General features: G+C 65.5%; 54 protein-coding genes (2 of these 54 cut by a window edge). 23 read left to right on the top strand and 31 right to left on the bottom strand.

Annotated features, from left to right (window positions below; all coding sequences use genetic code 11):
* The 3 genes in view from BMX92_RS17840 to hemC are tightly spaced (at most 28 nt apart) and all read right to left on the bottom strand, a layout consistent with a single transcriptional unit that may run on beyond the window.
* Positions 1–876: the 5' portion of a hypothetical protein gene (locus BMX92_RS17840; RefSeq protein WP_093018983.1), read on the bottom strand. The gene continues 12 nt to the left of window position 1, outside the view; the window shows 876 of its 888 coding nt (coding positions 1–876); its start codon is at positions 874–876; its stop codon lies off the left edge, out of view.
* A 28-nt stretch (positions 877–904) separates the two neighbouring features.
* Complete coding sequence (locus BMX92_RS17845; RefSeq protein ID WP_093018985.1) at positions 905–1,576, bottom strand: uroporphyrinogen-III synthase; 672 nt, start codon at positions 1,574–1,576, stop codon at positions 905–907.
* A complete protein-coding gene (gene hemC, locus BMX92_RS17850; RefSeq protein ID WP_093018987.1) occupies positions 1,573–2,499 on the bottom strand; it encodes a hydroxymethylbilane synthase in 927 nt (308 codons plus the stop codon). The genes BMX92_RS17845 and hemC overlap by 4 nt, the downstream gene beginning before the upstream one ends.
* A 44-nt stretch (positions 2,500–2,543) precedes the next feature.
* On the opposite strand from hemC, the gene tsaD reads away from it, so the two are divergent.
* From tsaD to BMX92_RS17865, 3 genes are read left to right on the top strand one after another with little or no spacing between them, the layout of a single operon-like run.
* Positions 2,544–3,578 (top strand): tRNA (adenosine(37)-N6)-threonylcarbamoyltransferase complex transferase subunit TsaD, encoded by a 1,035-nt coding sequence (gene tsaD, locus BMX92_RS17855; protein WP_093019083.1) that lies wholly within the window; start codon positions 2,544–2,546, stop codon positions 3,576–3,578.
* A gap of 13 nt (positions 3,579–3,591) precedes the next feature.
* A complete protein-coding gene (locus BMX92_RS17860) occupies positions 3,592–4,563 on the top strand; it encodes an NAD(P)H-dependent glycerol-3-phosphate dehydrogenase (RefSeq protein WP_093018989.1) in 972 nt (323 codons plus the stop codon).
* Positions 4,564–4,617: 54 nt separating this feature from the next.
* Entirely contained in the window at positions 4,618–6,138 is a 1,521-nt protein-coding gene (locus BMX92_RS17865) for a lipopolysaccharide biosynthesis protein (protein ID WP_093018991.1), read from the top strand.
* A 105-nt stretch (positions 6,139–6,243) separates the two neighbouring features.
* Here the strand turns inward: BMX92_RS17865 and BMX92_RS17870 are convergent, their stop codons facing one another.
* Positions 6,244–7,245, bottom strand: coding sequence for an adenosine kinase (locus tag BMX92_RS17870; protein WP_093018993.1), 1,002 nt, complete (start codon positions 7,243–7,245; stop codon positions 6,244–6,246).
* A 112-nt stretch (positions 7,246–7,357) separates the two neighbouring features.
* Here BMX92_RS17870 and BMX92_RS17875 point away from each other — a divergent pair, with 112 nt between their 5' ends.
* Positions 7,358–8,029, top strand: a complete 672-nt coding sequence (locus BMX92_RS17875) for an EI24 domain-containing protein (RefSeq protein WP_093018995.1) — start codon at positions 7,358–7,360, stop codon at positions 8,027–8,029.
* A gap of 77 nt (positions 8,030–8,106) precedes the next feature.
* On the top strand, positions 8,107–8,538 hold the full coding sequence (locus BMX92_RS17880) for a hypothetical protein (protein WP_371262473.1): 432 nt from the start codon (positions 8,107–8,109) through the stop codon (positions 8,536–8,538).
* A 465-nt stretch (positions 8,539–9,003) separates the two neighbouring features.
* Here the strand turns inward: BMX92_RS17880 and queG are convergent, their stop codons facing one another.
* Entirely contained in the window at positions 9,004–10,035 is a 1,032-nt protein-coding gene (gene queG / locus BMX92_RS17885; RefSeq protein WP_093019087.1) for a tRNA epoxyqueuosine(34) reductase QueG, read from the bottom strand.
* Positions 10,036–10,078: 43 nt separating this feature from the next.
* Between queG and BMX92_RS17890 the strand changes: the two genes are divergently transcribed.
* From BMX92_RS17890 to msrB, 3 genes are read left to right on the top strand one after another with little or no spacing between them, the layout of a single operon-like run.
* Entirely contained in the window at positions 10,079–11,056 is a 978-nt protein-coding gene (locus tag BMX92_RS17890; protein ID WP_093018997.1) for an ABC transporter ATP-binding protein, read from the top strand.
* Positions 11,053–12,243: an ABC transporter permease gene (locus BMX92_RS17895; protein WP_093018999.1), complete on the top strand. Its 1,191-nt coding sequence runs from the start codon at positions 11,053–11,055 to the stop codon at positions 12,241–12,243. Before BMX92_RS17890 ends, BMX92_RS17895 begins: the two co-directional genes overlap by 4 nt.
* 18 nt (positions 12,244–12,261) lie before the next feature.
* Entirely contained in the window at positions 12,262–12,738 is a 477-nt protein-coding gene (gene msrB, locus BMX92_RS17900) for a peptide-methionine (R)-S-oxide reductase MsrB (protein WP_093019001.1), read from the top strand.
* Here the strand turns inward: msrB and BMX92_RS17905 are convergent.
* The 4 genes from BMX92_RS17905 to BMX92_RS17920 form a co-directional block, all read right to left on the bottom strand.
* Positions 12,725–14,500: a hypothetical protein gene (locus BMX92_RS17905; protein WP_143066819.1), complete on the bottom strand. Its 1,776-nt coding sequence runs from the start codon at positions 14,498–14,500 to the stop codon at positions 12,725–12,727. The genes msrB and BMX92_RS17905 overlap by 14 nt on opposite strands.
* Before the next feature lie 25 nt (positions 14,501–14,525).
* Positions 14,526–14,942: a GtrA family protein gene (locus BMX92_RS17910; protein WP_256213488.1), complete on the bottom strand. Its 417-nt coding sequence runs from the start codon at positions 14,940–14,942 to the stop codon at positions 14,526–14,528.
* A 4-nt stretch (positions 14,943–14,946) separates the two neighbouring features.
* Complete coding sequence (locus BMX92_RS17915) at positions 14,947–16,482, bottom strand: NAD(P)/FAD-dependent oxidoreductase (RefSeq protein WP_093019003.1); 1,536 nt, start codon at positions 16,480–16,482, stop codon at positions 14,947–14,949.
* A gap of 176 nt (positions 16,483–16,658) precedes the next feature.
* Positions 16,659–16,991 (bottom strand): UrcA family protein, encoded by a 333-nt coding sequence (locus BMX92_RS17920; protein WP_093019005.1) that lies wholly within the window; start codon positions 16,989–16,991, stop codon positions 16,659–16,661.
* A 198-nt stretch (positions 16,992–17,189) separates the two neighbouring features.
* Between BMX92_RS17920 and BMX92_RS17925 the strand changes: the two genes are divergently transcribed.
* Positions 17,190–17,972: a hypothetical protein gene (locus BMX92_RS17925; protein ID WP_093019006.1), complete on the top strand. Its 783-nt coding sequence runs from the start codon at positions 17,190–17,192 to the stop codon at positions 17,970–17,972.
* A 68-nt stretch (positions 17,973–18,040) separates the two neighbouring features.
* Here the strand turns inward: BMX92_RS17925 and purH are convergent, their stop codons facing one another.
* From purH to htpX, 9 genes are all read right to left on the bottom strand, one after another.
* The gene (purH, locus tag BMX92_RS17930; RefSeq protein ID WP_093019007.1) at positions 18,041–19,630 is read right to left on the bottom strand and encodes a bifunctional phosphoribosylaminoimidazolecarboxamide formyltransferase/IMP cyclohydrolase; all 1,590 of its coding nucleotides are present in this window, start codon (positions 19,628–19,630) and stop codon (positions 18,041–18,043) included.
* Positions 19,631–19,736: 106 nt separating this feature from the next.
* On the bottom strand, positions 19,737–20,015 hold the full coding sequence (locus tag BMX92_RS17935) for a type II toxin-antitoxin system RelE/ParE family toxin (RefSeq protein ID WP_093019009.1): 279 nt from the start codon (positions 20,013–20,015) through the stop codon (positions 19,737–19,739).
* Positions 20,012–20,290, bottom strand: coding sequence for a CopG family ribbon-helix-helix protein (locus BMX92_RS17940; protein WP_093019011.1), 279 nt, complete (start codon positions 20,288–20,290; stop codon positions 20,012–20,014). The genes BMX92_RS17935 and BMX92_RS17940 overlap by 4 nt, the downstream gene beginning before the upstream one ends.
* Before the next feature lie 64 nt (positions 20,291–20,354).
* Complete coding sequence (locus BMX92_RS17945) at positions 20,355–22,103, bottom strand: heparinase II/III family protein (protein WP_093019013.1); 1,749 nt, start codon at positions 22,101–22,103, stop codon at positions 20,355–20,357.
* A 14-nt stretch (positions 22,104–22,117) separates the two neighbouring features.
* Positions 22,118–22,780: a ribulose-phosphate 3-epimerase gene (rpe, locus tag BMX92_RS17950; RefSeq protein WP_093019015.1), complete on the bottom strand. Its 663-nt coding sequence runs from the start codon at positions 22,778–22,780 to the stop codon at positions 22,118–22,120.
* 227 nt (positions 22,781–23,007) lie between these two features.
* Positions 23,008–23,499: a diguanylate cyclase gene (locus BMX92_RS17955; RefSeq protein ID WP_093019017.1), complete on the bottom strand. Its 492-nt coding sequence runs from the start codon at positions 23,497–23,499 to the stop codon at positions 23,008–23,010.
* A gap of 9 nt (positions 23,500–23,508) precedes the next feature.
* Complete coding sequence (locus tag BMX92_RS17960) at positions 23,509–24,885, bottom strand: RsmB/NOP family class I SAM-dependent RNA methyltransferase (RefSeq protein WP_093019019.1); 1,377 nt, start codon at positions 24,883–24,885, stop codon at positions 23,509–23,511.
* A gap of 25 nt (positions 24,886–24,910) precedes the next feature.
* The gene (locus BMX92_RS17965; RefSeq protein WP_093019021.1) at positions 24,911–25,225 is read right to left on the bottom strand and encodes a hypothetical protein; all 315 of its coding nucleotides are present in this window, start codon (positions 25,223–25,225) and stop codon (positions 24,911–24,913) included.
* Complete coding sequence (gene htpX / locus BMX92_RS17970) at positions 25,225–26,157, bottom strand: zinc metalloprotease HtpX (protein ID WP_177185126.1); 933 nt, start codon at positions 26,155–26,157, stop codon at positions 25,225–25,227. Before htpX ends, BMX92_RS17965 begins: the two co-directional genes overlap by 1 nt.
* A gap of 89 nt (positions 26,158–26,246) precedes the next feature.
* Between htpX and BMX92_RS17975 the strand changes: the two genes are divergently transcribed.
* From BMX92_RS17975 to BMX92_RS17985, 3 genes are all read left to right on the top strand, one after another.
* Positions 26,247–26,420, top strand: a complete 174-nt coding sequence (locus BMX92_RS17975; protein WP_093019023.1) for a DUF1674 domain-containing protein — start codon at positions 26,247–26,249, stop codon at positions 26,418–26,420.
* A gap of 180 nt (positions 26,421–26,600) precedes the next feature.
* Positions 26,601–27,038 (top strand): hypothetical protein, encoded by a 438-nt coding sequence (locus BMX92_RS17980; protein WP_093019093.1) that lies wholly within the window; start codon positions 26,601–26,603, stop codon positions 27,036–27,038.
* A 78-nt stretch (positions 27,039–27,116) separates the two neighbouring features.
* Positions 27,117–27,992, top strand: coding sequence for a UTP--glucose-1-phosphate uridylyltransferase (locus BMX92_RS17985; RefSeq protein WP_093019095.1), 876 nt, complete (start codon positions 27,117–27,119; stop codon positions 27,990–27,992).
* A gap of 239 nt (positions 27,993–28,231) precedes the next feature.
* Here the strand turns inward: BMX92_RS17985 and ssb are convergent, their stop codons facing one another.
* The 5 genes from ssb to BMX92_RS18010 form a co-directional block, all read right to left on the bottom strand.
* The gene (ssb, locus tag BMX92_RS17990; RefSeq protein WP_093019096.1) at positions 28,232–28,858 is read right to left on the bottom strand and encodes a single-stranded DNA-binding protein; all 627 of its coding nucleotides are present in this window, start codon (positions 28,856–28,858) and stop codon (positions 28,232–28,234) included.
* 96 nt (positions 28,859–28,954) lie between these two features.
* The gene (locus BMX92_RS17995; RefSeq protein WP_093019025.1) at positions 28,955–30,808 is read right to left on the bottom strand and encodes a ferrous iron transporter B; all 1,854 of its coding nucleotides are present in this window, start codon (positions 30,806–30,808) and stop codon (positions 28,955–28,957) included.
* Entirely contained in the window at positions 30,805–31,074 is a 270-nt protein-coding gene (locus tag BMX92_RS18000; protein WP_093019027.1) for a FeoA family protein, read from the bottom strand. The genes BMX92_RS17995 and BMX92_RS18000 overlap by 4 nt, the downstream gene beginning before the upstream one ends.
* A 94-nt stretch (positions 31,075–31,168) precedes the next feature.
* Complete coding sequence (locus BMX92_RS18005) at positions 31,169–31,831, bottom strand: COQ9 family protein (RefSeq protein WP_093019029.1); 663 nt, start codon at positions 31,829–31,831, stop codon at positions 31,169–31,171.
* Positions 31,832–31,841: 10 nt separating this feature from the next.
* The gene (locus tag BMX92_RS18010; RefSeq protein WP_093019031.1) at positions 31,842–32,723 is read right to left on the bottom strand and encodes a DMT family transporter; all 882 of its coding nucleotides are present in this window, start codon (positions 32,721–32,723) and stop codon (positions 31,842–31,844) included.
* 69 nt (positions 32,724–32,792) lie between these two features.
* Between BMX92_RS18010 and BMX92_RS18015 the strand changes: the two genes are divergently transcribed.
* Positions 32,793–33,887, top strand: coding sequence for an alkene reductase (locus BMX92_RS18015; RefSeq protein WP_093019098.1), 1,095 nt, complete (start codon positions 32,793–32,795; stop codon positions 33,885–33,887).
* Between the two features lie 158 nt (positions 33,888–34,045).
* On the opposite strand, the gene BMX92_RS18020 is transcribed toward BMX92_RS18015, so the two are convergent.
* Entirely contained in the window at positions 34,046–34,747 is a 702-nt protein-coding gene (locus BMX92_RS18020; protein ID WP_256213489.1) for an energy transducer TonB, read from the bottom strand.
* Positions 34,748–34,962: 215 nt separating this feature from the next.
* On the opposite strand from BMX92_RS18020, the gene BMX92_RS18025 reads away from it, so the two are divergent.
* Positions 34,963–35,559 (top strand): EF-hand domain-containing protein, encoded by a 597-nt coding sequence (locus tag BMX92_RS18025; RefSeq protein ID WP_093019035.1) that lies wholly within the window; start codon positions 34,963–34,965, stop codon positions 35,557–35,559.
* A gap of 278 nt (positions 35,560–35,837) precedes the next feature.
* On the opposite strand, the gene BMX92_RS18030 is transcribed toward BMX92_RS18025, so the two are convergent.
* The 3 genes from BMX92_RS18030 to BMX92_RS18040 form a co-directional block, all read right to left on the bottom strand.
* On the bottom strand, positions 35,838–37,103 hold the full coding sequence (locus BMX92_RS18030) for a DUF445 domain-containing protein (protein WP_093019037.1): 1,266 nt from the start codon (positions 37,101–37,103) through the stop codon (positions 35,838–35,840).
* Positions 37,104–37,173: 70 nt separating this feature from the next.
* On the bottom strand, positions 37,174–40,344 hold the full coding sequence (locus tag BMX92_RS18035; RefSeq protein WP_093019039.1) for an efflux RND transporter permease subunit: 3,171 nt from the start codon (positions 40,342–40,344) through the stop codon (positions 37,174–37,176).
* A 111-nt stretch (positions 40,345–40,455) separates the two neighbouring features.
* Entirely contained in the window at positions 40,456–41,625 is a 1,170-nt protein-coding gene (locus tag BMX92_RS18040) for an efflux RND transporter periplasmic adaptor subunit (RefSeq protein WP_093019041.1), read from the bottom strand.
* Positions 41,626–41,865: 240 nt separating this feature from the next.
* Between BMX92_RS18040 and BMX92_RS18045 the strand changes: the two genes are divergently transcribed.
* Positions 41,866–42,114 (top strand): GlsB/YeaQ/YmgE family stress response membrane protein, encoded by a 249-nt coding sequence (locus BMX92_RS18045; protein ID WP_093019043.1) that lies wholly within the window; start codon positions 41,866–41,868, stop codon positions 42,112–42,114.
* Between the two features lie 63 nt (positions 42,115–42,177).
* On the opposite strand, the gene BMX92_RS18050 is transcribed toward BMX92_RS18045, so the two are convergent.
* The 3 genes from BMX92_RS18050 to BMX92_RS18060 all read right to left on the bottom strand — a co-directional run bounded on the left by BMX92_RS18050 (position 42,178) and on the right by BMX92_RS18060 (position 43,348).
* Complete coding sequence (locus tag BMX92_RS18050) at positions 42,178–42,432, bottom strand: GlsB/YeaQ/YmgE family stress response membrane protein (protein WP_093019100.1); 255 nt, start codon at positions 42,430–42,432, stop codon at positions 42,178–42,180.
* 211 nt (positions 42,433–42,643) lie between these two features.
* Positions 42,644–42,943: a CtrA inhibitor SciP gene (locus BMX92_RS18055; RefSeq protein ID WP_037476500.1), complete on the bottom strand. Its 300-nt coding sequence runs from the start codon at positions 42,941–42,943 to the stop codon at positions 42,644–42,646.
* Between the two features lie 105 nt (positions 42,944–43,048).
* A complete protein-coding gene (locus BMX92_RS18060; protein WP_093019045.1) occupies positions 43,049–43,348 on the bottom strand; it encodes a hypothetical protein in 300 nt (99 codons plus the stop codon).
* Positions 43,349–43,511: 163 nt separating this feature from the next.
* Between BMX92_RS18060 and mnmA the strand changes: the two genes are divergently transcribed.
* Together mnmA and BMX92_RS18070 are read left to right on the top strand one after the other, a co-directional pair.
* Positions 43,512–44,618: a tRNA 2-thiouridine(34) synthase MnmA gene (mnmA, locus tag BMX92_RS18065; RefSeq protein WP_093019102.1), complete on the top strand. Its 1,107-nt coding sequence runs from the start codon at positions 43,512–43,514 to the stop codon at positions 44,616–44,618.
* Between the two features lie 260 nt (positions 44,619–44,878).
* Entirely contained in the window at positions 44,879–47,002 is a 2,124-nt protein-coding gene (locus BMX92_RS18070; protein WP_093019047.1) for a sodium-translocating pyrophosphatase, read from the top strand.
* Positions 47,003–47,109: 107 nt separating this feature from the next.
* On the opposite strand, the gene BMX92_RS18075 is transcribed toward BMX92_RS18070, so the two are convergent.
* Positions 47,110–47,370 (bottom strand): hypothetical protein, encoded by a 261-nt coding sequence (locus BMX92_RS18075; protein ID WP_093019049.1) that lies wholly within the window; start codon positions 47,368–47,370, stop codon positions 47,110–47,112.
* A gap of 354 nt (positions 47,371–47,724) precedes the next feature.
* Between BMX92_RS18075 and BMX92_RS18080 the strand changes: the two genes are divergently transcribed.
* The 6 genes from BMX92_RS18080 to BMX92_RS18105 all read left to right on the top strand — a co-directional run.
* Positions 47,725–48,723: a sensor domain-containing diguanylate cyclase gene (locus BMX92_RS18080; RefSeq protein WP_093019051.1), complete on the top strand. Its 999-nt coding sequence runs from the start codon at positions 47,725–47,727 to the stop codon at positions 48,721–48,723.
* A 140-nt stretch (positions 48,724–48,863) separates the two neighbouring features.
* Entirely contained in the window at positions 48,864–49,553 is a 690-nt protein-coding gene (locus tag BMX92_RS18085; RefSeq protein WP_093019053.1) for a DUF2490 domain-containing protein, read from the top strand.
* A gap of 230 nt (positions 49,554–49,783) precedes the next feature.
* Complete coding sequence (locus BMX92_RS18090; RefSeq protein ID WP_093019055.1) at positions 49,784–52,582, top strand: DNA methyltransferase; 2,799 nt, start codon at positions 49,784–49,786, stop codon at positions 52,580–52,582.
* A gap of 190 nt (positions 52,583–52,772) precedes the next feature.
* Complete coding sequence (locus BMX92_RS18095) at positions 52,773–53,897, top strand: 8-amino-7-oxononanoate synthase (RefSeq protein WP_093019057.1); 1,125 nt, start codon at positions 52,773–52,775, stop codon at positions 53,895–53,897.
* Positions 53,894–54,526 (top strand): dethiobiotin synthase, encoded by a 633-nt coding sequence (bioD, locus tag BMX92_RS18100; protein ID WP_093019059.1) that lies wholly within the window; start codon positions 53,894–53,896, stop codon positions 54,524–54,526. The genes BMX92_RS18095 and bioD overlap by 4 nt, the downstream gene beginning before the upstream one ends.
* A gap of 103 nt (positions 54,527–54,629) precedes the next feature.
* On the top strand, positions 54,630–56,345 hold the 5' portion of the coding sequence (locus BMX92_RS18105) for a M13 family metallopeptidase (RefSeq protein WP_093019061.1). It continues 324 nt past the right edge of the window; the window shows 1,716 of its 2,040 coding nt (coding positions 1–1,716); it begins with the start codon at positions 54,630–54,632; the stop codon falls past the right edge of the window.

Genomic DNA, 56,345 nt, shown 5'->3' on the forward strand with positions numbered 1-56,345 from the left:
CGGGGGTGTCTGGTCGACCGCAGCGGCTTCCGGGCCACGCAGTTCGCGCGGCTCCAATATCGCGGCGGTTTCGATCAGGTCCAGCGCGCGCCGCGCCTCCAGATAGCGTCGGGCCGCCTGGGTCCAGCGATCGGCGGCCGCCTTGCCGGGCATGCGCTCCACCTCGGCCAGCGCCGCGCTCACCCGGCCGCCGTCGATATAACGCAGTGCTCGCTCCATCGCAGCCTGTGGGCGCGGCGAGGGCGTGGAGGCCCGGTGGATCGTCACCAGCTCGCGCGCCTCATGCTCCAGCGCGGTCCACCAGCTGGCGTCGGCGGGCGTCTTCACCACCTGATCGGCAATATCGTTCAGGCCGCCGCGCAGGTCCGCCAGCGTCATCGGGGCGCGGGCGGCATTGATGATCGCGGCCACGGCCCGTGGCTGGGCCTGCCCAAAGCGCAGTCGCAATTGCCCCTCGATATAGCCGAGCGGCATGCCACTATCGAGCGCCCGGCGGGCGGCAAAGGCCACCAGCAGGCCTTCTGCGCGCGTGGCATTACCCGATGCGGCCTGTGCCTCCACGCTGATCCGGTTCAGCCGCTCGTCCAGTTGTACGACACGCGCGTCCAGCATCTGCGCCGCGTCGGCGGTCAGCGGACGTACCGTGACGCCCTGACCGGTCGCCAGTGCGCCCACCGTGCCGGGAAGAGGTTGCGGCAAGGCCGCCTGCGGTTGCGGATCGCTCCAGCGCCGCTGGATCTGCGGCCAGGCCCAGACGGTCAGCACCACGCCCAGCGCAAAGGCGAGCAGGGCCAGGATCAGCAGCGGCAACATGCTGCGCCGGCGCGCGGGCGGCGGCGTCATACCAATGCTGGCCACCCCGTCCTCTTCGCTCATGCCGCCTCTTTCGTCTGTCATCGTCTCGTCATTCGCACAATCGGCGGGCCAGGGCCAGCATCTCGTCATCCTGTGGCAGAGCAGCGGCCTGCGCGCTGGCCCAACCGGCGCCACATGCCGTTAAGGCCGCTGTGCTGATAGCAATGACATGCAGTGTAGCGCGGCGGCTGTCGGGTGTCTGCGCCGCCAGCCTTTCGCCCGCACGCGGCGAATGCACCAGCAGGATCGATCCCGGCACGGCCATGTCCAGCAGCGCCGGATCGGGTGGCAGGCTGGCCATGCCATAGACCACGATCCGATCGATATGGAGCGGCCCCGCCTCGATGGGAGCGACGGTCGTCCCCGCCAGATGCAGCACTCGCCGATGCCGGTCCGCGGCGATCTGTGCGGCGATCGCGCTGCCATCCATGGTCCCGGCGACCACATCGGCGAAACCGGCTTCGGTCAGCGCCTGCGCGGTCTTTGCTCCCACGGCATAGGCGGGCAGAGCGCGATATCGGTGCAGCCCCGACCCCGCCAGTCGCACCCCATTGGCGCTGGTCAGCAGCAGCGCGTCATACTCCTCCGGCGCCGGCGGCGTCCAGTCCACGACTTGCGGCGCAAACAGCGGATGCACCAGCGCATCTAGCCCCATTGCGCGCGCTTTGTCCGCCGTCTTGCCCGCCGCCGGTTCCGGCCGCAGGATCAGGACGCGCCTCACGCCTCGAACAGGGCGCGCAACGCCGGGCTGGCGCGATCGAGCAAGGTCCGGCCGATCGCCTCTGCAGCGTCTTGGTCGCCGCGTGCCAGCCGCGCCTCTTCCCGCACCGTTTCGCTGCCGTCCGGGCTGATGATCTCGGCGCGCAGGAACAGGCCGTCGCCCTCGACCAGCGCCAGTGCCGCGATAGGCGAATGGCATGTGCCGCCCAGGCCGCGCAGCAGCGCACGCTCGGCCATCACCGTGTCATAGGTGTCGCGGTCATTGATCGCATTCAGAGCCGCCAGCACCGGCGCATTGTCCGCCAGCGCCTCGATCCCCACCGCGCCCTGTGACGGGGCGGGCAGCATCGTCTCGATCGGGATCAGCGTGCCGACATCGCTCTGGTCCAGCCGATCAAGGCCCGCCGCCGCCAGCAGCGTGGCATGGACCTCGCCGGTCGCCAGCTTCGCGAGGCGCGTCGCCACATTGCCGCGAAACAGGGTGATGGTCGCGTCGGGCCGCAACCGCTTCACCTGCGCCGCTCGACGCGGCGAGCTGGTGCCGACCAGCGGATTGGCGGGCAGCGCGGCGAAACTTTCCACCCCCACCAGCTTGTCGCGCACGTCGGCGCGCGGCAGCATCGCGGCGATACGGAAGGCATCCGGCCGCAGCGTCTCGACATCCTTCATGCTATGCACGGCAAAGTCGATCTTGCCCGCTATCAGCGCCCGATCCAGTTCCTTGGTCCACAGCGCCTTGCCGCCGATGTCGGCCAGCGCCCGGTCCTGAATCCGGTCGCCGCTGGTCTGCACGGTGACGATCTCGATCGCCTCCTTGTTCCAGCCATGGGCGGCGCGCAAAGCCTGCGCGGTCATATGGGCCTGGGCCAGTGCCAGCGGCGATCCCCTGGTGCCCAGGCGCAACGGTCGATCAGTGAAAAGCATATGCGGCTTGCTCTAATGGCCAGCGCCATTAGATGGAAGCGGCAATGACCATCATTCTGGGCCTGGAATCGAGCTGCGATGAAACCGCGGCGGCGCTGGTGAGCGCCGACGGCCGGATTCTCGCGCATCGTCTCGCCACGCAGGAGGAAGCGCATCGCCCCTATGGCGGCGTCGTACCCGAAATCGCGGCGCGTGCGCATGTGGAGGCTCTCAGCCCTCTGATCGAAGCGGCGCTGGCCGATGCGAAGATGACGCTGGCGGACGTCGACGTGATCGCCGCCACCGCCGGACCCGGCCTGATCGGCGGCGTGATGGTCGGCCTCGTCACCGGCAAGGCGCTTGCCCATGCGGCGGGCAAGCCGCTGGTGGCGGTCAACCATCTGGAGGGGCATGCGCTCTCGCCGCGCCTTGCCGATCCGACCCTGCAATTCCCCTATCTGCTGCTGCTCGTGTCGGGCGGCCATTGCCAGTTGCTCCATGTGAAGGGGCCGGGCGACTATGCGCGCCTCGCCACCACCATCGACGATGCGGCGGGCGAAGCGTTCGACAAGACCGCCAAGCTGCTCGGCCTTGGCTATCCCGGCGGCCCGCAGGTGGAAAAGGCGGCTGCGCAGGGCAATGCGAAGGCCGTTCCCCTGCCGCGCCCGCTGGTCGGCACGGCCGAACCGCATTTCTCCTTCGCCGGCCTCAAGAGCGCGGTGATGCGCGCCGTCCAGTCCGGCCAATATGCGACCGAGGATATCGCCGCTTCCTTCCAGCAGGCGGTGATCGATTGCCTGATCGACCGCACGCGCAAGGCGCTGGCGCAGAGCGAAGGCGTCACCGCGCTGGTCGTGGCGGGGGGCGTGGCCGCAAACCAGCCGATCCGCGCCGCGCTCGAATCGCTGGCCGCCGATCATGGCCTGCCTTTCGTCGCGCCGCCCATGTGGCTGTGCACCGACAATGCGGCGATGATCGCCTGGGCCGGGGCGGAACGCTTCGCAGTGGGTCTGATCGACGATCTTACATTTCCCGCCCGGCCGCGCTGGCCGCTCGATCCGGCGGCAGAAAAGGCGCGCGGCGCCGGAGTAAAAGCATGAAGGGCGTGAAGGCATGAAGGCGGGAGTCATCGGCGCGGGCGCCTGGGGTACGGCGCTGGCGCAATTGCTGGCCAGCGACGGGCAGGATGTGGCGCTCTGGGCGCTGGAACCGGATGTGGTCGACGCGATCAATGCGCGTCAGGAAAACCCGCTTTATCTCGCCAATCTCCCGCTTTCGCCCTCGATCCGGGCGACCGGCGATATGGCGCACCTCAACGATTGCGAGATGCTGCTGGTCGTCAGTCCCGCCCAGCATCTGCGCAGCGTCGTGGCGCAGGCCCCCGCCGGCGTGCCGCTCCTGCTCTGCTCCAAGGGGATAGAGGCGGGCACCAGCCTGCTGATGTCTGAAGTCGCTTCGCAGGCGCAGCCGACCTCGCCCATCGCCGTCCTCTCCGGCCCGACCTTCGCGCATGAAGTGGCGAAGGGCCTGCCGACCGCCATCACGCTCGCCTGCGAGGACAAGGCCTTGGGCCAGCGCCTTGCGGCCCGCATCGCCCGTCCGTCCTTCCGTCCCTATCTGTCGGACGATGTGATCGGCGCGGAAATTGGTGGCGCGGTCAAGAATGTGCTCGCCATCGCCTGCGGTGTTGCGGAAGGGGCTGGGCTCGGCCTCAACGCCCGCGCCGCGCTCATCAGCCGGGGTTTTGCCGAAATGACTCGCTTCGGTCTGGCGCGTGGTGCGCGGGCGGAAACGCTGGCCGGCCTGTCGGGGCTGGGCGATCTGGTCCTCACCTGCTCATCCACCAATTCGCGCAACTTCTCGCTGGGTAAGGGACTGGGCGAGGGGGCAAGCGCCGCCGACCTGCTCTCCAACCGTCGTACCGTCGCGGAAGGCGCGCATACCGCGCCGGTGCTGCGCGATGCCGCACGCGCGGCGGGTGTGGAAATGCCGGTGGTGGAGGCCGTCTGCGCCCTGCTGACCGACGCAGCACCATTGGCGCAGGTCATCGACGCGCTGCTCGCCCGGCCGCTGCGTCCTGAATAACCCGTCGCGCTGCTGCCGCATTGCGCCTACAACGAACAGATATAGCAACAGAGAATGACACAAGGGGTTGATAGTTCGTTGGCGACAGAGGCGCCTCCATCCAAGGATCAGGATGATATCGCCGCTCTGGCCAAGGGCGGGCGGACCAACGTCTTCGGCTTCCTGCTGCGGCTGGCCGCACGCCTGCCTTTCCTGTTCATCGCCGGGCGCTGGTATGGCGCCGAAGCGCTGGGTCGTTTCGCCTATGCCGTGCTGGTGGTCGAATTCGTCGCCCAGATCGCGACGCTGGGCCTGAAGCGCGGTTTGGCCGGTGCGCTGTCGCAGACGGAGCGGCCGCATAATCATGTCGTGACGGACGCGATGGTCGTGACGTTGCTCGCGGCCTTGCTTGGTTCTGCGATCCTCATCGCCTTCCCGCAGGCGATGTTCCCCAACAGCAACATCAACGGGCTGGACCGGTTGCTGGCGCTGGTGGTGATCGGCGTGGCGGGATCGGACGTGGCGCTCGCCGCCTGCGCCTATCGCTTCGACGTTGGCGCGACCGTCCGGGCGCGCTCGATTATCGAACCCTGGGCGATCAGCATTGGCGCTTTCGGTTTCGCTTATTATTCGCTGCGCGATGGCCTGATCCTCTCCTATGCCGTGTCGATGATCGCGGCTTTCATTGCCTCGATCATTCCGATGATCCGCCATTATGGCCGACCCAGCGGCTGGCGTCCCGATCCGGGCCGACTCTGGCGCCTCGCCCGGCGCAACCTGCCGCTGGCGGCGGCGGACGGGGTGGAATGGGGATCGCGCCGGCTCGACATGGCGATATTGGGCCTGTTCGTCAGCCCGGCGGTGGTCGGCATCTATTATGTCGCGCAGCAGGTCGCCTCTCTGCCACAGAAGCTCAAGACCAGCTTCGATCCCATCCTTGGCCCGGTCATCACCCGCAACCTGGCGGAAAACAACCTTGCCGCCATCGCCAAACAGGTCAGCCAGGTCGGCTTCTGGATCATCGCCGCACAGGCCGGCATCGCGCTGGCGCTCGGCATCCCCGGTGAGGCGGTGATGGGGCTGGTCGGCCCGCATTTCGTCGGCGGCACCGGCGCGCTTGCTTTCCTGCTGCTGGCCGAAGTCGTTGCGGCCACGGCGGTCGTCAGCGAATCGGCGCTGGTCTATATCGCCCGCCATCGCAACCTGATGATCTCCCTCGTCATGATCGGCTGTCAGGCGGCCTTCAGCTTCGCGCTGATCTTCGCGGCGCGCGCCGTGCATATGGAGGTGATGTGGATCGCCGCTGCGCCCGCGCTCGCGCTCTGCCTTGCGCTGGGCCTCGGCGCTTTCGTCAAGGCGCGCCTGCTCTCGCGCCTGCTGGATGCGCCGATCAACGCCTGGCGCTGGCCGCTGCTGAGCGCGGCGGGGGTCGCCTGCATCGTCGGCGCGGGCTTCGTCGCCCTGCCGCAGCGTTTCGAATGGGTCGAACTGGCGGTCGGCGTCTGGGCGATATTGGGCGCCTATGGCCTCGTCATCTGGCGCTGGGGCTTCGGTTCGGAAGACCGGGCCCTGTTCAGGAAGCAGAAGCCGGTCTGATCTTCTGCCCCTGTCGCCGATGCGGCAGGCTGTAGGACAGCGAAAAATGCAAAAGGCCCGCCTCTCCGGTGAGAGGCGGGCCTTTTGCATGGCTTGTGGGATAGATCAGGCGAACAGCGCGTCGCGGATCACGCCCAGATCATCCTCCGGGCGGGCGCCCCAGTGGGAGATGACTTCGGCGGCGGCGGCGGCGCCCAGGGCCAGCGCATCCTCGACGCTGCGGCCATCGATATGCGCGGCCAGGAAGCCGGCGGCGAACAGGTCGCCCGCGCCGGTCGTGTCGATGATCTGCGATACCGGGGCGGCGGGCGCTTCATGGCGCACGCCGTCGACGATGGCGACCGCGCCCTTTTCGCTGCGGGTCGACACCAGCACCGGCACCTCGTCGGCGAAGCGGGCGAGTGCGGCGTCGAAATTATCGACCTGCGCCAGCGACTGAATCTCGCCCTCGTTGGAGAAGAGGATGTCGATCTGGCCATTGTCGATCAGGTCGATGAAGTCGGCGCGATGCCGGTCGATCACGAAATTGTCGGACAGGGTGAAGGCCACCTTGCGGCCCGCGCCGCGCGCCGCGTCGATCGCCGCGCGCATCGCCGCACGGGGCTGCTCGGGATCCCACAGATAGCCTTCGAGATAGAGGATCTTCGCCGATCGGATCAGGTCGAAATCGACCGCCGCTTCGGGCAGGAACTGCGATGCGCCCAGGAAGGTGTTCATCGTGCGCTGCGCGTCGGGCGTCACCAGGATCAGGCAGCGGGCAGTCGGCACTTCGCCATGCATGACCGGCGTGTCGAAACGGATGCCCAGCGCCCGCACGTCATGCGCGAACACCGCGCCCAGCTGATCCTCGTTCACCTGACCGATGAAGCCGCACTTCTTGCCCAGCGCGGCCAGTCCGGCCAACGTGTTGGCGGCCGAGCCGCCGCTGATTTCCTTGGCCTGCGGCATGTCGGCATAGAGCGTTTCGGCCATGGCGGCGTCGATCAGCTGCATCCCGCCCTTGGTCAGCGCATGTTGCGCCAGAAAGGCGTCGTCGCTGCGGGCGAGAACGTCGACGATGGCATTGCCGATCGCAACGACATCAAGAGTGGGTGCGGAAGCGGTCACGCAATTTCCTTGTCTTGGGAGGAGAATAAAATTGCGTCGTCTCTACCGGCCCGCGCTGCGCCATGCAACGACGCTGATTGACCTTGCGACGGGGCGGGGCGATAGCAGGGCCATGGTCCTGACCGCCGCCCTGCGCGCTTTTCCTTCCATCTTCCACGGCGCTGCGCTGCGCCTGATGGGCAAGACGATCGTCCTGACATTGCTGCTGTTCGCGCTGCTGGCGGCTGCATTGTGGGCCGGTTTCCATGCGCTGCGGCTGTATTTCGGCTGGGGCGGCGGCGAAAGCTGGGGCGCTTATGGCGAAGCGACGGCGACCCTGCTGGTGATGGTCGCGGCGGGATGGCTGTTGTTCCGCGCCACGGCGATGGCGGTGATGGGCCTGTTCGCCGACGATATTATCGAGGCGATCGAACAGGAGGATTATCCCCATGTCACCGCCCGCCCGGTCGGCTGGGCGCGCAGCCTGCGGTTTGCCCTTGCCTCGGTCGGGCGGACGATCGGCTGGAACATCGTCGCGCTGCCCGCCTATGTGCTGCTGCTGGTGACGGGGATCGGCACGATCGGGCTGTTCCTGGCCCTGAACGCCTATCTGCTCGGCCGGGACATGGCGGACATGGTGGAGCCGCGTCATCCCGCGCTCCCGCCCCTGTCGCGCAGCGGCCGGTGGCTCATGGGCCTCGTTTCGGCGCTTCTGTTCCTCGTCCCGGTGGCCAACCTGCTTGCGCCGATCTTCAGCGCGGCTATGGCGGTGCACATGCTGCTCGGACGAAAGACGAAATCATGAAGACCCTCCGTTCGAGCTTTTTTGACAGGTGTACCCGCACCGGCCCGCACCCCCACCCGACCACCCATCAGGGTACCATGTCTGGGCGGTCGGGTGGGGGTGCGGGCCGGTGCCGCATCGAAAATGCGCTCTTTCGCGCATTTTCCAAACGGACCCTTATTACCTTGCTGGCCCTGCCGCTGGCGGCGTGCGGCGCAGGGACGATCGTTCCCCCGGCGACCCAGATTCAACCGCCGCCCGGCCCGCCCGCCAGCGCCTTCACGAAGCAGGGGCCGCTGCTGGGAACCGATGCCCGCCATCTGACGCAGTTGTTCGGCCAGCCCCGGCTCGACATTCGCGAGACGACGGTGCGCAAGCTGCAATTCGGCAACGGCCGCTGCGTGCTCGACGCCTATCTCTATGCGCCTGCGCGCGGCAAGGAACCGGTCGTCACCCATGTCGACGCCCGTTCCCCGACGGGCATGGACGTCGATCCCGCCGCCTGCGCCACGGCGCTTCAGGCGAAATAGTCCGGCCGACAGGGTCATAGTCCCGAAGTTCACAGTGTCGTCGGCCTGTTCCGACGAAAAGCCACAGTTTCGCTCCCATGACGCGCCTGCAACGCGCCCGCGACGCGCCTTTTGGGTCACCGGGGTCCGGAGACAGGGTCACACCCATGCGCCTGTCCCGCCTCAGCGACGCACCGGTTCGCTCATCGCGAGAGTGGAAAAGATGCCGGTTCATCCATCAGGATAGACCAGAGCAAATCCTATTTTGGAAGTAGAATAGGATGGGGCCGTTTCTTCCCCTCTCCCTTGAGGGTCGGCCAGAGTCACGTGCCTCTGACCGAGGATGCGAAGACTTGGCAGCTTGCTGCCTAGTCGTAGCTGGGTGAGGGGGCTACAAGTTCTCGCACCTAGGCAAGTCTAGCGCCCATCCCCCTCATCCAACTTCGCCTAGGCTCCTTCGTCGCCAAGGCTGCGTATCCTTCTCCCTCAGGGAGAAGGGGATAATTTCCCAATCGCCCACTCCGCCGCCTCCGCCACCACCGCATCCGCGTCCCCGACCAGTGCTTCCAGTCGCGCCAGCAGCCTCGGATCGCCGCTATTGCCTGCCGCGATGGCGGCGTTGCGGACCATGCGGTTGCGGCCGATGCGCTTGATCGGGGAGCCGGAGAAAATCTCGCGGAAGGTCGCATCGTCCAGATCGAGCAGGTCGCCGATCGCGGGCGCGGCCAGTTCCGCCCGGCCGACAAACGCCCGATTGGCCGCCGCCGCGTCGGCGAACTTGTTCCAGGGGCAGACCGCCAGACAATCGTCGCAGCCATAGACGCGGTTGCCGATCCCGGCGCGCAGTTCCTCCGGGATCGGCCCCTTATGCTCGATGGTGAGGTAGGAGATGCAGCGCCGCGCATCGACCTTATAGGGGGCAGGGAAGGCATCGGTCGGGCAGGCGGCCTGACAGGCGGTGCAGCTGCCGCAATGGTCGCGCTCCGGCCCGTCGGCCTCCAGCGCCAGTTCGCTGTAGATCGCCCCCAGAAACAGCCAGCTGCCATGGTCGCGGCTGACCAGATTGCTGTGCTTGCCCTGCCAGCCCAGCCCGGCGCCGGCGGCCAGCGGTTTTTCCATGACCGGCGCGGTATCCACGAAGACCTTGAGCGCGCCTTGCTGTTGTTCCACCAGCCAGCGGGCCAGCGCCTTCAGTGCTTTCTTGACGACGTCATGATAATCCTTGCCCTGCGCATAGACGGAAAAACGCGCCCGGTCCGGCACGTCGGCCAGCGCCAGCGGATCGCGCCCCGGCGCATAGCTCATGCCCAGCATGATCACGCTGCGCACGTCCGGCCACAGGCCCGTGGGCGATCCGCGCTGTTCGGATCGCTCCTCCATCCACAGCATGTCGCCATGATAGCCCGCGTCCAGCCATTCGCGCAGCCTTTCCCCGCTTTTCGGCGCGGCATCGGCGCGCGCGATGCGGCAGGCGGCAAAGCCCAGCCGCAGCGCTTCCGCCTTCAGGCGCTGTTCCAAGGTTTCGGTTTCCACAGACACGGGTCCAGACTATCAGGGCAGGATGATCGGCGACATATCGGCATCGTCCACCGCTGCACCCTCCGCCTATGCCGTCGAAGGCCATGGGCTTGTCAAGACGTTCGGCAGTTTCCGTGCGGTCGACGGCATCGACATACAGGTGCCGGCGGGGTCCATTTATGGCGTGCTCGGCCCCAATGGCGCGGGCAAGACCACTCTGCTCCGCACCCTGCTGGGCATTGTCGACCCGGATGAGGGGCATCGCACCCTGCTGGGCGAGGCGCAGCCTTTGCGCATGGCCCGCGCGGTCGGTTATCTGCCTGAGGAGCGGGGGCTCTATCCGTCGATGAAGAGTTTCGAGGCGATCGCCTTCATGGGCGCGCTGCGCGGTCTGCCGCTGCATGTCGGGCGCGAACGGGCGAAGGCGATGCTGGAGGGCCATGGCATGGGCGCGGCGATCGACAAGCCGATCCGTCAATTGTCCAAGGGCATGGCCCAGACGGTGCAACTGTTCGGCACCATCGTCCACGAACCCCGGCTGATCGTGCTGGACGAGCCTTTTTCCGGGCTCGACGCGATCAATCAGGAGAAGCTGGAGGCGCTGATCCGCCAGCAGGCGCGCAATGGCGTCACCATCCTTTTCTCGACCCATGTCATCGCCCATGCCGAGCGGCTGTGCGAGCGGATCGCCATCGTCGCGGGCGGGCGCATCCGGTTCGAAGGAACGCCGGGGGACGCGCGCGACCGGCTGCGGTCGCAGGTGCGGCTGCGCACTCGCGCCGACGATGGGCCATGGCGCGCCGCGCTGCCCGCCGATACGGTGCGGGAAGAGGATGGCTGGCATTTCGCCTTGCCCGACGAAGGGATAGAGCCATTGCTGCGGGCCCTGATCGACGGGCAGGCAGGGATTGAAAACCTGTCGATCGAACGGCCCGGCCTGCATGACGCCTTCGTCGCCATCGCCGGCGCCGCCGTGGCGAAGCAGATGGTGCAGCAGGATGCAGCGGAGGAGCCGGCATGAAGGAATTGTGGCGCGCCGCCTTCGTCATCGCCCGGCGGGATTTCACCGCCGTCGTGCTGTCGCGCACCTTCATCCTCTTTCTGCTGGGGCCGTTGCTGCCGATCCTGATCGGCTTTGCCTTTGGCGGCCTTGGCGACAAGATTTCCAGCACCGACCTGCGCCCCGTCGTCGGGCTGGCGCTGACGGGGCAGGATGATGCGGCGATCCAGCGGGCGCATGACCGGCTGAGCCAGCGCATGGGCGAGCAAAGCCTGCCGCGCCTGCGCCGCGTGCCCGCCACGCCCAGCCCGCGCGTGCAGCTCGCCCGGACCGACAGCGAAGTGGTGGCGATCCTGAGCGGATCGATCGCGCACCCCGTGCTGACCGGCAAGGCGGAGGATCTGGACAAGCTACAGGGCGATATCAGCCTGCTCTCCACCGCCGCGCAGGCGGAACGGACGCTGCGCTTCATCACCGTGGAGCGGCAGGAAGTGAGCCGGAGTCTGGGCGCCCAGGCGCAGGGCCGCCTGATCATCGGCCGCATCGCGCAGGTGGTGATGTTCTTCCTCACCATCTTGCTGGCGGGCATGATCCTGTCCAATCTGGTCGAGGAAAAGACGAACAAGATCATAGAGATACTGGCGGCCGCCGTACCGATCGACGCGATCTTCCTGGGCAAGCTGATGGCGATGCTGGCAATGAGCTTCGTCGGCATCGCCTTCTGGGGCGGCACCGCCTTCGCCATATTCGAGGCGATCGGGGGGCATGCGACGCGGCTGCCGACCCCGGCGGTGGGCTGGCCGATCTTCCTGATGCTGGCCGTCCTCTATTTCGGCATGGCCTATACTTTGCTCGGATCGCTGTTTCTGGGCATCGGCGCGCAGGCGGCGACGGTGCGCGAAGTGCAGACGCTCAACATGCCGATCACCATGGGGCAGATGCTGATCTTCTTCTTCGCCAGCTATGCCGTCGACCATATGGGTTCCCCGGCGGAAGTGGCGGCCTGCATCTTCCCCTTCAGTTCGCCCTTCGCCATGATCGCGCGGGCGGGGCAGGATGCGACGCTGTGGCCGCATCTGGTGGCTTTGCTCTGGCAGGCGGCCTTCGTCGCTTTGATCATCCGGGTCGGCGTGCTGCTGTTCCGTCGCCATGTGATGCAGTCGGGCGGGCGCTGGTGGAAAAATCTGTTCAGACCCGCGACAGGCTGACGCCTTTAGGAAGGGGACATGAACCGGCGGCATTTCCTGAGTGGCGTCGCGACCGGCGCCTGTGCTCTTGTCCTGTGGCAACTCCTCCCCGAACCGGCGGAGGCGGCCTATCCCTTCACCCTCAGCGATGCGCAATGGCGCAAGAAGCTGTCGCCCTGGGCCTATAAGGTGCTGCGGCAGCAGGCGACCGAATATCCCGACACCAGCCCGCTCAATCGGGAGCATCGCGCCGGGCTGTTTTCCTGCGCCGGCTGCGACCAGAAACTCTTCAGTTCGAAGACCAAGTTCGACAGCGGCACCGGCTGGCCCAGCTTCTGGGCGCCGCTGCCAAAAGCGGTGGGCACCAGCCGCGACCTTGGCCTGGGGGAGGTCCGCACCGAAGTCCATTGCGCGCGCTGCGGCGGGCATCTGGGCCATGTGTTCGACGATGGTCCGCGGCCGACCGGCAAACGCTATTGCATGAACGGCGTGGCGATGGCCTTCAGTCCCGCCTGATCTTGTAGAGGCGCAGCATGCCCTTGCCCGGCATCGGTTCCAGCCAGTCCGGCACCTTGCCCTGCGCCAGTTGCGCGGCAAGGCCATGGGGCGCCAGCTTCACATAATAACGATATTCGTTGAGGTCGCCGCAGGTCATCAGATAGTCCGCGCCCTTGCCGCCATTGACGCTGGCGATGACGGCGCGCGCCGCATCCGGCCGGGCGATGAAGCCGCGAATGACCGTGCTGATCCCGCTGGCATTGCGATGATGGCCGGTCGCGACGATGCGATGATCGGTGCGGATCAGGATGGTGGGACCGATATCGAGCGGCGCGAACAGCATCGATGGCGGCAGGGCCTGCACAGCGGGCATCGCCATGTCGGGCTTGCAGACCGTGTCCTTCTCCTGCGCCTGCGCCGCGTCGGCCGGGCTTTCGAGCAGGGTGGCGGTCCCCACCCAGGCCGCGCTCAGGCCGAACGGGGTCAGCACCACCAGCGCCGTCGTGCCCAGCACGCGGCAGATGGCATGGGCGGAGGATTGGGCCTTGGCGAACAGCGCCAGCACCAGCCAGGTCAGGCCCGGAATGCTCATCAGATGCGCGACCGACAGCGCCCGCATCACCATCACCGCGACCAGCGTGGCGCCCGCCAGCACCAGCGCCATGGCCAGCCAGCGGGTCAGCGCCTCGCTATCCTTGCGGTTAGCATAGGCCGCGATCAGCGTCGCCACCAGCCCGCCGACCGGCGGCACGATGATGCCGCCCATGCGGAAGATATCCTGTTCCCAGACGGGGCGTCCTTCCATGATCGACACATACCAGACCCGATAGGCCAGCGGCCCCAGCGTCTGGAACGGATCGCCCGACAGGCAGGGGCCACCCACGATCAGCAGCGTGACGGCCGCCGCGCCCGCGCCCAGCGCGCCGACGATCAGCCGACGCCGCCAGTCGGCATGGCCGACCAGCCGGCAGGCAAGGGGCAGGGCGATCGCCAGCGCGAGGATCGGGAAGAGATAGGGGACGGTCAGCGCATCGCACTGCACCGCATGGAGCGGGGCAAGGCCGCGCGTCGCGACCGCCAGCAGGAGGCCCGCCGCGCCGAGTGTGATCGCGGCCCAGAGCAGCCGGTCCGCCTCGCGCGCCGATCGCAGATAGAGGAGGCCTGCTATGCCCAGGAACAGCGCGACATAGGGCAGGCCTTCGCTGGAAATGGCCAGCCAGGTCGCCAGTGCGCAGCCCATGACGATGCCGCCCCGCCGCGCGCGGGGATCGAACAGGCCATAGAGCGCAAAGCCCGCCAGCATGATCTGCCAGCCATGATGATCGATGCGGAAGGGGCGGAACTGGACGAGAATGGACGGGGTCGTCAGCAGCATCAGCGTGCCGAGCAGCGCAGCATGGCGTCCGCCGATCCACTTGTTGGCGGCATAGGTGGCGAAGGTCAGCCCAGCCAGCAGCATCAGCGGCACGATGATGGTGGCGAACAGCTCGGCGCCGACTGGCCCCGCAAATGGCCGGGCGATCAGGATCATGGCGGCGATCGGCAGGTCGACGATCCGCGACCAGTGCATCGGCGCGCCGGCCGGGGGATTGACGCGATATTGGGTCACGTCGAACCAGGGCTGGCCGCCGATCCAGTTGCGCACTTCCTCCAGCCGCAGGGCGTCGTCCGGATCGAAGAAGCTGAGCGTCGTCAGATGTTCGGCGCAGCCGATCAGCACGATGCAGCAGAGGAGGAAGGCGATGCAGGCGATCCGGCCGGGATGAACCAGCCAGTTCATCGGCCAGCTCACTGGCGCGCGGTCTTCAGGCGGTGCCGAAAACGCCATATTTGCGGATCGCATAGACGGCTCCAAAACTGACCGGGATGGCGAAGAGCTTCGAGATCGCCTGCCCCAGTCCCAGACGGGACAGAAATTCGATAATGATGATCGTCACCAGCAGGCCGACGGCGGCGCTCGCGACGAAGGCGAGGCGTTGCGTGTGGCTGGGACGGTCGCAGGCGAAGACGAAGCGCGTGCTGATCACCCAGTGCAGCAACAGCCCCGCGCCATAGCCGCCGGTGGCCGCGATCGCATTGGGCAATCCCGCGCGGGACAGGCCCAGAAACAGGGCCATGTCCAGCGACAGGGCGCAGATGCTCGCCAGCAGATAGCGGGCGAGCATGAACTGCGCGCCGATCGTGCCGGCGCGTCGTGCGACCGTCCGAAACAGCGCGCTCACCGGCTCAGGCGGCCTTCAGCCGGGCCGGGACGGCGCGGACGCTGGACAGGGCGGCCTGCGTGTCGGCATGCGTCGCCGCATCCTGACCTTCGTCGCCCGCCTCATGATATTCGGCGTCCTCATTGACCTGCCATACGTCATGGACGCGCTTGCCGGCCACGATGTTGCGGACGGTCAGCATCGCCGTCATCATGGCATGGTCCTGATTATTATAGCGGTGCATGCCGTTGCGGCCGACCATGTGCAGCGTGGGATAGCGCGTTTCCAGTTCGGTGCGCATGGCCAGCACATTTGCGGCATAGGCGTCGTCATAGACCGGATAGGCCTTTTCCTGCCGCACCACCGCGCCGCCGACCACATCCTTGGGATCGCACAGGCCCAGCGCCGCCATTTCCTTCGTCGCCAACGCGATCAGGTCGGCATCGTCGGATGCCCACAGGCCGTCGCCTTCGAAGCAGAAATATTCCAGGCCCACACAGGCCAGCGTCGGGTCCGGCACCATTTCGGGCGACCAGCTGCGGAAATTCTGGATGCGGCCGACCTGCACCTTGGGATCATGGATATAGATCCAGTTGTCGGGGAAGATATCCTCGCCCTTCACCATCAGCGCCACGGTCAGGAAGTCGCGATATTTCAGGTCCATCGCTTCGGGCAGGGTCGCCGGCAGCGGATGGATGCGGCCCGCCAGCTCGCGCATCGGCGCGGAACTGATCACATGGGCGGCGTTGATAACGACGTCGCCATCCGGCCCTTCGGCCACCAGTCGCCAGCCTTCACCCGTCTGGTCTTCTTCCAGCCGCTTGAAGCTGTGCGCCATCAGCACATTATTGCCGCCTTCGACCACACGGTCACGCGCGGCTTCCCACATCATGCCGGGGCCAAGGCGCGGATAGCGGAAGGTTTCCAGCAGCGTCTTGGTCGCCATGCCGTCATTGGGCCTTTTGTTCAGGCCCAGCGAGCGCTTGAGGCCATCGGTCACAGCGCCCCAGAGCGACAGGCCCTTGATCCGCTGGGCCGCCCAGTCGGCCGACATTTCATCGCACGGCATGCCCCAGACCTTCTCCGTATAGGTCTTGAAGAAGATGGAGAAGAGCTTGTGGCCGAATGCGTTTACGGTCCAGTCCTGGAACGACTTGATATCACGGTTGGGGAACAGCTTCGCCTTGGCAAAACTCGCCATGCACAAAGTCGAGCGCCACACGCCCAGATTCCACAACGCCTCGAACGCGCGCAGCGGATAGCTGTAGAATTTGCCCTCATAATAGATGCGGCTCATGCGCGGACGCTGGATGAAGTCGTCGGGCAATATCTCGTTCCACAGGTCCACGACCTGCTGCGATTTGGAGAAGAATCGGTGCCCGCCAATGTCGAATCGAAAACCGTCCAGTTCGACGGTGCGGCTGATGCCGCCGACGTAGACCGGATCTTTTTCGATCACGGTCACGTTAAGTCCCTGCTTTGTCAGCAGATAGGCAGCGGTCAGGCCCGCCGGTCCAGCGCCGATGATGGCAACGTCTACGCTTTTGTCGGTACGCAGCATGGTAGGTCAATCCCCCGGCAGGTCGGTCAATGACGTCGGGAGTGAAGGAAATCATCTAAGGACTGGTTAATGGCCGGTAAGCATGATGATCACCGGAAAAGCGCGCCGAAACGCGAAAGGCCGCCCCATTTGCATGGAGCGGCCCCTTGCAGTCCCCTTCGTGCGGGGAATCGGGTTCAGCTCTGGCGCTGGGCCAGCATGTTGAGGTCGCTGCGCGCGCCGTCGATCGCGCTGCCGAAGCAGGTGCGATAATCTTCGGTCACCGGCAGGACGGAGCCATTCACATAGCCGCATACCTGCTTGGACGCGCGCACCAGACGCGAATCGGCGCGGCGCATGCCATGGTTGCTGGCCAGGTTCAGGTCGGCCAGCGATACGGCCAGGCTGCGGGTTTCGGTGCCGGCATGGCCGTCCACGACCACATCCATGTCATTGCTGCCGGCCATCGCCGCGCCGGGCAGCGCAAGGGCCAATGCGGCGGTCAGCGCCACCAGCGTCTTGTTGGTCATCCTGTGTCTCCTGTCGAACATGTCTTTTCTGTCTTCCGCCCCACGTCTGGCGTGGAAGTAGGGTCCCGCTCTAAATAAGCGCACAGGTCGTTGTTGAAAAGAGGCCACTTGATAAAAAGTGGCGGTTTTCCGCGACTTTTTGCGGGTGCGAAGGCTTTGGTGCTTGACCTTTTGCGGGCGGTGACGGGAGATAAGGCCATGCGCCTGAACCGTCTTTTGCCCGCTTTGCTCCTGCTGCCGCTGATCGGTGGATGTTCCTACAGCCGGATGCCGGACTGGCTGGTGCGAATGGTGGGCGGACCGGAACGATCGGGCAAATATGTCGATGGGCCGCTGACGGAGGCTTATGTCGTTGAAAGGGCGAAGCTAAAGCTGCCGCCGCTGACGCAGGACGGCGCCATCAGGTTACAGGTCGCGCCGTCCTTCGGCCTTTACGACTATGTGCTGGATTTCACGCCGCAACCGGCGGGTTGTCTGATGTGGTGGCGGGATGTTGAGTTCGAAGAAGCGGATTGGAAGCGGGCTTGCGGCATGATCGCGGTGCAAGTTTGGCGCAGTGCGACAGATAAGGAGGGCAAACTGATAGGGGTGGAGCGCCGCGCTTTTTACGTTCCGCAGGAGGATTATCGCGACGTCATCCAGTCTTTCAACGACAGGTTGCCAAGCTGGCGCGGCCGACGATTCGGGATGCTGGATGGCACAGGCCTGGAGTTTGAGCAGGTCCACAAGGGGAAGATCGGTTCCATGACGGCGAATGCAGGTGAAAGGGGATCGGATAATCCCTTGTCGCAGCTTGCCCGCGATGTGCATCGGCTGGCTCTTGCTTATGGCCCGGCTGATTTCTTTCCTCGGCTGTACGATTGGCACAGCATGTACGATCCCGAATACCCCTGCAACGGCGGCCTCGCCGGAACCGACCCGGACGGCATGGGCGCCGGGGATGACGCCTGCGCGGCCAAGCTCAGGGCAGGGCCGCGCTGACATTGGTTCTTTGTTTGCCGTGATTTCCGAGTCGTCCGCTGTGCCAGCGGACTTGAAATCACTCTGCCTTAGTGGCGGAAGTGGCGCATGCCGGTGAAGACCATCGCCAGACCCGCTTCGTCCGCCGCCGCGATGACGTCTTCGTCGCGGATCGATCCGCCCGGCTGGATCACCGCCGTCGCGCCGGCTTCCACCGCGGCCAGCAGGCCGTCGGCAAAGGGGAAGAAAGCGTCGGAGGCGACCGCAGAGCCGATCGTGCGCGACGTGGCCCAGCCGGCCTTTTCGGCGGCGTCCTTCGCCTTCCACGCGGCGATGCGCGCGGATTCCAGGCGGTTCATCTGGCCCGCGCCGACGCCCGCCGTGCTGCCATCCTTGGCATAGACGATGGCGTTGGACTTCACATGCTTGGCCACGGTCCAGGCGAACAGGCAGTCCTTCAGCTCCTGATCGGTCGGCGCGCGCTTGGTCACGACCTTCAGCGCGTCGCGATCGACCTTGCCATTGTCGCGGCTCTGGACCAGCAGGCCGCCCGCGATGCTCTTGATCTGGAGGCCGGGACGGGCCGGATCGGGCAGGTCGCCGGTCAGCAGCAGGCGCAGATTCTTCTTCTTGGCGAAGATCGCCTTGGCTTCGTCATCCGCATCCGGCGCGGCGACGACTTCGGTGAAGATGCCGCTGATCGCTTCGGCGGTCGGGCCGTCGAGCGGACGGTTGACCGCGATGATGCCGCCGAAGGCCGATACGCTGTCGCAGGCGAGCGCGGCTTCATAGGCTTCGATCAGCGTCTCGCCGGTGGCCACGCCACAGGGATTGGCATGCTTCACGATCACCACGGTCGGCGGGCCGTCGCGGAATTCGCTCACCAGCTCCAGCGCGGCGTCGGCGTCGTTATAATTATTGTAGGACAGTTCCTTGCCCTGAATCTGTTCGGCCTGGGCGATGCCCTTGGCCGAAGGACCGACGGGCAGGTAAAGCGCGGCCGACTGGTGCGGATTTTCGCCATAGCGCAGCGTCGCGCCCAGCTTGCTCGACACCGCCAGCGTTTCGGGGAACATCACGCCCTGATCGGCGAAGGCGAACCAGCTGGCGATCATCGAATCATAAGCGGCGGTGGCGGCATATGCTTTCGCGGCGAGCATCCGGCGGAAGTCGTAGCTGGTCGCGCCGCCCTTTTCCGTCATCTCCTCGATCAGGCGGGCATAGTCGGCCGGATCGGTGACGATCGCGACGCTCTCATGATTCTTCGCGGCCGAACGGACCATCGACGGGCCGCCAATATCGATATTCTCAATGATCTCGTCACGGTCGGCGCCCTTGGCCACCGTCGCGGCGAAGGGATAGAGGTTGACGACCACCAGATCGATCGCGCCGATTGCATGCTCGTTCATCGACGCCACATGCTCGGCATTGTTGCGCACGGCGAGCAGGCCGCCATGCACCTTGGGATGCAGCGTCTTGACGCGGCCGTCCATCATTTCGGGGAAGCCGGTGAGGTCGGAAATATCCTTTACCTCAAGGCCCGCTTCGCGGAGCGCCTTGGCCGTGCCGCCGGTCGACACCAGTTCGACGCCATGTTTGCCGAGCGCCTGACCCAGTTCGATGAGGCCGGCCTTGTCGGACACGGACAATAGGGCGCGCTTGATGGTGACGTCAGTCATGGGGACAGGGCTTTCTCTGGGCAAAGGGCAGGACGGCTTTGCGCGGTCCCTTAGTCCCGTAAGGCGGAAAAATACAGCCCTTGCGACCAGACTTTGGGGCGATCCTTCACTCCGGCGGCCATTGCCGGGCGGCTTGGACGATGGCCAATATCCACACGCAACCATCCCGCACTTCATAGACCAGGCGATAGTTGCGATGTGGGTGGAGTTCCCGCGTGCCGGGGACCAGTCCGGCATGGCCCAGCATGGGGAAATCGGTCAACCTTCGCGCGGCGTCGCCAAAGACCTCATCCAGCCGACTTGCCGCATCCGGGTCGTCGGCGGCGATATAATCCCAGATGGTCAGGCGGTCGCTGCGGGCTTGCGGCGACCAGCGGACTTTCATGCGGGCCGTGCAGCGGCGGCACGGCGGGCAGCGAAGTCGGCTTCCACCTCTTCATCGGAAAATCCTTCGCCCGCCTCGATAGAGGCGCGGGCGATGGCGACCTTGCGCGACAGGAAGGCCTGATAGTCGCGCTTCTCGCGTTGTTCGCGAATGAAGTTGCGCATCAGGTCGCGCAGCACCTGCGACGCCGGGCGATGCAGCGCACTGGCCTCCGCCATGAAATCGTCGCGCAGATCGGTTTCAAGCTTCATCGTGAACAGGGCGTCTTTCGACATGGCAATTCCCTTCGTACAGACGAGGTATATACCATGTCCGTACCCGCTTGCCAAAGGCGCGCCCTCAGCCGACCCGCTTGAAGATCCAGCCGATGCTCGATCCGCCGGGCAGGGCTTCGCCCGTCACCACCAGCTGGCGGGTGGGGTGGGGGCGGCCATCGGCGTCGACCCACAGGCTGTCCTCGATCGTCAGCGCGCCCGCGCCCGCGCGGAACTGCCATAAAGGCCCCAGGTCGATCCGCAGCAGCGCGCCCATATTGTCAGCGGTCGGCGTCGGCTCGACGCCGGGGGCCAGATGGAAGCGCAGCTGCACCGGCTGCTTGGCCGGCCTGCGCCGCCGCTCGGCCGGGGTCAGCATATCTTCGCCGCGGATTTCCTTGCCGTCGCCGCTGACCAGCAGCAGGCGGCGGTGGACATAGCCCATGCGGCGGACATAGCCGTCATGGCTCAGTTCCAGCCGGCTGCCATTATCCGTTTCCTGCCGGTTCAGCTCTACCTCGGTCACGCCCTTGCCCAGCGTGCCATCGGGCAGCAGGGCAGTGCTATTGCTGTCGTTCAGGATCAGCGTGCTGTGCGCGGCGGTGGTGCGCAGCCCCTGCGCCAGATCCCAGGGAATCCATGCCCCCTCCAGCGCGGCGCCGCCGCAATTGACGATCAGGCGCAGCGGCCCGTCGCTGATCTCGATCGCCCCTGTGGAGGCGCAGCCCGCTTCGGCAAGACGCGCCACCGGCGGCGGCGCGGCATCGATCTGGAGGACCGTGTTGCCGACTGCGATCCGCTGATAGCCCCAGTCGCGCGCCTGCCGCAGCGGCCGGGTGCGCACGCGGCTGGCGGCGATTACCGCCTGCACGCTCTGCGGCGCGATCGCCCCCGCGCCCTGCCAGCTGCCCAGCCCGCCATCGCCATGGGTCAGCCCCAGCAAAGCGGGCACCGCACGGGCCAGCGCATCGGTCAGGCAGACGGGCGGCGGCGCGCGGCGCACATCATAGACGGCGCGCAGCATCGACAGCAGCATGACCGCTTCCAGTTGCGCCAGCGGCGATCGCGATACGATGCCGCCATCGGCATGGAAGCTGCTGTCGATCGCCCGCTTCAGGCCCGCTTCGCCGAACAGGCGGCGCGCCTCGCCTCCGGGGATCAGCAGCGCGGCGGCCAATATGCCGCACCAGCCGGTCAGGCGGGGCAGGCCCATCGGCGCCTTGTCGGCGATGCGGTCGAGATGGCGGGCGGTCCGCGCGATGCAGTTCAGCACCAGCGAGCGATAGACCAGATCGCTGGACGACAGGATCAGCGGCGCATGCGCGGTCCAGAACAGCAGCCGCCAGCCGGCATTGTCCGCGCGCCAGGCGGGCTCGCTGGGCGTTTCATGATGCGCGGCCAGCCATTTGCGCATGACCGCCTCGGCGATCGGCGCGCCCTGTTCGCGCGTGGCGCTGCTGGACAGATCCCGCAGCCAGCGGAAACTGTGCAGATAGTCCCTGAACGCAGGGCTGGTCGGCAGCCGGGCGAAATCCAGCGTGTCGATCGGCAGCTTCTGTCCGCGAAACAGGAAATAGCCCGCGCGGATCGCCGCCCCGGCGCGGCTGTCGCCCGGCACATCGTCATCCGGCACGGCCAGCAGCTTCAGCGGATATTTGCCCTTCAGCCGGCGGCCATGGATCGGCGTCTTCCAGCTGAGCAGATAGAAATGATTGGCGATCTTCTGCGCCAGCGACAGGCCCTTGTCATCCGCGACGCGGATGAGTCGCTTGCCCTGCTCGATGCCATCGTCGCCCGGTTCGGGCGGCAGGTCCTGGCCTTTGCGGACGGACATGCGCCGGGGCTCGCTCACCCGCCCCGCAGCTTGCGGATATTATCGGCATAGGCATCCGGCCCGCCGCGGAAGGTGGCGGTGCCGGCGACCAGTACGTCGGCGCCGGCCGCGATCGCCTTGGGCGCGGTAGTGAAATCGATGCCGCCATCGACCTGCAAATGAATGTCGCGACCGGTCTTGTCGATCATCTTGCGGATCGCCTCGATCTTGCGGAGCTGGTTCTCGATGAAGCTCTGGCCGCCGAAACCGGGGTTGACGCTCATCACCAGGATCAGGTCGACATCATCCATCAGATAATCGAGCATCTTGGCCGGGGTGCCGGGGTTCAGCACCACGCCCGCCTTCACGCCCAGCGACTTGATATGCTGGACGGTGCGGTGGATGTGCGGTCCGGCTTCGGGATGGACGGTGATGATGTCCGCACCCGCCGAAGCAAAGGCGTCCAGATACAGGTCCACCGGCGAAATCATCAGATGGACGTCGAACGTCTTTTGCGTGTGCGGGCGCAGCGCCTTCACCACATTCGGCCCGATCGTGATGTTGGGCACGAAATGTCCGTCCATGACGTCGATATGCACCCAGTCGCAACCGGCGGCGTCGATAGCGCGGACCTCCTCACCCAGGCGGGCGAAGTCGGCGGAGAGGATGGAGGGCGAGATGAGGATCGGACGTGTCATTAACCGTTCGCCTTAATCGCCACCGGGGGCAAGGGCAACGGGCATTTAGCAGCGATTCGCGATTGATCCGGACGGAGCCGGATTTGCCGCACCAGCCTTCGGCCGAGGCGCGTGACTCGACCGAACCCCCACCGGCCACCCAATGGCAGTATCATATGGGTGGCCGGGTGGGGGAGAGGGCTGGTGCGGGCTCAAAAATGCGCTCTTCCGCGCATTTTTCAAACAGTTCAAAGCATGACGAAAATCGTCGGGTCCAGCCGCCGGGAAGAGGGCGTACCATGGGGCAGCAACTGCTTGACGCCATGCAGCGCGACGGCTTCCCCGTCCGCGCCCAGGATCGGCGCGGCGATCAGCCGCATCGTGCATCGCCCGCCGCCGTCCGCCTGATCGATGTCGACGTCCAGGGTAAAGCCGCGCTTATGTTTGACGGCATAGGCGCGCAGCCGCTCCATCGGTTCGCGTGATTCCGGGGCGTAGAGCGACACGGTCAGCGGCCGACCCACGTCCTGATCGCGCTCCAGCCCGAATATGTCATAGACGCCTGCGGTCCAGCTCAGCTGGTTGTCCTTGAGGTCGCAATGCCACAGGCCCAGGCCCCGTTCGGCCAGTGCAGCATCATTGCGGGCGATATCCGGGTCCAGCAGCACGGGGGACAGATGCGTGCGCAGAGCATAGAGCGGCCAGCTATGGTTCAGGGGCAATGGCTCGATCGGTCGCATGGCGCACCTTTAAGACGGAGGATTTCCATCTAAGCCCTTCATGGTTAAGGCTTGGTTTGTCGCCTTTGCAAGTCTTGCAATGAAAAATCCATCCGCGCCGCCCTGATCGGCCAGCATGTCGGGCAGCGACCGCAGCCAGCCCTGCGCCGTGGGGGCCATGGCGTCGGGCAATTCACCGGCTTGCGCGGGCAGCAGCGTGAAATCGCGATGCGCCGCCAGGAAGCGGACGACCTGATCCTCGCCTTCCGCCTGCTCCAGCGAGCAGGTGGCATAGACGATCCGCCCACCCGGCTTCAGCCAGCCGGCAGCGCGCGCCAGAAGTTCCTCCTGCAATTCGGCCAGTTCGGCAATCTGGCGCGGGCCGATGCGGTGCAGCACGTCGGGATGGCGGCGATAGATGCCGGTCGCGGTGCAGGGCGCGTCCAGCAGGATCGCGTCGACTTGAGCGTCGGGTTCCCATTGGCGCAGGTCGGCGGTCACGACATCGGCGGGGAGGCCGGTGCGCGCCAGATTCTCGCTCAGCTTCTCCAGCCGCTTCTTCGACTGGTCGACCGACAGCACGCGCCAGCCCGCTGCCGCCAACTGCATCGTCTTGCCACCCGGCGCGGCGCACAGGTCCAGCACGGTGCGTCCCTCGCCCGGCCCCAGCAGCCGCGCCGCGCAGGAGGCCGCGATATCCTGCACCCACCATGCCCCCTCGGCAAAGCCGGGCAGGTCGGGAATAGCGGCGCCACCTTGATCGGGATTGGCCGGCAAACGCACATGGCCGGGCGCGAAGGACGTGCCGTTCAAGGCTTCTGTCCACTTGGCCGTCTCGCTCGCGTCACGCAGGCTGATGTCGACCGGCGGGCGCACGGCATAGGCATGGGCGGCGGCCAGCGGCATCGCTTCGCCCCACTGGCCGGCCCAGCGTTCGACAACCTCGGCGGGCAAGGTCGGCGGATCGGGCAACACCGGCTCCCCGCGCGTCACCGTGCCGAACACGCCATGGACCAGCTTGCGCGGGCCGCCATCGACCAGCGGCAGCGCGGTGGCGATCGCCGCATGGGCGGGCGTGCCCAGCACCAGCGTCTGGGCCAGGGCGATGCGCAGCACCGTGCGGGCCTTGGCATCGTCGGGCAATATCTGCTTCGTGGCCCCGTCGATCAGCGCGTCTAGATCGGGCAGATGGCGCAACACTTCCGCCGCGATGGCATGGACCAGCGCCCGGTCGGCCTGCGGCAATCCCTGCGCCGCGCCATGCAGCGCCAGTTCCAGCGGATCGCCCCGGCGCAGCACCGCATCCAGCAGGCGCAGCGCGGCGCGGCGCGCGGGAAAACCGGGAACATCATCGGCACGGGGGGTGGATGAGCGAGCGTTGGGGCGGCGATTTTGGGGGCGGGACATCAGCGGCCCCTACGCGCTTTCGCCCCTAAAGAAAATGGGCGACGCCAAAGCCGATGCCCAGGAACAGGGCGATCCAGCCGATAATGCCCACCCATAGCGCCAGCCAGTCGGACCGGCGCGGTCGGGCGCGGGCGCCCTTGGGCACGGCCCGCAGGGAGGAGGGGATGCGCTTGCGTCCCAGCGTCGCGACCGCGATCAGGCGGCGACCCACGCCATGGAAGAAGCGGGCGGTATGGCGAGAAAAGACATGGTCGACGGTCAGGTCCACGACCAGCCCGCCGGCATGGCGCAGCACCACGCCCGCCACATCGACCACGACCTCGCCGATGTCGTCGACCATCAACGTCCGTTCGGGTCCAGCGCGCTGCGGCGACGCGGGGGCTGGGGCGGGAGCGGCGCTACCGGCGACAAGGCGGAAGCGCGCGGCGCGGCAGCGATCGCGCCCATATCCGCCGCAATATCCTGCAAGGCGGCGATGCGCTTCTCCGTCGCGGGGTGGGTGGAGAAAAGTTCGCTCACATGGGTCGGCACGATATAGAGCTGCGCCGCCGCCGGATTGCGCTCCGCCACCGGATTGGGGATCATTTCCGCCCGGCCGGAAATCTTGGCGAGGGCGGAAGCCAGCGCATGGGGATTGCCGCTGATTTCCGCCCCGGCGCGGTCGGCGCCATATTCGCGGGTGCGGCTGATCGCCATCTGCACGATCATCGCGGCAAAGGGCGCGACGATCACCGCCATCAGGCTGGCGATCATATTGCCATGGCCTTCCCGGTCGCCACCGCGAAAGAAGAGGCCGAAATTGGCCAGCATCGAAATCGCGCCCGCAATGGTCGCGACCATCGTCATGATCAGCGTGTCGCGATTCTTCACATGGCCCAGTTCATGCGCCATCACGCCGGCCACTTCGTCACGACTCAGCATCGACAGCAACCCGGTGGTGGCGGCGACGGCGGCATTATCCGGGTTGCGGCCGGTGGCAAAGGCATTGGGCGCCTGCTGCTCGATAATATAGACGCGCGGCATCGGCAGCCCGGCGCGCTGCGCCAGTTCCCGCACCAGCCCGTAAAATTCCGGCGCGCTTTGGGCGTCCACTTCGCGCGCGTCATGCATGCGCAGCACGATCTTGTCGGCATTCCAGAAGGTGAACAGGTTCATGCCTGCCGCCGCCAGCAGCGCAATGATCGCTCCGCCGCTGCCGCCCAGCGTATAGCCCAGCGCCATGAACAGCGCCGTCAGCGCCGCCAGCAACAGGGTCGTCTTGAAACCGCTCACTTGCAATGCTCTCCTTTGCCGCCCAGATAGCGGACAGGACATGAATATGGGGTTGATCCAGCCCTTCCGCAAATGAAAGGCCATCCGCCATGGGAAGTTTCAACGGCAAGCGCCCGGCGCATGTGAAGCCGCCCGCCCATCTTTCCAAAAGCCCGCCCGTGCCGCAGCCCGATCCGATCGATGCGCCCTCGCGGCATCAGGAGGATCTCAGCCCGGTCCGCTATGGCGACTGGGAGCGCAAGGGCATCGCCATCGATTTTTGAATGAAGGCACGTCTATCCCGCCACGACTCGCCGCCGATTTTGCACGGCTGCCGTCGGCCCGTGCTGCGCCTGCGAGGAGACACGCCGCGCCGCTCTGGCCAACCACGCCGTTAACTGTGCAGGCTTGGCGCATAAGGGAGATTATGGGTCGTGGGTGTGCAACTGGTTTCTGATATGAATATGAAGGCGGTTTCGGATTATACGCCGGAAGATGCGGCGCTGCTCTGTTCTGTAGGGCGGCTGGTCTGTGCCTGGACCATGCTGGAACAAAGCCTGGAGGCGAAGATCGGGATGCTGCGGGATGCAATGGGCGATGTCCGCACCGTGGGCGCGCGCACCCGGCCCAGCATGACCAAGCTGATGACCGAATTGCGCACGATGGTCTCCATGCGCGATCGCCGCAACGCCAGCGCCCTGACCGAGATATCGGGGATCGAGCGCGACATGCAGCGGATCGACCGCTTCCGTGGGCTCATCATCCAGGGTTTCCACCAGCCCGAACCGGGCGGCTTCACCTGTCGCGACGGGCGCAACAATATCCAGCATATCGGTCTGGAGCAGCTCGAAGGCGAAATTGAGGCGCTGGAAACGGTAGCCAGCCGTCTTCTTGCGGTATAAGCCGCTCGCGGCGCTTGACCTTTCTCGCATGTGCGGCAATCCAAAGCCCGGTCGCGTCAGTGTGAAGGGGACCCCAACTTGACCAAACCGATTCGTAAAGCCGTCTTTCCTGTTGCGGGGCTCGGTACGCGCTTCCTGCCCGCCACGAAGGCGGTGCCCAAGGAATTGTTGCCCGTCGTGGACCGCCCGCTGATCCAATATGCCGTGGATGAAGCGCGCGAGGCGGGGATCGAACAATTCATCTTCGTCACCGGTCGCGGCAAGGGCGCGATCGAGGATTATTTCGACATCGCCTTCGAATGCGAAACGTTGCAGCGCGAACGCGGCAAGGATCTGTCGGCGCTGGAGGGCACCCGGCTCGATCCGGGCAATGCGGTGTTCCTGCGTCAGCAGGAATCGCTGGGCCTGGGCCACGCCATCTGGTGCGCGCGCGACATCGTGGGCGACGAACCCTTCGCCATCCTGCTGCCCGACGAGTTCATGAAGGGCGAGCCGGGCAATGGCTGCATGAAGCAGATGGTCGACGCCTATGAAAAGGTCGGCGGCAATCTGGTCTGCGCGCTGGAAATCCCGATGGAACAGACGCCCAGCTATGGCGTGATCGATCCGGGCGCGCGCGATGGCGTGCTGACCGAAGTGAAGGGCCTTGTTGAGAAGCCCAAGCTCGGCACCGCGCCCAGCAACCTCATCCTGCCGGGCCGTTACATCCTCCAGCCCGAAGTGATGAAGATCCTGGAAACGCAGGAAAAGGGCGCGGGCGGCGAGATTCAGCTCACCGACGCGATGGCCGCGATGATTGGCAAGCAGGCGTTCCACGGCGTGACCTTTGACGGTCGCCGTTTCGATTGCGGGTCCAAGGCCGGCTATATCGAGGCGAATCTGGCGTTGTCGCTGGAGCGCGACGACCTGAAAGACCATATCCGCGCCTTCGCAACGGAAGAACTGGCCCGCTGATCGCTGGGCCAGCCGACTCTAGAGCATTGAGCCTTAAATAAGACCCGTTCGGCCCTTCGACTTCGCTCAGGAGAGCCTGTCGAAGCCCTGTCCTGTTCTTCAAAGAAGTACGGCCCTTCGACAGGCTCAGGGCGAACGGATACAGAAGTGATCTTGATTTTGGGCACGATGCCCTAACGAAAAAGGGCGGCTTCCCATCGGAAGCCGCCCTTTTTCGTTAGCCGAAGCGTGGAGTGCCGTCAGAACGGCACTTCATCGTCCAGATCATTGTCGAAATTGGGGCTGCCTGCGCGGCTGCCCGCATTGCCGCCGCCCGACGAGCGACCACCACCAAAGCCACCGCCCTGATTGCCGCCGCCATAGCCGCCGCCGCTGGAACCGCCGCCTTGGCCACCGCCAAAGTCGTCATAGTCGCCGCCGCCAAAGCCGCTCGAACCGCCCTGCCAGTCGCTCACGCCCTGCGAACGGCCACCGCCGCCACCGCCAAAGCCGCCGCCCTGGCCACCGCCGCCGGGCGCGCCGTCCAGCATGGTCAGCACGCTGCCCAGGCCCTGCAACACGACTTCGGTCGTGTAGCGGTCATTGCCCTGCTGGTCCTGCCATTTGCGGGTGCGAAGCTGGCCTTCGATATAGACCTTGCTGCCCTTGCGCAGGAAGCGTTCCGCAACGCCGACCAGACCTTCGGAAAAGATCGCGACGCTATGCCATTCGGTGCGCTCTTTGCGCTCACCGGTGTTGCGGTCCTTCCAGCTTTCGGACGTGGCGATACGCAAATTGCATACCTTGCCGCCATTCTGGAAGCTCTTGACCTCCGGGTCGGCGCCCAGATTGCCGACCAGAATGACCTTGTTGACCGAGCCTGCCATGATTCCTCCGAAATAATAGCCGGTCTTTATAGCGACGCGCGCCCGCAAATCCAGCCGCGACATGGGGCCTGTCGCAGGCTTTCGTCGCGTCTGCCGCTATCCCAGCCCCATCGCCACCGCCGCCCAATAGGTCACGCCGGCCGCGACATAGGCCAGCACGAACAGATAGCCGATCATGAAGCCGGTCCATTTCCACCCGGCGGTTTCACGCCGCGTCACCGCGATCGTGGAGATGCACTGCGGCGCGAACACGAACCAGGCGAGGAAGGCAAGGGCAGTCGCCAGCGACCAGCGCCCCTGCAACCGTTCGCCCAGTCCCTTGTCCAACGCTTCCACATCATCCTCGGCATCGATCGCATAGACGGTGGCGATGGCGGACACGGCCACTTCGCGCGCGGCCATGGACGGCAGCAAGGCAAGGGAGATGTCGCGGTTGAAGCCGATTGGCTCGACCAGCAGATGGATGCCGCCAGCGATCCGCCCGGCGATCGAATATTCGCTCTGCCGCACGCCATCGGGCGCCTTGGGGAAGCTCATCAGCACCCACAGGACGATATTGGTGAACAGGATGATCGTGCCTGCGCGCTTCAGGAAGATCACCGCGCGCTGCCACAGGCCGATCAGCAGGTCCTGCGGCCGGGGCCACTGATATTTGGGCATTTCCATCAGGAAACCGCTGCTCTGCCCCTTGGTCACGGTCAGTCGCAGCACCCAGGCGGCGATCAGCGCACCGACGACGCCGAAGACATAGAGCAGGAACATCACCAGCCCTTGCAGGCCGATGCCCGGCCCCACGTCACGGGCCGGGATGAAGGCGCTGATGATCAGGCCATAGACCGGCAGCCGCGCCGAACAGGTCATCAGCGGCGCGATCAGGATCGTCGTCAGCCGGTCCTTGGGATCGGAAATGGTGCGCGTCGCCATGATGCCGGGCACCGCGCAGGCGAAGGAGGACAGCAGCGGGATGAAGGCCCGGCCCGACAGGCCGACCCGCGCCATCAGCGCATCCATGATGAAGGCTGCGCGCGCCATATAGCCGGTCGCTTCCAGCATCAGGATGAAGAAGAAGAGGATCAGGATCTGGGGCAGGAAGACGATTACCGCACCCACGCCGCCGACCACGCCCTGCAACAGGAAATCGTGGACGATGCCCGGCGGCAGCGTGTTCGTCACCGCTTCGCCCAGCGCCGTCACCCAGCCTTCCAGCATGTCGGCGGGCGCGCTGGCCCAGCTGAACACCGCCTGGAACATGACGAACAGCAAGGCGAGCAGGATGATGAAGCCGATGACAGGGTGCAGCAAGACCCGGTCCACCGCCGCCGTCAGCCGCCGCGACGGCGTTTCCCGCACGATCGCTGCGCGGGCGATCCGCCGTGCTTCGCTGCGCACGGTATCGAAATCGGCTGCCGGCCCTTTGGTATAGGGCGCGGGTGCCCCGTTCATCAGGCCGTCCAGTTCCTGGCGCAGATGATCGAGGCCGCGCTTGCGCACCGCTACGGTGGAAATCACCGGCACGCCCAATTCGCGCGACAATATATTGGCGTCCAGTTCCAGCCCGTCGCGGGTTGCGAGGTCGACCATGTTGAGCGCCACCACCGTCGGCAGGCCCAGCGCGATCAGCTCCAGCGCAAAGCGCAGATGATTGTCGAGGTTCGACGCATCGACTACCACGACCAGCGCGTCAGGGCGCTTTTCGCCATCCTGCTTGCCCAAAATCACGTCGCGCGTGACCTGTTCGTCGGGGCTGGTGGGGTCGAGGCTATAGGTGCCGGGCAGATCGACCAGTTCGACCGGGCGGCCATCGCTCAGCGACAGTCGGCCCGCCTTGCGCTCCACCGTGACGCCGGGATAATTGCCCAGCTTCTGCCGGGCACCGGTCAACGCATTGAACAGAGCGCTCTTGCCGGCATTGGGATTGCCGACCAGCGCGACCAGCGGCAGGCCGCTCATGCCCCCAACTCCGACCCAGGCGTCTCCGGACCCGTGCGCACGGTGATGGCGGCGGCATGGGCGCGGCGCATGGCGATGGTCATCCGGCCGACCTTGCAGGCGATCGGTCCCTTGCCCAGAAAGCCGCCATGGTGCAGCGCCTCGACGCTGGCGCCTTCGCACAGCCCAAATTCCCGCAGGCGCTGGCCTTCGGAAGGCGTGAGGGCGGCCCAGTCGATCAGGTCGACATAGGCGGGTTGCCGAAGCGGCAGGTCGGTCAGGCGCAAGGGAAGGACACTCACAGGCTATTTCCTGCGAGTGACTATCAATACAAGCTGGTTAACGCCAGAAAAAATGCGCGGCCAGCCCAATGGCACAGGCTTAGACCGCCGGGTAGCGCAGGCGGCCGATGAAGCGGGACAGGCTCAGATGCTCGCCGCCGCCTACGCCCTTCAGCTTGGCCTTGGCCTTTTCGAAGCGCATCACCCCCTCGATCCGGCGGGCCAGGAAGGCGCGGCTGTCGGCATGGCCCTCACTCTCGTCATTGACGAAGGCCAGCAGGGTGGAGGCATAGACGGCGGTCAGTGTGGTCCGCTTGCTATAATGGGCGAAGTCGGTGGCGGTATCGCCCGCCGCGCGCCACATCATATCGGCCGCACGCCAGCCCAGCTTCGTCGCACGGGCCGCATTGGTCGGCAGCGCCAGAATCGCGATCGCGCGGCGCAGCGCCTCCCGGTCCGGGGCCAGCAGCGTCAGCCGCGCTTCGATCAGCGCAATGATCCGCTTGCGAATCGACAGGGCACCCAGCGTTTCGGGCGGCAGCATGGCCAGCATCTGCGCGTCGATGCTGGCGAACCAGGCGTCGATCATGTCGACCGGCCCGTCGGCGAAGGCGAGGGCGGCGATATCGGGATCGACGCCCTTTTCCTGCGCCGCCATCGCCACCGCCGGGCTGCGCCAGCCGTCAAAGGCGGCATGGCGCGCGAGCACAGGCGCCAGCAGCGCGCGAATTTCGTCGAGGGTCATGTCGTGAATGTCGCTCATACCCCTTGGTCTACGCCCGTGCGGGCAGCCGCACAAGCACCAGCGCCGCCGCGACCGCCGCCGTGCCCAGCATATCGGCCGGACTCAGCCATTCGCCGAACAGCAGCCAGCCGAAAACCGCCGACACCGCCGGTTGCAGCAACAGGCTCAGCCCCAGCACCAGTGGCGAAAACCAGCCGATCGCATAGGTGAGCAACCCCTGACCGATCAACTGGCTGGACAGAGCGAGCAGCAACAGCGGCGTCCAGTCCTGCGGCATCACCACTTCGCCCAGCGCCAGCGCGCACAGCAGCAGGGCCGGGGTACTCGCCGCGCTCGCCACCGCCAGGACCGACCAGGCGTCCAGCCGCGCCCGCGCGCCCTGCACGATCAGCAGATAGGTCGTATAAAGGACACCCGCAAGCAGGCAGAGCAGGTCGCCATGCAGGTTGCGGATCGACAATTCATAACTGCCCCCCATCATCACCAGCGCCCCCGCGCCCGCCAGCGCCAGCGCGACGCCCTGCATCCGGGTCGGCCGCTGCCGCAGCGCCAGCATCGCCCAGGCGGGCAGGAATAGGCCGCTCATATTGCCGAAAATGGTTGCATTGGCGACCTTGGTATAGAGGATGCCGATATGCCAGGCGGCAAGATCGGCGGCGAAGACCAGGCCCGACAGGATCAGCAGGGTCCATTCGCGCCGGGTCGGCGGCGTTCGCTTCAGCCCCGGTCGGGCCAGCAGGAGGAGGAAGGGCAGCGCCAGCAACAATCGCCAGAAGGCGGCCGCCACCGGCCCGACGTCGGACAGGCGCACCAGCACCGGTCCCAAAGGCAGGATCAGGTTCGCCAGCATCAGCGCCGGAAAGGCAAGACGCGGGATGTCGATCATTGCATCGGGGGTTGAACTGACCATGGCGGCTCCCTAGCTGGCTTTGCGCATCAAGTCCCGTTGCATATTGCAACTATGATAAGGGAGATTTTCGTGACCAGCCTGTTCGATCCTATCCAGCTGGGCGCCGTCAGCGCGCCCAATCGCGTGCTGATGGCGCCGCTGACCCGCGGCCGGGCCACCCGCAACCATGTGCCGACCCCGATCATGGCCGATTATTATGCGCAGCGCGCCTCGGCCGGGCTGATCATTAGCGAAGCGACCGGCATTTCGCAGCAGGGGCTGGGCTGGCCCTTCGCGCCGGGCATCTGGTCCGACGAACAGGTGGAAGCGTGGAAGCCGGTGACGCAGGCGGTGCATGACAAGGGCGGCCGGATCATCGTCCAGCTCTGGCATATGGGCCGCGCCGTCCACAGCGCCGTCACCGGGGAACAGCCCGTGTCCTCCAGCGCCACCGCCACGCCGGGCGATGCGCACACCTATGAGGGCAAGAAGCCCTATGAAACCGCGCGCCCGCTGGCGATCGAAGAGATTCCAGGGCTGATCGACACCTATGTCCGCGCCGCGCATAATGCGATCGCCGCCGGCTTCGACGGGGTGCAGATCCATGCCGCCAACGGCTATCTGATCGACGAATTTCTGCGCGACAACAGCAATTTCCGGACCGACATCTATGGCGGCAGCGTCGAAAATCGCGTGCGCCTGTTGCGGGAAGTGACGCAGGCGGTGGTCGATGCCATCGGTGCCGATCGCGTATCGGTGCGCCTGTCGCCCAATGGCGATTCGCAGGGCGTCGACGACAGCGATCCCGCCACCCTGTTTGCGGCGGCAGCCGATGTGCTGAACGATATCGGCATCGCCTTCCTCGAACTGCGCGAACCCGGCCCGGCCGGCACCTTCGGCGCGACCGACGTCCCGCGCCAGTCACCGCTCATTCGCCAGCATTTCAAGGGGCCGCTGGTGCTCAACAGCGATTATGATGCGGAACGTGCGCAGGCGGATCTGGCCAGCGGCCTCGCTGATGCGATCAGCTTCGGCCGCCCGTTGATGGCCAATCCCGATCTGGTAGAGCGCCTGCGCGACGGCGCGCCGGTCAATGCGCCGCAATCCATGGCTACCTGGTACGGACAGGGTGAGGTGGGCTACACCGACTATCCGACGCTGGAAGAGGAAAAGAGCGCGGCATAAGGCGGAAGTGCGTTCCCCCTCCCGCAGGCGAGTCTGTCGCGAAAATATCGGGTCCGAGGCTGAGTTGGCTGCAACGGCAGCGCACAGGCACCGACGGTCTTTTGCAATGGTTTCACCTGCGGGAGGGGGGCGGTGGGCAAGCGACCCGGCCCTTTATATCATTGCGTCAGCGTGAAGCGCACCGTCAGTATCTTGGTCGACGCCACAGCCACGCCATCGCGGGTCGCCGGGCGGAATCGCCATTTGCGCATCGCGTGCCGCTCCGTCGCCAGCCAGAAACTCTCGTCGCTGGCGGAGACTTTCTCGATCGCGGTGACGCGCCCTTCCGCGCTGATGGCGACGCGCACCGTCACCTTGCCTTCCATCCCCTGCCGGATCATCGCGCCGGGATAGTCGGGCTGGAAGGCCGCCAGCGCGCGCGGATCGATCGACGGTTCGGTCAGCACAGGCTCCGAGAGGGGCGGCGGCGGGGTATAGGGTTTTACCGGACCGATGCCGGTTCCCTCGCCGCTCTCCTTGGTGGCGGTAAACGGCGGATCGCCCTTGGGCAGATCGATCACCGGATCAGTGACGGTGGATTGCTCTCGCAGTTGCGGCTGGGTCTCGATCCTGGGATCGGTCTTCTTCTCGACGACCGGTTCGGGCGGCGGTGGGATCGGGATGTTGGTTCCCATAAAGGGTTTGGAGGTGATGACCTGTATAACCTCTTTGGGCATCAGCAGGAACGCGCCGATGAGCAGCGCATGGACGGCCACCGTGCCGCCCAGCCCCAGCGGAGACTTGCGCCCCGCGCCATAGCGCGACGTCGCCTCCCCCAATGGCGATCCACCCTGTCCCATTCCCGTCATCATGAGTCGCATCGTCTGGCTCCTCTGTCTGTCGCATCCTCTGTTTCTCCACCGGCCCGTCTGTTGCGGAGACTCTGGCGAGAATGAAATGATACAACATCAAATAATGATATGTTGCAACATTAAACTTCGGGGGCTGCAATATAAGGGCTGCATCCGGACATATGGTGGCAAAGCGGGGGTGGGAGGGAGGCGGTCGCAAAGAAAGCGGGCCTTCAGGAGACTCCATGCATCTGCCGAACTATCTTCTTGCTGTCTTACTCGCTGTCTCGGCCCCGCTCGCCGCTCAGCCTTCCGCGCCGCAGGACGGCCCATGGGCGGCCGATGCCGATGGTGACGGACGCATCACCCGCGATGAGATGGCCGCCTATATGGAGCGGCGCTTCAGCCTGATGGATCAGGATGGCGACGGGCTGGTGCCGGTGCAGGCGATGCAGCGCATGCTCGGCCATGAGCCGCAAGACCGCGCCGCCGGTCAGGACGGCCAGAGCGGTCGCAAGGGGCGTGGCGGACCGGGTGGTCCCGGCGGCGCGGGCGGGCCTCCGCCCCGTGGCAAATCTCCGGGTGGCCCGCCTCCCGGTGACAAAGCGCCAGCCGGCGACCGTGCCGAGGGCCGACCGCCGCCGGGCCGGGCCATGCCCTATCCGGAAGACGCCAATGATGATGGCCAGATCGACCGCACCGAATTTCTGGCGCCCGCCTTCGCGATGTTCACCGATATGGATCGCAATGGCGACGGCGTGCTGACCGCTGACGAATTGCCGCCACCCCCGCCGCCCGGATCGGGACCGGACGGGGAGGGGCCACCACCCCGCAACGGATAGATGATCGGAAGGGCGGGTGATGCGATCACATCCTTCGCCGCGCCCTTTGTCTTTGCCTTGCCCATCATGTCAGATCGATCGCCCCGGCCGCTCTGACACCGACCTAGGAACTGGCCGACTCTCTCCTCTGCGCGGCCGGTTCCGCCGGAGCGCGCCGTTTGGCCCGGCGCGCTCCGGCATCTGATTGGAGAACGGTGCCAGCCCGCTCCCCCACCCGGCCACCCAACGGCAGTATCATATGGGTGGCCGGGTGGGGGAGCGGGCCGGTATCGTTCTCCCTACAAAAGCGTATCGATCATGTGGATCGCCAGCCCCACCAGCCCGCCGACCAGCGTGCCGTTGATGCGGATATATTGCAGGTCGCGCCCGACCGCATGTTCCAGCCGACTGGTGACGGTGCCCGCATCCCAGCCGCGCACCGTGTCGCTCACCAGCCGGACGATTGCGTCGCCATAGCTGGCCGCCGCGCCCACCGCCGCCCGGCGCACGAAGCGGTTGATCACCAGCCGCAACCCCGCCTCCTGCTGCAAGGTGCCGCCCAGCGCGCGCAGCGCCTCGCCCAGCCGCCCCGCCATCGCCTTGCCCGGATCGCGCACCGCGCGCAGCAGGCCGGCCCGCGCCTGTTCCCACAATCCGTCGATCCAGCGCTGCATCGCCGGATTGTCGACAATCTCGTCGCGCAGCTTCGCTACCTTGGCCTGCATCTCCAGGTCGAATTGCAGGTCGAAGGCCAGCTTGGCCATGCCTTCCTCCGCCTTCAGGCGCAGCGGATGGCCGGGGTCCTGCGCCATGTCGGCCAGCATCTTGCGCAGCCCGTTCAGGATCGCATTGGCCAGATTCTCGTCCAGCCCGGTCCAGCGCAGCACCTTGCCCGCGCGCTCCTGGATCATCTGGCGGATCAGATGCTCATTCCCTTCCAGCGTCCGATCGGCCCAATGGACGATGGCATCCATCACCGGAGCATGGCGCCCGTCGCGCATCGCCGCCTCGATCGCCTGTCCGATCAGCGGCCCCATATTGATCGCGCGCAGTCGCTGGCCGATGGCGCCCTTCACCATGCCGCCCAGCCGTTCCTGATCCAGCGCCTCCAATATGTCGGCGATCAGGCGGGACGCGCCTTCGCGCAGCCGCCCGTCGCCGGCGGATGGACTGGCAAGGAAGCGCCCTGCCGCCGCCGCCACGTCCATATGCCGCATCCGGCGGGCAACGACGGCGGGGGTCAGGAAATTGTCGCGCAGGAAAGCGGCCAGCGTATCGCCGATCCGGTCCTTGTTGCGCGGGATGATCGCGGTGTGCGGGATCGGCAGGCCCAGCGGGTGGCGGAACAGGGCGGTGACCGCGAACCAGTCGGCCAGCCCGCCCACCATCGCCGCTTCGGCAAAGGCCTGCACGAATCCGATGGCGGGGTGCAGATGCGCGGTAGCGCGTGCGCCGATGAAGATCGCCGCCATCGCCACCAGCATCCCCGTCGCGAACAAGCGCATCCCCCGGGCGGGATGCGGGGTCGGCAGGGTCCGGGGCCGGGGCAGGCGAAGCAGCGTCATGACCGTCAAACGGTTACGCGGCCGTTTCGTTCAGGCAAGGCCTTCTTTTGCCCCGCCTGAACGACTTTAGTCATTCGGCCGGGTGTACCGCGCCGCGCACCGGCTTGCCATCATCGCCCGGCTTGTAGGTCAGCAGGCCCCGGCCCAGCCGCGGCCCCATCCAGCTTTCCAGACCAATTGCCAGGCTGAAGATCGCCGGCACGATCACCAGCGTCAGCACCGTCGACAGCAGCAGGCCGCCGATCACCGTGATGCCCATCGGTGCGCGCCAGGCGGCGTCGCCCGACAGCGACAGGGCGGTCGGCACCATGCCCGCCACCATCGCGACGGTGGTCATGACGATCGGCTGGGCGCGCTTGTGCCCGGCGTCGATGATCGCCTCCTTCTTGGGCACGCCCTTCTCCATTTCTTCCAGCGCGAAGTCGATCACGAGGATGGAGTTTTTCGCGACGATGCCCAGCAGCATCAGCATGCCGATGAACACCGGCATCGACACCGGCTGACCCGCAATATGCAGCGCCAGCGCGCCGCCCAGTGGCGCCAGCAGCAGCGACCCCAGATTGACGAAGGGCGGCATCAGGCGCTTGTACAACAGGGTCAGCACCGCCAGCACCAGCAGGATGCCGGAGAAGACGGCGATGATGAAGTTCTGGATCATCTCCGCCTGCCATTTGGCGTCGCCGGCGTTCAGCTTCTGCACGCCCTGCACCTTGCCGGCGAGAATATCCTTCATCAGCGGCAGGGCGTTGATCTTGACCATCGCCTGACTGGTGACGACACCCGGCGCCAGATCGGCCCCCACCACGATGCGGCGAATCTGGTTATAGCGGCGAATCTGCGTCGGCCCCGCGCCGAAGCTGATGTCGGCCACGACCTTCAGCGGCACCGATCCGCCCGAAACCGTCGGCACGGGCATATTCTCGATCGTGGCGATATCCTTGCGGCTGTCTTCTGCAATGGCCACGCGGATCGGGATCTGGCGATCCGACAGGGAGAATTTGGCGCTGTTCTGGTCGATGTCGCCGATCGTCGCGATGCGGATCGACTGGCTGAGCGCGGAGGTGGTGACCCCCAGGCTGGCGGCCAGATCAAGGCGCGGCTTGATGATGATTTCCGGCCGCTGCATGTCGCCCTGCACGCGCGGCGCGCGCAGTTCGGGGATGCGGGCCATCTCATGCACCAACTGGTTGGCGGTCTTTTCCAGCAATTCAGGATCGTCGGACCCGAACATCATGATGATGTCGCGGCCGAATCCGCCGCCCGACTGCGACTGGAAATTGACGCGGGCATCGGCAACGGTCTGGAATTTCGGCGCGACCTTGCGTTCCCAGTCGACCGAACTGATCGGCCGGTCCTTCTTCAGCGTCAGGAAGATGTCGGCGCTGGCCGGTTCGATATCGGCAAAGGCGGCGTCGACCACATCCTTGTCCGCCGTCAGCATGTCCGCGACCTTGCGGGTGATGGCGGTCGTCTGCTCCAGCGTGCTGCCCGGCACCGTCTCGATCTTCACCTGACTGAAATCGGTGTTGGTCGTCGGCTGGAAGGTCATGGGCAGGGTGGCAAAGGCGATGATGGTCGCGCCAAAGGCGGCAAAGCCCATGCCCAGCGTCCACACACGATGGTCGGTGAAGAAGGCGGCGGTCCTATTACGCATCCCGCCGCGTGCCCGGCGTTGCTTCGCCTTGCGATCGTCCAGCGACCAGCGCAGCACGCCCATATAGCGGTCCATCAGCCAGCCTTCGCCATGGCTTTCCTCGCCATGCGCCTTCAGGAAATAGGCGGCGATCATCGGCGTGATCAGGCGCGCCACGGCCAGGCTCATCAGCACCGACACGACCACGGTCATGCCGAACTGGATGAAGAACTGCCCCGCCAGACCCGGCATCATCGCCACCGGCAGGAACACCGCGACGATCGCCATGGTGGTGGCCAGCACGGCGAGGCCGATTTCGTCCGCCGCGTCGATCGACGCCTGATAGGCGCTTTTGCCCATGCGCATATGGCGCACGATATTCTCGATCTCCACGATCGCGTCATCGACCAGCACGCCCGCCACAAGGCTCAGCGCCAGCAGCGAAATGCCGTTCAGCGTGAAGCCCATCATGTCCATGAACCAGAAGGACGGAATGGCCGACAGCGGGATCGCCAGCGCCGAAATCATCGTCGCGCGCCAGTCGCGCAGGAACAGGAAGACGATCACGACCGCCAGCACCGCGCCTTCGATCATCGCCGACATGGCGCTGTGATACTGGCCCTTGGTATATTCGACGCTGGTGTAGAGCTGCTTGAAATGGACCTTGGGATTTTCCTGTTGCAGCTTGTCCATCACCTTCATGGCTTCGTCATAGACGGTGACGTCGGACGATCCCTTGGCCTTTTCCATGCTGAAACTGGTGACCTGCCGCCCGTTCATCAGCGACAGATTGCGCTGTTCGGCATACATGTCGCGCACGATGGCCAGATCGGACAGCTTGACCGTGCGGGCGCCGGAAATGGCGATCTGCGTGTCGCCCAGCGTCCGGGCGCTGGCCGCATTGCCCAGCACGCGGATCGACTGTTCGGCGCCGGCGATTTCGGTCCGGCCGCCCGCGGCGTTCAGGTTCACCTGCTGCAACTGCGCATTCACCTGCGCGGCGGTGACGCCATAGGCCTGCAATTTGGCGGGGTCCAGAATGACGCGGATTTCCCGGCTCACGCCGCCGCCGCGCTTGACCGCCGCCATGCCGCTGATCGACAGCAGCCGCTTGGCGACCGTATTGTCGACATACCAGGACAGTTCCTCCAGCGTCATGTCGGTCGCTTCGGCGCTGAAATAGGCGATCGGGCCGCCATCCACGTCGATGCGCTGGACCTGCGGTTCCAAAATGCCGTCGGGCAGGTCGCTGCGGATCTGGTCCACGGCATTCTTGACGTCCGCCACGGCCCGGTCGACCGGCGTGCCGATCTGGAACTGCACGTTGGTCAGCGACTGTCCTTCGGACGCGAAGGAGGAAATTTCGTCGACGCCGCTGATGCCGCGCACCGCCGCCTCGACCCGCTGCGTCACCTGTGTTTCCAGCTCGGTCGGGGCCGCGCCGGGCTGCGACACGGTGACGCTGACCATCGGGAAGCTGACGTCGGGGTTGTTGTTGACGTCCATCCGCATGAAACTGATGATGCCCGCGATGCACAGGGCGGCGAACAGCACCAGCGGCGTCACCGGATTGCGGATCGCCCATGCGGAAATATTGCGAAAATTCATCACGGCTTCCTTCGCCGGACGCGCAGCGCGTCCCGATCCATCCTATCCCGCCCGCGTCGCCGCGCGCCGGGCCGCATTTCCGGGGACGCGCAAAGCGCGCGCCATCGCCCGTCAGCGGCTCTTCATCAACTCCGGTTTCACCTTCTGCCCCGGCGTCAGGAAGGCGGCGGCCGAGGTGACGATGCTTTCCCCGCCCGTCACCCCGCTGGTGAGCGCCACGCCTGCGTCGGACACCTGGCCCACGGTCACGTCGCGCCGTTCCACCTGCCCCTTGTCATTGACGATATAGACATAGCTGCCCTTGGGGTCGCTCTGCACCGCCGATTCCGGGACCAGCGGCGCAGCACCCGATCCGCTGGTGATCGTCGCCGACGCAAAGCCGCCGGGCCGGATCGCCGGATTATAGGGGATGGCGAGGCGGGCGATGCCCTGCCGCGTCTGCGGATCGACCACGGGCGATACCTGCCACACGCGGCCGGCGAATTTGGCCGTGCTGCCGACCGGCGTCACCGACGCGCTGTTGCCGGGGCGCAGCGTCGCCAGATCGCTTTCGGCGACTTGTGCCTGCAATTCCATTTCGCCATCCTTGGCCATGCGGAACAGCGTGCCACCCCCAGCCTGGACGATCTGGCCAGGTTCGACCGTACGGGTCAGCACCAGCCCCGCGGCGGGCGCACGAATGTCCAGCCGGCCGGTGCGGGCCTGCTGCTCGGCGAGTTGTGCGGCGGCCACGCGGACCTGCGCATCGGCCTGATCGCGAGTGGCGGTGCGCTGATCGATATCGGCAGCGCTGATGAAGCCGCGACCGACCAGCGCCTTGGCGCGATCCAGTTGGGCCTGCGCCAGCTTGGCATTGGCGCGCTGCACTTCAAGCTGCGCGGCGAGCGAGCGGACCTGCTCGACCTGTACGGAGCGTTCGACCGTCGCCAGCACCTGCCCGGCGCGGACCCAATCGCCCGGCTGCACCAGCACGCGCGTCACCATGCCGCCTTCGCCGATCACGCCGACTGGCATGTCGACCCGCGCGGCCAGCGATCCGGTGGCGGTCACGGTGCGGGCGACCGTGGACAGGCCGGGGCGCAGCACGGTGACGACCGGCACCTGCGCGGTCGCGGCGGGCGTTGCCGCCTTGTCGCCCCGCATCGAAATCGCTGCCGCTACGGCAACCAGCGCAATGGCCACGCCGCCGCCGATCAGCAGCAACCGCTTGCGCCGACGGCGCGTTTCATCCTCGTCCGCGACGATCACCGTGTCGCCCAGCAACTGGGTTTCGTAATTCATGCCGTTTCCATCTCTCCGGCGCTTCGCCTTTGCTGGCGACTGTGTTATATGAATATAGCACCGCCCTCAACCCCCAATATCATGGTTCAAAGCGAAACGGCAAAGCCATAATGCAGGGGAAAGAGGGGGTGGAAAAGGGCGGCGGCCTTCGTTCATGATGATGTCGCAACGACTTGCCAGAGGGGCGGGTGATAGCGCAGGACGGGATGTGGGTCGCGCCACGATGGAAAGAGACGGACGATGGATTTGCTGGGTTGGATCATTGTCGGCCTGCTCGCCGGTGCGCTGGCGCGGCTGATCATGCCGGGGCGCGACCCCGGCGGCTGTATCGTGACGATTTTGCTGGGGATTGCCGGCGCCTTGCTGGCGGGCTTTGTCGGGCGTCTTGCGGGCTTCTATCTGCCGGGCGAACGGGCAGGCTTCATTGCGGCCGTGTTGGGATCGGTGGCGGTGCTGGCGCTCTATCGCTGGTTCGCCGCGCGACGATAATATATGCAAAAAGGGCCGCGCCAACCGGTGGCGCGGCCCTTTGCTTTTATTGAAGCGGTGGAATCAGCGCACCGATCCGCGTCGCACCAGATTGACGATCGCCAGCAGGATGATCGCGCCGACCAGCGACACGAGGAAACTTGTGATCGACAGGGCAGGATTGACGTTGCCACCGCTGAAGATCAGGCCGCCGATGAACGCGCCGACGATGCCGACGACGATATTGAGCAGGATGCCCTGCTGTGCGTCGGTGCGCATGACCATGCTGGCAAGCCAGCCGACAATGCCGCCAACCACCAACCAGATAATAAGTCCAATCATGGCATATCTCCTTAACCACGCCCAGAGCGCGTTGGGTGTGACATTAACGGAGGAGGCTGCCGGGCGTTCCCTGATAGAAAAATGATTCCGGCCGTGAAACCATCCCGGCCTTGTGCCGTTCTGGCGCGCCGCGGCGACAGGCACGAAAAAGGCCGCCGGAACGCCCGGCGGCCTTTTTTCTGTTTGCGACCCTAGCGTGAGGGTGTGATCAATATTTCTGCTGCCGCTCATAGAGCGACTTATAATATTGGATGCGCGTGACGCGCAGGCCATGCATGCCCGACCGGTCGACCGCGCGCTGCCAGCCGGCAAATTCTTCCAGCGTCAGATTATAGCGGGCGCAGGCTTCGTCCACCGTCAGCAGACCGCCATTGACCGCAGCGACCACTTCCGCCTTGCGCCGCACGACCCAGCGGGTCGTATCCGCAGGCGGCAGGCTATCAAGCGTCAGGGGTTCCCCGAGCGGCCCGACGACCTGGGCAGGCCTGATTTTCTGGTTCTCGATCATTCTTACCCTCAACTATGCGGCACTGGCGTTGCCGAATTCAGCCGTGAAAACCCTTATCTGCGTCAGCCCTGAACAACGGCTAAAGCCCCACGGTAAACACAGCCTTCATCTTTCCTTGCCCCCGGCTAAACGACTTGCGACCAGCGGATTAAAGCTGCCCGCGAGACGTACGGCTTCGATCTTGCCGCTGGAACGTGGCGCGAAAATTCCCGCCAGTTCCTGAATCCAGCTTTCGCTCCCATCCTGCCCCCGCAGGACGCCCGCCACCGCCTGCGCGGTGGGACTGGCCGCCTGCGCCGCCGCCGTAGCGGCCCGCAGGAATGGCCAGGCCGGAACGCGCGGCCGGCTAAGCGGTCTGGTGGTGCCAGGCTTCAGCCCGCCACCCCGGAGGAAACTCAGATCCATGCAGCCTTGTGTAGGGGCTAATGGATAAGGGTCCGTAAACTCGGATGATCTTTCTCGGCTCGTTCGGGCGCGGTTTCTCGTCGATCCGTCCCGATTGGCCGCTTTGGACCGCTACCTTTTGTTAACTTTTGCGCCGCGCGGTCCCTTGCACTATATGCGCACCATGCAGCCCCAGTTTCAGCTTACCGAGCCGCTTGCCCAGCGGCGCATCGTCGTCGCCATGTCGGGCGGCGTGGATTCCAGCGTCGTCGCCGCGCTCGCCGCAAAGACCGGGGCGGAGGTGATCGGCGTCACGCTCCAGCTGTACGATCATGGCGCCGCCGTCGGCCGCACCGGCAGTTGCTGCGCGGGGCAGGATATTCGCGATGCGCGCGCGGTCGCCGATCGCATCGGCATCGCCCATTATGTCTTTGATTATGAAACCGCCTTCCGCGATTCGGTGATCGCCGACTTTGCTGATGAATATATGGCTGGCCGCACCCCCATCCCCTGCGTGAAGTGCAATATGGGGGTGAAGTTCACCGACCTGTTCCAGATCGCGCGCGATCTGGGGGCGGACTGCCTGGCCACCGGCCATTATGTGCAGCGGGTGGAAGGGGCGCAGGGCGCCGAACTCCACCGAGCGGCCGATCCTGCGCGCGACCAGAGCTATTTCCTCTTCGCCACGACTCAGGCGCAGCTCGATTATCTGCGTTTCCCGCTGGGCGGCCTGCCCAAGCCGCAGGTGCGCGAGATCGCGGCTGAACTGGGTCTGTCGGTGGCCCTGAAGCCCGACAGCCAGGACATCTGCTTCGTACCCGACGGCGACTATGCGAAGATCGTGCGGAAACTGCGCCCCGATGCGGACGAAGGCGGCGACATCGTCCATGTCGACGGCCGGGTGCTGGGCCGGCACAAGGGGCTGATTCACTACACGGTCGGTCAGCGCAAGGGGCTGGAAATCGGCGGCCAGCCCGATCCGCTCTATGTCGTGCGGCTGGATGCGGAGGGGCGCCGCGTCATCGTCGGGCCGAAGGCGGCGCTGGCGGTGTCGGGCGCGATCCTGAGCGACATCAACTGGCTGGGCGGCGATTTTACCGGTCCGCTCACCGCCAAGGTCCGCTCCATGGCCAAGCCCGTGCCCGCCCGGCTGGAGGGCGACCGGCTGATCTTCGACGCGCCCGAATATGGCGTGGCGCCGGGGCAGGCGGCGGTGCTCTATGCCGGAGAACGGGTGCTGGGCGGCGGCTGGATCGCCGCGACGCAGGCGGCGCTGGCGCAGGCGGCCTGATCGCGCCTCTCATTCCGGGTTGATCTTCGCGGGCATCTTGACGCGCGCCGCTGGAACTGTAGCTTCCTTCCACCCTATTTCTCAGCCGGCTGGAGCGCGTTTCATGTGCCATGCCCCGTTGCTGATTGACGTGGTGCCCGATGCCGGATTGGTTTCATCCGGCCGCCCGCCCCTGCGCCTCCCATTTTCATGCCTTTCGTCCGCCCGTCCTTCCCTGCGGAGCGGCCGATGACAGTCATAAAGGGGGGAGAGGAACATCCATGCAGATTGTCTATATCGCCATAGGGTGCGGCCTGCTGGCCGTGCTCTACGGGCTTTTCACCAGTCGTCAGGTGCTCAGCGCATCGCCCGGCAATGCTGTGATGCAGGCCATTTCCGGCGCGATTCAGGAAGGGGCGAAGGCCTATCTGGGCCGGCAATATACCACCATCGCCATCGTCGGCGTCGTCGTGGCGGTGCTGGTCGCAGTCTTTCTGGGCCTTACCTCAGCGGTCGGCTTCCTGATCGGCGCGATCCTGTCTGGTGCGGCGGGCTTCATCGGCATGAATATTTCGGTGCGCGCGAATGTGCGTACGGCCGAAGCCTGTCGCGGCACGCTGCAAAGCGGCCTGACCGTCGCTTTCAGGGCAGGTGCGATCACCGGCATGCTGGTGGCGGGCCTCGCCTTGCTCGCGATCAGCGTCTTCTTCTGGTATCTGACCGGCCCTGCCGGCCATGCTCCCGACGACCGGCTGGTGATCGACTCTCTCGTGGCGCTGGCCTTCGGCGCCAGCCTCATCTCCATCTTCGCGCGGCTGGGCGGCGGCATCTTCACCAAGGCGGCCGATGTCGGCGCGGATCTGGTGGGGAAGGTCGAGGCCGGCATTCCGGAGGATGACCCGCGCAACCCCGCCGTCATCGCCGACAATGTGGGCGACAATGTGGGCGACTGCGCCGGCATGGCGGCCGATCTGTTCGAAACCTATGTCGTCACCGTCGGCGCGACCATGGTGCTGACCGCCCTGCTCGTCACCGGCGTCGATAACGCCTTCCTGCTCAAGCTGATGGCCCTGCCGCTGATCGTCGGTGGCGTATGCATCGTCACCTCGATCATCGGCACCTATATGGTGCGCCTTGGCGCCAGCCAGTCGATCATGGGCGCGCTCTACAAGGGCTTCTGGACCACCGCGATCCTGTCGATCCCGGCCATCTATTTCGCCACCCGCTATACGCTGGGCGACCTCGACACTGTGTTCGGCGCGGGGCTGGACGGCGCCGGGGGCTATACCGGCATCGCGCTATTCTGGTCGATGCTCGTCGGTCTGGCGGTCACGGGCCTGCTCGTGGTCATCACCGAATATTATACCGGCACCGGCTATCGCCCGGTGCGCAGCATCGCCAAGGCTTCGGAAACCGGCCATGGCACCAACGTCATTCAGGGGCTGGCGATCAGCCTGGAATCGACGGCCCTGCCGACCATCGTGATCGTCATCGGCATCATCGTCGCCCATCAGCTTGCCGGGTTGATGGGCATCGCCTTCGCGGCGACCGCGATGCTGGCGCTGGCCGGCATGGTGGTGGCGCTCGACGCCTATGGCCCGGTCACCGACAATGCGGGCGGCATCGCGGAGATGGCGCATCTCGACGACAGCGTCCGGGTGAAGACCGATGCGCTGGACGCCGTGGGCAACACGACCAAGGCGGTGACGAAGGGCTATGCCATCGGATCGGCCGGTCTTGCCGCCCTGGTGCTGTTCGGCACCTTCACGCAGGATCTCGATTATTACGGCTCGGCCCTGGGCCTTACCGCGCCGGTCGATTTCTCGCTGAAGAACCCCTATGTCATCGTCGGCCTGCTGCTGGGCGCGTTGCTGCCCTATCTGTTCGGCGCGATGGGCATGACCGCCGTGGGCCGCGCGGCGGGCGACGTGGTCAAGGATGTGCGCGATCAGTTCGCGAAGGACAAGGGCATCATGGATGGCACGTCCCGCCCCAATTATGCCCGCACCGTCGACCTGGTGACGAAGGCCGCGATCAAGGAAATGATCATCCCCAGCCTGCTGCCGGTGCTGGCGCCGGTCGCGGTCTATTTCATCATCGCGGCCGTTGCCGGGGTCGATAATGGTTTCGCGGCGCTGGGCGCGTTGTTGCTGGGCGTGATCGTGTCGGGCCTGTTCGTCGCCCTGTCGATGACGTCGGGTGGCGGCGCCTGGGACAATGCGAAGAAATATATCGAGGATGGCCATCATGGCGGCAAGGGCAGCGAAGCCCAAAAGGCCGCGGTGACGGGCGACACGGTGGGCGATCCCTATAAGGACACCGCTGGTCCTGCGGTCAACCCGATGATCAAGATCACCAATATCGTCGCGCTGCTGCTGCTGGCGGCGCTGGCGCATGGCGGCTGATCCGGTCGGATCGCGAAGAAAACAAAACGCCCGGTCGGTGATCCGGCCGGGCGTTTTCGCGGGGTGGTGGTGTGGGCAGGTGCGGATGCGCCGTAGGCGCCAATATGTCAGCGCTGGGCCAGTCGCACCGGCGCCTTGTGGCTGATGGTCACGCCCTGCTGCGCCCAGTCCGTCTTGCTGCGGCATGCGATCGAAGGCACCAGCGATCCGGCGCGATCCTGACGGATGCAATAGCGGCCGGTATTTTCCTGATAATGCACCTTCACGCTGCTCGCGCCGACTTCCGGCTGGGCGAAGGCGGGGGTGGCGGCAGCCGAAACGGCAACGGTGGCGGCAATGACGGCGGCGGCGAAAGCGATGGTCTTCATGGTGATTTTCCTTCCCTGAATGTCTGTTTCCGATCCGGTGTGGATCATGCCAACAGCACTGCAGGGGGCGTGCCAGTTTTGAAAAACGGCGGATTTCCGCCAAAAATCAAATATCAAAATTTACATACCATGAACAATATGCAAATTAGACGGAATAATTCCCAAATATCAGCAAAATGCACATCACATGCCCGATGGGTCGGCGGATTAATCGAGAAATATGTCTCTTAACCTTTTCTCAACCAGCCCGGCGCAGCCTGTTGGTACGGCTGCACGTTGGGGCGGGTGTGTGGCAGGCAACTTCCGGCCTATAGGGGACGGGAAGCAGGAACGGATAAAAGCATCGGGTTGCCCATGACGCCACATGATCGACTGACCGACGAACCGGGGCGCATCGCTGCGCTGCGTCGTTACGATATCCTCGATACGCCGTCGGAGGGGGCTTTCGACAAGATCACCGATCTTGTCCGCACGCTGGTCGGCGTGCCGATTTCCGCCGTCTCACTGATCGATACCGACCGGCAATGGTTCAAGTCGCTGGCCGGGCTGGACGGCACGGAAACGCCCCGCAGCGTCGCCTTTTGCGATTACGCCATCCGGCAGGACGAACCGCTAGTCGTGCCGGATGCCTGCGCCGACGCGCGCTTTTGCGACAATCCGCTGGTGACGGGCGATCCGGGTATCCGCAGCTATGCCGGCGTGCCGCTGCGCACGCCCGATGGCTATAATGTCGGTTCGCTCTGTGCCGTCGATACCCGCACGCGCGATTTCGCGCCCGAACAGTTGGCGATCCTGCAAGGCCTGGCCCCGATCGTGGTCGAACAGATGGAATTGCGGCTGCTGGCCGAGCGGGACGGGCTGAGCGGCGCGCTCACCCGCCGTGCCTTCGTCGCCGCGATCGACCGGCAGATCGCGCTCTTCATCCGGCACCAGAGGCCCGCCGCGCTGATCCTGCTGGACATCGACCATTTCAAGCAGGTGAACGACAGTCATGGCCACCCCGTTGGCGATCGCGTGATCGAAGCGGTGGCGCACTGCTGCGCCACCCTCTCGCGTCCCAGCGATTCGCTGGGGCGACTGGGTGGTGAAGAATTCGCCTTGCTGCTGCCCGAAACCGCGCAGGAGGACGCGCTGGCCGCCGCGCAGCGCTTCTGCGATGCGGTCGCCGCGCTCACTATCCCGCATTATCCGCCGCTGCATGTCACCGCCAGCTTCGGCGTGGCGGCGATCGGCCCGGACCGCATGACCAGCCAGAGCTGGCTCGCCGCTGCCGACGCGGCCCTCTATGTCGCCAAGCGATCGGGCCGCAACCGGGTCGAACTGGCCGCCGCTCCGACCGCGCAGGCCGCCTGATCCGATCCTGCTATTGTGCCCGACGGGACATGATCGGGAAAGGCTTTGTCACGAAACTGCAATGCAAACGTCACGATGGAGTCTTCGAATCGTCATAGTAGCGCCTTCGCCGCCAGATCCGGCGGTGGAGAAGATGCCCCATGCGTTCGACCGCTCGTCTTTTGTTCAGCCTGCCCGCGCTTGCCATGCTGGCGCTGCCCGCCGCCGCCCATGCCAGCGAAGATGAACAGCTCTGGGCCACCACCAGCGCGACGGTGAAGCTCAGCGATCACTGGCGCCTGTCGCAGGAAATCGTCGCGCGCCTGAGCAACGACCGCAACGGCCTCTATGAAATCGAATCCAACACGCTGCTGGGCTATAAAGTCTCGAAGGCGGTGACGGTCTGGGCCGGCTACACCCATGACCCGCAATATAATGGCGGCGACTTCACCGTGATGGAGCATCGCGGTCGCCAGCAGGTGACGTTCGACAATATCGCCAGGATCGGCCCGGTGTCGGTCAGCGCCCGCCTGCGCATGGAAGAACGGTGGCGTGAGGGGATCGACGGCACTGCCTGGCGCCTGCGCCCCTATGTGAAGCTGGTCCTGCCGTTCAAGGAAGGCAGCAAGACCGCACTCATACTCAGCCATGAAAGCTTCTTCGATCTCAACAAGACCAATTTCCAGCGCGTGCAGGGGGAGGAGCGGATGCGCAACCTGATCGCCATCACCACCCCGCTGACGAAGAATGTGAATGCGGAAATCGGCTATCTCCACCAGCACGGCTTCCGCCCCGATGCGGACGACAGCAACGACAATGTTGCATCCGTTTCGCTCAGCTTCAATTTTTAGGGGCTTCCATATCCGTTCGGGCTGAGCGAAGTCGAAGCCCATTGCTGAACGCAGTGAAGCATGCTTCGCTTGCCGCTCAGCAGACCCTTCGACTTCGCTCAGGGCGAACGGCGTTTTATGGCTGAGACGCTCTGTTAGTGCAAAACGGAGATTGTCTGGAGTCATCTTCGTTTTGAGATAGTCTATTGATCCACCAGCCTTTTCCCCGACCATCAGGGGGAGGGGAAGGGATGCGTCTCAGCTGGCCGGAAATTCGCGCGAATGCCGCCCATTTTTCGGAGGAATGGCGCGACCAGGGCTATGAAAAGGGCCAGACGCAAAGCTTCTACGATGAATTTTTCGCGGTCTTCGGCGTGCCGCGCAAACAGGTGGCGGTCTACGAACAGCGGGTGAAGGCGCTCGATCCGCGCCGGACCGGTGGCTTCATCGACCTGTTCTGGCCCGGTACGCTGATTGTCGAACAGAAGAGCATCGGTCGCAATCTCGACCGCGCCATGACGCAGGCGCTCGACTATCATGACTGGCTGCCCGAAGAGCAGCGGCCGCGCCACATGATGGTGTGCGATTTCCAGCGCTTCGAACTGCTCGATCTGGAAACGCGGCAGCACTGGCATTTCCCACTGCCCGACCTCAAACGCCATGTCGAGGCGTTCGATTTCATCCTGGGCGCCAAGCCACGGCTGCTGCGCAACCAGTCGCCGGTCAATCGCAAGGCGACCGACCTGATGGGCCGGCTGCATAATGCACTCGCCGCGCGGGGCTATATCGGTCATGATCTGGAACGGCTGCTCGTCCGCCTGCTCTTCATCCTCTTCGCCGACGACACCGGCATTTTCCAGCAGCGCGAACAATTTCTCCTCTTTCTCGAAACCCGCACCAGCGCCGATGGGCGCGATCTTGGCCGCTGGCTGATCGAATTGTTCGAAATACTCGATACCCCGCCCGAACGCCGGCAACAGGGGCTGGACGCGGACCTTGCCGAATTTCCCTATATCAACGGCGCGCTTTTTTCCGCCCGAATCGCGACGCCGGTGTTCGACCGGGCGATGCGCCAGATGTTGCTCGACGCCAGCCTGTTCAACTGGGGGGAGGTGTCGCCCGCCATTTTCGGCTCGCTGTTCGAAAGCGTGATCGACAAGGTCACACGCCGCAAACAGGGCGCCCATTACACGCCCGAAGAAGCCATATTGAAGGTGATCGGCCCGCTGTTCCTGGACGATCTGCGGGCCGAATTCGATCGGGCCTGTGCGCTGCGCTCCGGCCGGGACGCCGCGCTGCGCCGTTTGCAGGACAGGATGGCGGGGCTGACCTTCCTCGATCCGGCCTGTGGCGCGGGCAATTTCCTGGTGGTCGCCTATCGCGAATTGCGCGAGTTGGAGCGGGAGATTATTCGCGAAAGGCTGATCGTCGGCGGTCCGGTGCAGCAGGTGCTGGACGTCGCCGACCTGACGCGCCTCAACGTCGATCGCTTCCACGGCATGGAGATAGACGAATTTCCCAGCCAGATCGCGCAGGTCGCTTTGTGGATGACCGATCATATCGCCAACACCCGGCTGGGCGAGGATTTCGGCCGCCCCTATGCCCGCATCCCTCTCGTCACGGCGCCAAACATCCGCCATTGCGACGCGCTGGAGACGGACTGGGCGACCCTGCTGCCGCCCGAAACATGTCGCTACATCGTCGGCAACCCGCCCTTCATCGGCGCCAAATATCAGACGGAGGCGCAACGCGCGCAGGTGCGCCGCCTCGCCGCCCTGCCGGGCAGCGGCGGCACGCTCGACTATGTCGCCGCCTGGTTCCTCAAGGGTGCCCGCTTTGCCGCGGTGGGTGGCGCGCATATCGCCTTCGTCGTGACCAACAGCATCGTGCAGGGCGAACAGGTGGCGCAACTCTGGCCGCTGATCTTCCGCGAAGGGATGGAAATCACCTTCGCCCATCGCCCCTTCGTCTGGCCCGGCCGCGCGGCGGTGCATTGCGTGATCATCGGCCTCGCCCCGCAAATCAGCGCAGCGAAGGACAAGCGCTTGTTCAGCTATGCCGATTCCAAAGGCGAACCTAACGAGACGCGCCATGCAGCGCTGAATGCCTATCTGATCGACGCCGCACAATTGGACCGGCATCTGGTGGTGAAGGAGGAAGGTCGGCCGATCAATGGCGCTCGACGGCTGAAAACCGGGGTCCAGATGATCGACAACGGATTCTATACGTTCGATGATGAAGAACGATCATTTTTTTTGTCGGAAGAACCCCGTGCGGAGCCTCTGTTCCGGAAATTCATCGGTGGCGAGGAATATATAAACGGTTTCCACCGCTGGATATTATATCTGGTGGATGCGCCAGCCGATATGGTGCGGACATTGCCTCTGGTCCGGCAGCGGATCGCAGCCGTTCGTCAATATCGGGCAGCGAGCAACCGGACCAGCACCGCCAAAATGGCCATGGAGCCGATGCGCCTTGGCGTCGACGAAAGGCTTGACTCAGCCTATCTGGTCATCCCCAACACCAGCTCCGAAAGGCGCGATTATGTGCCCATCGGATGGCTGGAGCCGGACGTCGTCGCCAATCAGAAACTGCGCATTCTGCCCGATGCAACCCTCTGGGATTTCGGCATCCTGACCAGCCAGATGCATATGGCCTGGATGCGCCAGATCAGCGGCCGGATGAAGAGCGACTATATGTATTCGGTTGGCGTAGTGTACAACAACTTCCCCTGGCCCGACGCCACTCCCGCCCAGCGCGCGCAGGTGGAGGCGCTGGCGCAGGCGGTGCTGGATGCGCGCGCGCTGCCCAAGAACGCCACCTCGACGCTGGCGGACCTCTATGATCCCGACACCATGCCCGCCGAACTGCGCCGGGCGCATCGCGATCTCGATCAGGCGGTCGACCGGCTCTACCGCAAATCGCCTTTCGGATCGGACCGGGAACGAGTGGAGCATCTCTTCGCGCTCTATCAGGCACTGGTCGATCCGATCGGCCGACAAGCGGCGCAACGGCCACGCCGCATCAGACGGAAGTCGGGGGAGGGGTGATCGCTATCCTATCGGCCGCCGATCCCCTATCATGGACCACGCTCTTTCCCCTGTGAACCGCCCATTCTCGGCCCTTTCCGCTGCGCAACAGAATTTCCAACATCGGCACAAAAATGACAATATCTGCGGGAAATATGCGAAGTTAAGCGCACGCTTGCCGCTCCCTCCGGCCGGGCTTATAGCGCCCTCCATGACCGCCGAACCCTTCCGTTCCCAGCTAGCCGCGCTGGAGCAGCGCGGGCGGCTGCGTCGCCTGTCCCCCCGTGCCGGACGCGACTTCGCCTCTAATGACTATCTCGCCCTCGCCGGTGATCCGATGATCGCGCAGGCCGTGGCCGATGCCGTTGCGCGCGGCGTGCCGCTGGGGTCGGGCGGATCGCGCCTGCTGCGCGGCAATGCGCCCGAACATGAAGGGCTGGAGGCGAAAGCCGCCGATTTCTTCCGCACGCAGGCGGCCCTGTTCGTCGCCAACGGCTATGTCGGCAATCTCGCGCTTTTCTCCACCCTGCCGCAGCGCGGCGACCTGATCGTTGCGGACGAACTGATCCATGCCAGCGCCCATGATGGCATGCGCATGAGCAAGGCTGCCGCCGTCTTCGCCCGCCATAATGACGTGCAGAGCTTCGCCGACCTGATCGCCGCCTTCCGCGCCGAAGGGGGGAAGGGCCGCATCTGGATCGCGGTGGAAACCCTCTATTCGATGGATGGCGACATGGCGCCGCTCGCCGATCTCGCAAAACTTGCTGCGCAGCATGACGCGATGCTGCTGCTGGACGAAGCCCATGGCACCGGCGTCTTCGGCCCCGGCGGGCGCGGCCTGTCGGCGGGCCTCGACGGCCTGCACAATGTCATCACCCTGCACACCTGCGGCAAGGCGATGGGGGCGGAGGGCGCGCTGATCTGCGGCCCGCGCATCCATGTCGACTATCTGGTCAATCGCGCCCGCGCCTTCATCTTCTCCACCGCGCCCTCGCCGCTGATGGCGGTCGCCGTCTCCGCCGCGCTCGACCGGATCGAGCGGGCCGACGATCTGCGCGAACGCTTGAAGACGCTGCGACAGGACGCAGCGGAGGAAATCTGCGCCCCACTCGGCCTGCCTTCCCCGCGCAGCCAGATATTGCCGGTCATCCTGGGCGACGATCCCCGCGCCATGGCCGCCGCCGCCGCCTTGCAGGAGGCCGGCTTCGACGTGCGCGGCATCCGCCCGCCGACCGTCCCGCCGGGCACCAGCCGCTTGCGGATCTCGCTGACGCTCAACGCCAGCCGGTCAGACGTCGCCGCGCTCGGCCGCGAATTGCAGCGGGTGATGCGATGACCGTCCTGATCGTCACCGGCACCGACACCGATATCGGCAAGACGGTCTTCGCCGCCGGCCTCGCCGGGGCGCTGGGCGCCTCCTACTGGAAGCCGGTACAGGCCGGGATCGATCCGTCGGGCGACAAGGAGAGGGTGGCTGCCCTCTCCGGCCTGCCGCCCGAAAAGATCCTGCCCGAAGCCTATCGCCTGAACACCCCGGCCTCTCCCCACCTTGCCGCGCGCATCGACGGTGTGAAGATCGACCTTGCCCGGCTGGCTCTGCCACAGGTCGAAGGACCGCTGGTGGTGGAGGGGGCAGGCGGCGTCCTGGTCCCCATCACCGAAACGCTGACCATGGCGGACCTGTTCGCTTATTGGGGCCAACCTGTCATCCTGTGTGCGCGCACCGGCCTTGGCACCATCAACCACAGCCTGCTGAGCATCGAGGCGTTGCGCGCGCGCAAGGTGCCGATCGCGGGCATCGCTTTCATCGGCGAAGCGCATGAGGAAAATCAGCGCATCATCCCGCAAATCGCCGGCCTGCCTTCGCTCGGCCGCCTGCCGCATCTCGATCCGCTCGATGCCGACAGCCTGAAACAGGCTTTTGCGGCGCATATCCGCCTTTCCGAAACTTTCAACCGCGGATAATTTTCGACCAACGACATGGACAAGCCTGTTGGACGGGCGTTCAAGTCCGGCTCATGCCGGGCGCACTAAGCGGCCCGATCTGTCACAAGCAAGGGATGCTTTGATGAACAAACTCCTCCTGGGCGCCGCCGCCAGCGCGCTCGCCCTGGCCGCCACCGTCGCCCATGCCGATCAGGCCGCCGCGCCGACGGCAGCCCCCGCCGCCAAGCCCACCTATGGCAGCTACGGCTTCGACGCCACGGGCATGGACAAGTCGGTCAAGCCTGGCGACGATTTCTATGATTACGCCAATGGCACCTGGGCGAAGAACACGCCGATCCCGGCCGACAAGTCCAACTATGGCGCGTTCAACACGTTGGACGATCTGTCGCGCGAACGCACGAAGGGCATTCTCGAAGCGGCGCAGAGCGATCCCAACAGCAAGATCGGCAATGCCTATGCCAGCTATATGGACGCCGCCACGGTCGAGGCGAAGGGCATGGCCCCGATCCTGCCCTGGTTGACCGAGGTCAAGGGCGTCACCGATCTCGCCTCCTACGCCAAGGTCGCGGCCAAGGCTGCTCGCGCCGGCGTGCCCGGCCCGTTCCGTTTCTATGTGGGGCAGGATGACAAGGAACCCGAAACCTACATCCTCTCGATGATGCAGGGGGGGCTGGGCCTGCCCGACCGCGACTATTATCTGGAAGCGGGCGACAAGATGGCCGCGATCCGCACCGCCTATGTCGCGCATCTGGAAAAGATGCTGACGCTGGTCGGCGAGAAGGATGCCAAGGCCCGCGCCGCCGCGCTGATGGCGTTCGAAACGGAGATCGCCAAGGTCCACTGGACCCAGGTCGACAGCCGCGACGCCGACAAGACCTATAACAAAATGACGCTGGCCCAGCTTCAGCAGGCCGCGCCCGGCTTCGACTTCGCGGCTTTCTACGCCGCCAATAATCTCAAGCCCACCGAACTGCTGGTCGCCCAGCCCAGCGCGATCACCGGCGAAGCGGCGCTGATCGCGAAAACCCCGGTCGGGGTGCTCAAGGACGCGCTGCTGCTCTCCAGCCTGCACGCCTATGCCGACTATCTGCCCGACAGCGTCGCCAGCGCCGACTTCGCCTTCTACGGCACCACGCTGTCGGGTACGCCCGAGCGCGAGGAACGGTGGAAGCGCGGCGCGACCTTCCTCAAGGAATCGCTCGGCGAAGAAGTCGGCAAGGCCTATGTCGCGCAATATTTCCCGCCCGAAACCAAGGCGGCGATGGACGTGCTGGTCAAGAATGTGCTCGCCGCCATGGGCCGTCGCATCGACGCCCTGCCATGGATGAGCGACACGGCCAAGGCCCGCGCCCACAAGAAGCTGGCCGCCTTCACCCCCAAGATCGGCTATCCCGACAAGTGGCGAGACTATGCCGGGCTGGACGTGAAGCGCGACGACCTGCTGGGCAATGCGCAGCGCTCCAACGCCTTCGAGTTCGACTATAATATCGGCAAGCTCGGCAAGCCCATCTATCGCTGGGAATGGGGCATGACGCCGATGGAAATCAACGCCTATGCCAATTTCGGCATGGTGGAGATCGTCTTCCCCGCCGCGATCCTGCAACCGCCCTTCTTCGATCCGCATGCCGATCCGGCGGTCAATTATGGCGGCATCGGCGCGGTGATCGGCCATGAACTCAGCCATCATTTCGACGATCAGGGCGCGAAATATGACGAGACGGGCAAGCTCAACCAGTGGTGGACCGATCAGGACGTCGCCAATTTCAAGGCGCTGACGCAGAAGCTGGGCGCGCAGTACGACGCCTATGAGCCCTTCCCCGGCGCGCATGTGAAGGGC

The organism is Sphingobium sp. YR768, assembly GCF_900111125.1.
GTDB lineage: Bacteria > Pseudomonadota > Alphaproteobacteria > Sphingomonadales > Sphingomonadaceae > Sphingobium.

Excerpts from the sequence above, each read along its gene's own strand:
- hemC (WP_093018987.1), bottom strand. The coding sequence starts at position 2,499 with ATGCTTTTCACTGATCGACCGTTGCGCCTGGGCACCAGGGGATCGCCG.
- tsaD (WP_093019083.1), top strand. The coding sequence starts at position 2,544 with ATGACCATCATTCTGGGCCTGGAATCGAGCTGCGATGAAACCGCGGCG.
- BMX92_RS17860 (WP_093018989.1), top strand. The coding sequence starts at position 3,592 with ATGAAGGCGGGAGTCATCGGCGCGGGCGCCTGGGGTACGGCGCTGGCG.
- BMX92_RS17865 (WP_093018991.1), top strand. The coding sequence starts at position 4,618 with ATGACACAAGGGGTTGATAGTTCGTTGGCGACAGAGGCGCCTCCATCC.
- BMX92_RS17875 (WP_093018995.1), top strand. The coding sequence starts at position 7,358 with ATGGTCCTGACCGCCGCCCTGCGCGCTTTTCCTTCCATCTTCCACGGC.
- BMX92_RS17880 (WP_371262473.1), top strand. The coding sequence starts at position 8,107 with ATGTCTGGGCGGTCGGGTGGGGGTGCGGGCCGGTGCCGCATCGAAAAT.
- BMX92_RS17890 (WP_093018997.1), top strand. The coding sequence starts at position 10,079 with ATGATCGGCGACATATCGGCATCGTCCACCGCTGCACCCTCCGCCTAT.
- BMX92_RS17895 (WP_093018999.1), top strand. The coding sequence starts at position 11,053 with ATGAAGGAATTGTGGCGCGCCGCCTTCGTCATCGCCCGGCGGGATTTC.
- msrB (WP_093019001.1), top strand. The coding sequence starts at position 12,262 with ATGAACCGGCGGCATTTCCTGAGTGGCGTCGCGACCGGCGCCTGTGCT.
- BMX92_RS17905 (WP_143066819.1), bottom strand. The coding sequence starts at position 14,500 with ATGAACTGGCTGGTTCATCCCGGCCGGATCGCCTGCATCGCCTTCCTC.
- BMX92_RS17915 (WP_093019003.1), bottom strand. The coding sequence starts at position 16,482 with ATGCTGCGTACCGACAAAAGCGTAGACGTTGCCATCATCGGCGCTGGA.
- BMX92_RS17920 (WP_093019005.1), bottom strand. The coding sequence starts at position 16,991 with ATGACCAACAAGACGCTGGTGGCGCTGACCGCCGCATTGGCCCTTGCG.
- BMX92_RS17925 (WP_093019006.1), top strand. The coding sequence starts at position 17,190 with ATGCGCCTGAACCGTCTTTTGCCCGCTTTGCTCCTGCTGCCGCTGATC.
- purH (WP_093019007.1), bottom strand. The coding sequence starts at position 19,630 with ATGACTGACGTCACCATCAAGCGCGCCCTATTGTCCGTGTCCGACAAG.
- BMX92_RS17935 (WP_093019009.1), bottom strand. The coding sequence starts at position 20,015 with ATGAAAGTCCGCTGGTCGCCGCAAGCCCGCAGCGACCGCCTGACCATC.
- BMX92_RS17940 (WP_093019011.1), bottom strand. The coding sequence starts at position 20,290 with ATGTCGAAAGACGCCCTGTTCACGATGAAGCTTGAAACCGATCTGCGC.
- BMX92_RS17945 (WP_093019013.1), bottom strand. The coding sequence starts at position 22,103 with ATGTCCGTCCGCAAAGGCCAGGACCTGCCGCCCGAACCGGGCGACGAT.
- rpe (WP_093019015.1), bottom strand. The coding sequence starts at position 22,780 with ATGACACGTCCGATCCTCATCTCGCCCTCCATCCTCTCCGCCGACTTC.
- BMX92_RS17955 (WP_093019017.1), bottom strand. The coding sequence starts at position 23,499 with ATGCGACCGATCGAGCCATTGCCCCTGAACCATAGCTGGCCGCTCTAT.
- BMX92_RS17960 (WP_093019019.1), bottom strand. The coding sequence starts at position 24,885 with ATGTCCCGCCCCCAAAATCGCCGCCCCAACGCTCGCTCATCCACCCCC.
- BMX92_RS17965 (WP_093019021.1), bottom strand. The coding sequence starts at position 25,225 with ATGGTCGACGACATCGGCGAGGTCGTGGTCGATGTGGCGGGCGTGGTG.
- BMX92_RS17975 (WP_093019023.1), top strand. The coding sequence starts at position 26,247 with ATGGGAAGTTTCAACGGCAAGCGCCCGGCGCATGTGAAGCCGCCCGCC.
- BMX92_RS17980 (WP_093019093.1), top strand. The coding sequence starts at position 26,601 with ATGAAGGCGGTTTCGGATTATACGCCGGAAGATGCGGCGCTGCTCTGT.
- ssb (WP_093019096.1), bottom strand. The coding sequence starts at position 28,858 with ATGGCAGGCTCGGTCAACAAGGTCATTCTGGTCGGCAATCTGGGCGCC.
- BMX92_RS17995 (WP_093019025.1), bottom strand. The coding sequence starts at position 30,808 with ATGAGCGGCCTGCCGCTGGTCGCGCTGGTCGGCAATCCCAATGCCGGC.
- BMX92_RS18005 (WP_093019029.1), bottom strand. The coding sequence starts at position 31,831 with ATGAGCGACATTCACGACATGACCCTCGACGAAATTCGCGCGCTGCTG.
- BMX92_RS18010 (WP_093019031.1), bottom strand. The coding sequence starts at position 32,723 with ATGGTCAGTTCAACCCCCGATGCAATGATCGACATCCCGCGTCTTGCC.
- BMX92_RS18020 (WP_256213489.1), bottom strand. The coding sequence starts at position 34,747 with ATGCGACTCATGATGACGGGAATGGGACAGGGTGGATCGCCATTGGGG.
- BMX92_RS18025 (WP_093019035.1), top strand. The coding sequence starts at position 34,963 with ATGCATCTGCCGAACTATCTTCTTGCTGTCTTACTCGCTGTCTCGGCC.
- BMX92_RS18030 (WP_093019037.1), bottom strand. The coding sequence starts at position 37,103 with ATGACGCTGCTTCGCCTGCCCCGGCCCCGGACCCTGCCGACCCCGCAT.
- BMX92_RS18035 (WP_093019039.1), bottom strand. The coding sequence starts at position 40,344 with ATGAATTTTCGCAATATTTCCGCATGGGCGATCCGCAATCCGGTGACG.
- BMX92_RS18040 (WP_093019041.1), bottom strand. The coding sequence starts at position 41,625 with ATGAATTACGAAACCCAGTTGCTGGGCGACACGGTGATCGTCGCGGAC.
- BMX92_RS18045 (WP_093019043.1), top strand. The coding sequence starts at position 41,866 with ATGGATTTGCTGGGTTGGATCATTGTCGGCCTGCTCGCCGGTGCGCTG.
- BMX92_RS18055 (WP_037476500.1), bottom strand. The coding sequence starts at position 42,943 with ATGATCGAGAACCAGAAAATCAGGCCTGCCCAGGTCGTCGGGCCGCTC.
- BMX92_RS18060 (WP_093019045.1), bottom strand. The coding sequence starts at position 43,348 with ATGGATCTGAGTTTCCTCCGGGGTGGCGGGCTGAAGCCTGGCACCACC.
- mnmA (WP_093019102.1), top strand. The coding sequence starts at position 43,512 with ATGCAGCCCCAGTTTCAGCTTACCGAGCCGCTTGCCCAGCGGCGCATC.
- BMX92_RS18070 (WP_093019047.1), top strand. The coding sequence starts at position 44,879 with ATGCAGATTGTCTATATCGCCATAGGGTGCGGCCTGCTGGCCGTGCTC.
- BMX92_RS18075 (WP_093019049.1), bottom strand. The coding sequence starts at position 47,370 with ATGAAGACCATCGCTTTCGCCGCCGCCGTCATTGCCGCCACCGTTGCC.
- BMX92_RS18080 (WP_093019051.1), top strand. The coding sequence starts at position 47,725 with ATGACGCCACATGATCGACTGACCGACGAACCGGGGCGCATCGCTGCG.
- BMX92_RS18085 (WP_093019053.1), top strand. The coding sequence starts at position 48,864 with ATGCGTTCGACCGCTCGTCTTTTGTTCAGCCTGCCCGCGCTTGCCATG.
- BMX92_RS18090 (WP_093019055.1), top strand. The coding sequence starts at position 49,784 with ATGCGTCTCAGCTGGCCGGAAATTCGCGCGAATGCCGCCCATTTTTCG.
- BMX92_RS18095 (WP_093019057.1), top strand. The coding sequence starts at position 52,773 with ATGACCGCCGAACCCTTCCGTTCCCAGCTAGCCGCGCTGGAGCAGCGC.
- bioD (WP_093019059.1), top strand. The coding sequence starts at position 53,894 with ATGACCGTCCTGATCGTCACCGGCACCGACACCGATATCGGCAAGACG.